Genomic DNA, 56,581 nt, shown 5'->3' on the forward strand with positions numbered 1-56,581 from the left:
GTGGTGATCGCGGTCTTGTTCTTCTCCAGCGCGTCCAGGTCACCCGTGAACTGCGGAATCGTGCACGGATTGATCGGTACGTGGTCGGTCACTTCTTCTCCGCCCCCGGAAGATCGACCTTCGGCTCCTTCAACGCCTCGCGCTGGGCGTTCTCGGCCTGTTCGATGTTGCCCTGGACGTACGCCGTCGTCGCCTTGATGGCCCCGTTGAGCGAGGCCTCCGTACGCGCCGAGATGTAGCCCAGCCGGTGCTGGTGGGAGGCCATGAGCTCACCCAGCGCCCCGGCGATCGGGCCCATTCCGCCGCCCTCACCTCCGGTGCCGCCGCCCGGCGTGACGGTGCCGGCGTGCTTGGCCGCCTCCGGAAGCTCCTTCTGGAGCGACGTACCCGCCTTCTGGAAGCCCTCGGCGGCGGTGATCGTCTTGTTGACGACGCCCTGCACGCCCGATGGCTTGATGTCCCAGCCCATGACCTACCCCCGTGTCCCGTGTCCCTGCTTCCGCTCCGGCCGGCGTCAGCCGATGTTGTCGACCGCCGCCTTGGCCTTCGCGAGCGTCGCCTGCGCGGTGGCGTCGTTCTGCTGCAGCGTGTTGCGCACGAGGCGGATGATGTCGCGCACCTCGTTGGCCGCCTTGTGCCAGCGGAGTTCCTTGCCGTGGTACTCGTCCGAGACGCCGTCGGCCTTGAACTCGGCCATCGCCGCCTTCACGGCCGTCTCACGCTCGCCGAGCACCCGCTCCAGCTGGCCGATGATCGTGCCGAGGCCGCCCTGGACCTCCACGGAGGCGCCGACGTCGTACGAGGTGCGGTCCTGGTTCTGTGCCATGTCTTCTCAATCCCCCGGTTCTCAGCGCGCGCCGAAGCGGGCGGCGTCGAAGTTCGCGGAGCCCATGTTCTGGTGGGCGTTGTCACCCTGCTCGTGGTCACCGGTGGTGAACGCGGTGTCCATCCCGGACTGGCCGCCGAGGATGGCGCGCAGCGAGCCGTTCAGCTCGGCGGTGATGGCGTCCGAGCGCCGCTTGAACGAGTCGAAGGCGGACCGGCCGACGCCGTTGAACTTGCCTTCCAGCGGGTCGGCGGCCGCGATCAGCAGCTTGATCAGCGTGCCGAGGTCGTCGCTGGAGCCACTCGTGGCCTTGCCCAGCTCGGACAGCGTCGTGCTGCCCATGTCGAACTTCATTCACCCACCCCTGACGTGTTGTGCCATCACTTGCGTGCATACCTGTCTACCGAAGGGACGTTGCGAACACAAACACGGTTTCACTTGGCCAGAACCTCTGTCCGAAAATCACCCTAGGCCGGTTCCAGCCCCTCCAGGACCTCGCGCACGTACGCGTTCCCGGTCTCCCGCAGGCGCGCCGCCAGCGCCTCCCGGGCCGGTCCCCGGAGCCGGCCGACGGCGCCGGCGGCGTGCCGGAGGGTGCGCCCCGAGGGGCTGTTGCCGAGCAGCTCCAGGAGCAGGTCCACGGCGAGGTCCCCGTCGACCCGGGTCACCGCGCACGCCAGGTCGGCGAGTTGGGTCTCCACGTCGAAGTGGAAGCGGTCCCCGGCGGCGACCGCGGCGATGCCGCGGGCGATGACCTCGCGGATCTCCGGCAGGCAGGCCCGTACGACGTCCGCCTCCAGGAGGTCGCCCAGCCGGTCGTCGAATCCCTCGCGGTCGGCGAGCCCGATCAGGGCGCGGAAGGTCTCGGTCCGGAGCTCCGTGGTGCCCTTCTGCTCGGCCAACTCGCGGCTGTCTGCGGCGGCTTCGGCGAAGAGGCCGTAGCTGCGGTCCGCCGAGAACCAGCGGTCGGTGGAGCAGCCGTACCAGGGGGTGGCGCGGGGGTCGGCGGCCGCCCGGACGACGGCCCGGTAGCCGGCCGGCTCGGCCCAGGACACCAGGGCGACGAGGGCCAGCATCCGCTCGGCGTCGTCCGCCCCGGGGTCCCCGAGGAGGGCGGTCAGGCCCGGGACGCGCTCCAGGGCCCTGCCGGGTTCGTCGTGGCCGTCGTAGATCACGTCGTAGGGGTCGTCGGCAGGGGTGCCGTCGAAGCCGGTGCCGAGGAGTTCCTCGTAGGGCGTCGTCACGTCAGGTCATCCACCGGTCGGGGCGGGCCGCGGCCCGGGAGGTGCGGGAGCGGACCGCCTGGGCGCGGAGCAGCGCGGCGGCCTCGTCGGACCCGCGGAGCCGGGCGGTGACGGTGTTGCCCGCTCCGGTGTCCACGTGCAGATCGGCCACCCCGCAGACGCGTTCCCAGGGGCCCTGCGTACGGCGCACGCTCTGCACCTTCGCATGGGGAACGATCTCGGTACGCCGGCACAGGCGCCCGCGCCGGGCCGCGAAGAGCTCCTCCGAGACGGCCAGCCCGTACCCCTTCCACCACACCGGCACCACCCACCGCGAGCCCCCGCGCGGGGCCGGGACGAAGGCCAGGGCCCGCGGGTCCGCGCCCGGCAGGACGCGGGCGGTCAGGGCGTGGGCGGCGGCCCGGGTGGCGACCGGGACCAGGACCCCGTTCTTCGAGCCGGCCACGGCCAGCTCCACCCGGACCCAGCCGCGCCGCCGCCACAGCAGCGGCTCCACGATCCGTACGGTCTGCACGCGCCCCGGCGGGACGGTCTCGTGGGCCCGGTCGAGCAGCCCGTGGTCCAGGCGCAGCCCGTCGGGGGACTCGGCGACCCGCCAGTCGTACCCGGTGAGGAAGCGGGCCGCGGTGCCCTTCCAGGCCGCGCCCAGCAGCGGCAGCAGGGCGGCCAGGGCCGCCCAGGGGTTGGAGCTGAGCGCCCACACGAGCACCGGGCCGCCGAGCCCCGCGGCCAGGGCGGCCCACACGTCGAGGCTGAGCAGCAGGGAGACCACCAGGTCCCGTACCGGCACGCGCAGCAGCTCCCGCTCGGGGGCCTCGCCGAGCGCGGTGGCCTCGGCGGGGGCGAAGCCGGCGGCTCGGGCCAGCAGCTCGGCGCGCAGCGCGACCGCGTCCCGTTCGGCGAGGAAGGCCAGCTCGTCCTTCTCCTCGGTGCCGACGACGTCGAGCCGCAGCGCGGCCACCCCGGCCACGCGGGCCAGCAGGGGGCGGGTGACGTCGATGGCCTGGATGCGGTCGAGGCGGATGTGGGCGGTGCGGCGGAAGACCAGGCCGGTGCGGATGCGCAGCTCGGTGGCGGTGACGGCGTAGTGGGTGAACCACCAGCTGAGGAAGCCGTACGTGCCGAAGACGAGGACGGCTCCGCCCAGCGTCAGCAGGCGCAGCCACACGGGCAGGGCCAGCGCCCACTCCTGGGCCCGCTCCCCCTGCTGGGCGACGACGCCCGCGGTGGCGGCGATCGGCACCCAGGCCCGCCGCAGCGGGGTCAGCACGTGCAGCCGCCGCTCGCCGCCTTCCTCCGGGGGCGCGGCGGGGCCCGTCACAGGCCGGCCGATCGGGCCTCGCCGAGCTCCGTCAGCCGGTCGCGGAGCCGCTGCGCCTCGGCCGGGGCCAGGCCCGGGATCTTGGCGTCCGTGGCCGCCGCGGCCGTGTGCAGCTGTACGGAGGCCAGCCCGAAGCGGCGCTCCAGCGGGCCCGAGGTCACCTCCACCAGCTGCATCCGCCCGTACGGGACCACCGTCTCCTCCCGCCACAGCACCCCCCGGCTGATCAGCAGGTCGTCCGCCCGCTCCGCGTACCGCCAGGAGCGCCAGTTCCGCCCGAGCAGCACCCACCCCCACCCCAGCGGCAGCAGCCAGACCGCCCCGAGCGCCGCCCACCCCGCGCCGGCGAACAGACCCAGCGGGAGCGCCGTCGCCACCGTGAGGAGGGCCGTCCACAGCACCAGCAGCAGCCGCCGGAGGGACAGGAGCCCGCCCGGCAGTCCGACCCATTCGGGTCGGTCCGTCTCACCCGTCGTCCCCGTTTCCATGCCCCCACCCTAGGACTGCGACAATGCGCCCATGACGGAGACCACGGTCGGCATCGGCGGCGCGGCGGAGAGCACCGACATGGTGCTCAACATCGGACCGCAGCACCCTTCCACCCACGGCGTGCTGCGCCTGCGGCTCGTCCTGGACGGCGAGCGGATCGCCAGCGCGGAGCCCGTGGTCGGCTACATGCACCGCGGCGCCGAGAAGCTGTTCGAGGCCCGTGACTACCGCCAGATCATCATGCTCGCCAACCGCCACGACTGGCTGTCCGCCTTCTCCAACGAGCTCGGCGTGGTCATGGCCGTCGAGCGGATGCTCGGCATGGAGGTCCCCGAGCGGGCGGTGTGGATGCGGACGCTCCTCGCCGAGCTGAACCGGGTCCTGAACCATCTGATGTTCCTCGGGTCGTACCCCCTCGAACTGGGTGGAATCACCCCGATCTTCCACGCGTTCCGCGAGCGCGAGGAGCTCCAGGCCGTCATGGAGGAGATCTCCGGCGGCCGCATGCACTACATGTTCAACCGGGTCGGCGGCCTCAAGGAGGACCTCCCGGCCGGCTGGCTCGGCCGGGCGCGCGCCGCGATCGCCGACGTCCGCACCCGCATGGACGTGTACGACAAGCTGGTCCACGGCAACGAGATCTTCCGCGGCCGCACCCGCGGCGTCGGCGTCCTGTCCGCCGAGGCGGTGCACGCGTACGGGGTCTCCGGGCCGATCGCCCGCGCCTCCGGCGTCGACTTCGACCTGCGCCGCGACGAGCCGTACCTGGCGTACGGGGAGCTCCAGGACGTCCTGAAGGTGGTCACCCGCACCGAAGGCGACTGCCTGGCCCGCTTCGAGGTGCTCCTCGACCAGACGCACAACGCCCTCGACCTGGCGGTGGCCTGCCTGGACCGGATGGCGGAGCTGCCGCCGGGGCCGGTCAACCAGCGGCTGCCGAAGGTGCTGAAGGCTCCGGAGGGGAGCACGTACGCCTGGACGGAGAACCCGCTCGGCATCAACGGCTACTACCTCGTCTCCAAGGGCGAGAAGACCCCGTACCGGCTGAAGCTGCGCAGCGCCTCCTTCAACAACATCCAGGCCCTGGCCGTCCTGCTGCCCGGCCAGCTGGTCGCGGACATGGTGGCGATCCTGGGCTCCCTCTTCTTCGTCGTCGGCGACATCGACAAGTAGGACCTGACAGTCGGGCCACCGCCCCGGCCGGACGGGGCCGGGACCGCCCTAGGGTCTCCGGCATGACCACTCCCACCCGCGACGACGTCGCCCCCTATCTGCGCAGGCTCGGCATCCCCGACCCCGGGGCGCCCTCCACCGAGGGGCTGTACGCGCTGGCACGCGCCCACGTCGAGCGCGTCCCGTTCGAGAACACCGGGATCCAGCTGGGCCGGCCCCCGGGCATCGACCCCGCGCTGTCCGTACGCGGGATCGCCGCCGGGCGCGGCGGGTACTGCTTCCACCTCAACGGGGCCTTCGCCGCGCTGCTGGAGGCGCTGGGGTACGAGGTGACGCGCCACCTCGGCGGGATGCACGCCGACCCGGAGTCCCGGGACGCGGGCGGCGACCACCTCGCCCTGACCGTACGGGTCGACGGGCAGGTCCACTTCGTCGACGTCGGCATGGGCGACGGCCCCTACGAGCCGCTGCCGCTGCGGGCCGGCGCGTACGAGCAGGGCTTCGCGTACCGGCTGGAGCCGACCACGGTGACCTGGGACGAGGGCGGGAGCGAGGGGGCGGGCTGGAGCCTGCACCGGGAGGGCGTGCCGACGCCGCGCATGAACTTCCGCTCGGCACCGGCGGCCATGGCCGACTTCGAACCCACGCACCGGCGGCTGTCCACCGACGAGGACTCCCCGTTCCGCCAGTCGTTCGTCATGCTGCGGCGCAGCGGGCGGGGCATCGACCGGCTGCACGGCCGCATGCTCATCCACACCGCTGTGGACGGCACGCGCACGGCACGGGAGCTCACCACCGCCGAGGAGTTCTACGGGGCCGTCACGGAGGTCTTCGACCGGCCGCTGGACGACCTGGACACCGGGGACCGGGCGGCCCTGTGGGCCGCGGTGACCCGGGCCCACGAGGCGTGGCGCGCGGCGAAGGCGGGGGCCGGGGCGGGGGCCGCGGGCTGACGGGACCGGCGGGGCCGGGCCGGCGGGGTGGGTGTCGGTGTGGCAGGGCAGACTTGGGGCATGTCCGCTTCGCCCCGACGGGCCTGCCCCTCCTGCGGCCGCGACTGCGCGGTGACGGCAGGCCGGATCGCCCGCCACGACCCGCCGGCCGGGCGCCGGGCCGGCCTGGTGTCCTGCCCCGGCTCCCGGGCCCGCGTGGTGCTCGGCGCCTCCGCCCCGACCCTGGACGGCTTCACCCTGGGCCCCCACCCGGGCCAGCTCCCGCTGTTCTGACGCGGCGCCCCGGCGCGTCGGCCTAGGCCGACGCCCCCGGCACCACCGCCTTCGGCGCGCCCAGCAGCCCCAGCAGGCGGACGGTGCCGTCGGCGCCGAAGCCCTCGTCGACCCCGCGCCGGTACAGCTCGGCGTGGGCGGCGAGGATCGCGGTGTCCACGCCGGAGTCGGCAGCCGTGTGCAGGACGTGCTCCAGGCTCGCCGCGCACATCGCGAGGCGGGCGTGGGTGCCGTCGTGGTCGTCGGCGTCGACGAGCGGCGCGGAGCCCTCGTAGAAGCCGCGCATGCTGTCGGCGGTGTAGCCGGCGTACGGGAGGACGTCGGCCGCCGTCAGGCCGTTGGCGCGGGCGACGGCGAGCGCCTGGTACCAGCCGGTGTACGCGGTCCAGAACATGATCATGTTGAGCTGGTAGTACAGCTGCGCGTGGCCGGGGTCGGCGCCCCGGTAGTCGGTGGCGGCGAGGACGTCGAGCGCGGCGCGCTGCTCCTCGTACACCTCCCGGGGGCCGCTGACGAAGATCGAGGCGCCCTCCTGCCCGATGCCGGTCGGCGGCACGTTGACCCCGCCGGTGAGGTACGCCGCCCCGCGCTCCCGCGCCCAGTCGGAGGCCGCCCGCGCCTTCTCGGGGACGTCCGAGGAGAGGTTGGCCAGGACGCGGCCGTCGAGGTCGGCGTCGCCGAGGGCGGTGTACACGGCGTCCACGTCGATGAGGCTGACGACGCTCAGCGGGCTCGCGGCGACGGCCTCGGCGGCGCCGGCGGCCCGCCGGGCCCCGCGGGCCAGCAGGTCTTCGTCCTTGCCGGGGCTGCGGTTCCAGACGGTGACGGCATAACCGGCGTCGAGGTAGGCGGAGGCCATGGCCCGGCCCATGGGACCGAGACCGATGATCGAAACCTGGTTCATGACGGAGTTCTCCCCACGAGGATCGGTCTAGAACGCACGCTCTATCCAGCGCCCGGGGCGACCGTAGCACGGGACTAGAACGAGCGCTCTATCCAATATCGGGGATAGACTTCCCCGCATGGCAGCGACAGGGACAGCGGCTACAGCGGCGGCGAAGCAGAAGAAGCAGGCGGAGCCGGGCACGCGCGAGAGGCTGGTGAGCACCGCCTCCCGCCTCATGCAGCACGGCGGCTACGAGAGCACCCCGGTCAAGCAGCTCGTCCGCGAGGCGCAGGCCACGCTGGGCTCGCTCTACCACTTCTTCCCCGGCGGCAAGCAGGAGCTCGCGGTCGCCGCGATCGGCTACGGGGACACGGAGTTCGCCGCGATGCTCGGCGCGGCACTGGACTCCGACCCGGACGCGGCACGGGCGATCGAGGCGGCCGCCGGGGTGCTGGCGGACGCCCTCGCGGCCTCGGACTGGCGCGACGGCTGCCCGGCGACGGCCACGGCCCTGGAGTCGGTGGGTCGGCTGCCCGAGCTCCAGGAGGCCTGCGCGCGGTCCTTCGGACACTGGCAGGAGCTGGTGGCGGCGAAGCTGCGGGCCTCCGGCATCGGCGAGGAGGACTCCCGCGACCTGGCGGTGACGGTGATCGCCGCCCTGGAGGGCGCCGAGATGACCTCCCAGGTCACCCGGTCCCGCACCCCGCTCCTCCTGGTGGGCCGCCACCTGTCCCGCCTGGTGGCGTCCTACACCGTCTGACGGGACGCGGACGCGGCCGGGCTAGGAGATGGCCGTGCGGAGGCGGACCACGTCGATCGGCTCGGTCTCGTCGTGGGCCGTCAGGTCGATCACCTGGCCCACCGCCCGCTGCTCCTCCGTCGCCGGCTTGAACTCCGCTCCGGCCTCGTCCTGCACGGACTCCGCCTTGTGCGCGGCCAGCGCCTCCGCCCCGACCACGTCCGCCAGGTCCTCGTTCTGCACGGACTCGATCGCCGCACGCGCCTGCGCGGTGTTCTTGGTGCCGAAGAAGTCGAAGCCCCCCTCGACGCGCGAGGCGGACCGCCGCTGGGCCGCGTACGGGGCCACCGGCGCCGCCTGGCGCCGCGCCGGAACCGTCGCCGGCGTACGGCCGTGCGCCGCCGGGGCCAGTTCCTTCGGCGCGGCGGGAGCGGCGGGACCGGCCGGAGCGGCGGCCGCCGCCTCCGCCTTCTTCAGCAGCGCGGCCATCGCCGCGTTGGCCCGTGCGTACCCGACCGCCGTCGGCGCCCCGCTGCCGGTCCGCTCCTCCGACACCGCCGGAAGCTCCTTCGGCGCGCCCGACCCGGGCGCCCCCGCGGCCTCGATCGCCAGCAGCCGCCGCTTCTCCAGCGCACTGGCCCGCTCGGTCTCGGCCGTGGCGTACCGGCGCAGCAGCGCCGCGTGTTCCCCGCGCAGGCCGGCGAGTTCGACCCGCTTGGCGCGCAGCTTCGCGTCCAGCTTGGCGCGCAGGACGCGGGCCTCTTCGAGGTCGGATTCGAGCTCGGCTATCCGCTCGTCCGTCTTCCACTCGTCCTTGACCCGCTCGCGGGCCAGCTCCGCCACCCGGCGGCCGGCCGCCCGGTCCCAGGAGCGCATCAGGACGGCGCCGCCGACGCCCGCGGCCGCCGTGAGGGCCACGAGCAGACGCAGCGCGAGGGGTTCCGCGAGGAGCCAGGCCGCGCCGGCGCTGGCGACGGAAACCCCGCCGACGGCCGTCGGCGTGAGAAGTCGGTGCAGGGGCTCGGGATTGCGGTGACGTCCACGGGGCATGGCCTGAAATTTACAGGGCGTGGACCCCGCGTGGGGTACCCGCTCGGCAATCTCTTCCCGCGCGGTTACCCCACATGTGGCCATCAAACGTGTAACCGTTACTTCTTCAGAAGACCCTTGGACTCCAGATAGGCCTTCGCGACGTCCGCCGGCTTCGCCCGCTCCGCGTCCACCTTGCGGTTCAGTTCGACGAGGTCGGCGGTGGTGAGCACCTTCGTCAGCCGGTCGAGCGCGGCCGCGATCTCCGGCGCCCCGGCGTCCTTGGCGTTGACGACCGGCAGGACGTTGTCGGCGTTCTGGAGCTTCTTGTCGTCCTCCAGCAGGACCAGACCGAAGCCGTCGAGGGTGGCGTCGGTGGTGGTGGTCAGCACCAGCTGGTCCACCCCGTCCTTGACGGCCTGCTTGGCCTGCGGGGTGCCCACGCCCTTGGGGTCGATACCGGAAACCTGGATTCCGTACGTCTTCTCCAACCCCGGGGCGCAGAAGGGGCGGACGGCACATTCGTCGCCCGCCGCGATCTTCACCTTCTGGCCGGACCTTCCGAGATCGGAAAGCGTCTTGAGGCTGTTCTTCTGGGCGAATTCCCGGCTCACGGCGAAGGCGTTCTGGTCGACCGCCGCGCCCGCCGGAAGCACCTTCAGCCCCAGCGGCGCCGCGAGCTTCTCCAGGGCCGCCGCCGTCGCCGCGGCGTCGCTGGACGCGACCGGCTTCTCCTTCGGCGCGCTCGGGCCGTTCACCTTGGCGTTGAGGAACTCCGCGAGGGTGGCCGCGTACTCCGGGACGACGTCGATCTCGCCCTTCTCCAGCGAAGGCTCGTACAACTCGCGGTTGTTGACCGTGGTGATGGAGGTGTCGTAGCCCGCGTCGCCGAGGAGCCGCGCGTACAGCTCGGCCAGCACGTTGGACTCCGTGAACCCGGCCGCGCCGATCACCAGCCGGCCCTTGGCGCCACCCCCGGACGAGGAGGAGGACGAGGAGGAACCACCGTCCTTGGCCTTCTCCAGGCTGTCGCCCCCGCACGCGCTGAGCGAAACGGTCAGGGCCACCGCGCCCAGGGTCGCGCCGAGGATGCGCGTGGACTTGCTCATCATGCTCCTTGGAGATCAGGGGATGCGGGAGAAATGGAAGGAAAGGAAGAAAAGGCAGGAATACGACGGGGAGGCCGGTCAGCGCGGAGCCGGTCGGCCGCGCCGCAGCAGCAGCCGGTCCGCCGCCACCAGGACGCCCTCCACCAGCAGGGCCAGCAGGGCGACCAGCAGGGCGCCCGCCACCACCTGCGGGGTGTTGTACGTGTTGAACCCGGCGGTGATGATCCGGCCCAGCCCGCCCTGGCCGACCATCGCGGCGATCGTGGCGGTGGCGATGACCTGCACGGCGCCCGAGCGCAGCCCGGTCATCACCAGCCCCCGCGCCAGCGGGAGTTCCACCCGCCAGAACAGCTGCCCGCCGGACATGCCCATGCCCCGGGCCGCCTCGACCACCGACCGGTCCACCTCGCGCATGCCGACGTACGCGTTGGTCAGCAGCGGCGGCACGGCGAACAGCACCAGCGCGACGACGGTCGGCAGGTAGCCCGCGCTGCGCAGCGGCGAGACCATGAACAGGGCCAGCACCGCGAACACCGGTACGGCCCGCCCCACGTTGGAGACGTTCACCGCGAGCGCCCCGCCCCGGCCCACGTGCCCGAGCCACAGCCCCACCGGCAGGGCCACCGCGCAGGCGACGCCCAGGGCGATCCCGCTGACCAGCAGGTGCTCGGCGAGCCGGTGCCAGACACCGCTCTCCCCGGACCAGTTGGCGCCGTCCGCCAGCCAGTCGCAGGCCTTCGTCAGGACTCCCACGGCTCAGGCCCCCTTCGCCCGCGCGGGCCGTCCGGCGCGGGTCCACGGGGTCAGCAGCCGCTGGAGGCCGAGCAGCAGCAGGTCGGCCGCGAGGGCGAGCAGCACGCACAGCACGGAGGCGGTGAGCACCTGGGCCTTGAAGGAGCTGTTGACGGCGGGGGCGATCAGGTTGCCCAGCCCGCCCTTGCCGACGATGGAGCCGACGGTGGTCAGCGCCACGGTGGAGACGGTCGCGATCCGGACGCCGGCGAGCAGCGCGGGCAGCGCCAGCGGCAGTTCGACCTGCCACAGCAGCCGGGCCGGGCCGTAGCCCATACCGCGCGCGGCCTCCCGCACCTCCTCGGGGACGGCCTCCAGGCCGGCCAGCACGTTGCGGACCAGGATGGTCAGCGAGTACAGCACCAGGCCGGTCACCACGAGCGCCGCCGAGAGCCCGAAGAAGGGCAGGAGCAGGGAGAACATGGCGAGCGAGGGGACCGTGTAGAGCACGGTGGTCAGGCCGAGGACGGGGGCCGCCCAGCGGCGGCCGCGGCGGGCCAGCAGCGCGAGCGGGACGGCGACGGTTATGCCGATGGCCACCGAGAGGGCCGTGATCCAGACGTGTTCGAGGGTGGCGTCGGCGAGTTCGGGGGCGCGGGAGCTGACGTAGTCCCAGCAGATCCAGTCGTTCGCCACCAGGCAGTTCCGTACCGCCACACCAGCCACCCCCCTCTCTCTCCTCGCACACGCGTACCCAAAGACCCGGTCAGTGCGACCATAACCCCCGCCGCCCGCATTGGCCGGAATCATTCGCACACGTGCAACACTCCCCTCACAAAGCCTTCGCCCGTCCGAGCACACCGGTGGGGGAGGATGGCGGGGTGATCCGATTCGAGCATGTGACCAAGCGCTACCCCGATGGAACGACGGCCGTCGAGGACCTCTCGTTCGAGGTGGCGGAGGGCGAGCTGGTCACGCTGGTGGGCCCGTCCGGCTGCGGCAAGACGACCACGATGAAGATGGTCAACCGGCTCATCGAGCCCACCTCGGGCCGGATCCTGCTGGACGGCGAGGACGTCTCCGCCGCCGATCCGGTCGAGCTGCGCCGCCGCATCGGGTACGTCATCCAGCAGGTCGGGCTGTTCCCGCACAAGACGGTGCTGGAGAACACGGCGACCGTGCCCCAGCTGACCGGCACCCCCAAGGCGAAGGCCCGCGCGCGGGCGGCCGAGCTGCTCGAACTCGTCGGCCTGGACCCGGCCGTGTTCGGCAGCCGCTACCCCGAACAGCTGTCGGGCGGGCAGCGCCAGCGCGTCGGGGTCGCCCGCGCGCTCGCGGCGGACCCGCCGGTGCTGCTGATGGACGAGCCGTTCGGCGCCGTGGACCCGGTGGTGCGCGAGCGGCTCCAGAACGAGTTCCTGACCCTGCAGAGGACGGTCCGCAAGACGATCCTGCTCGTCACGCACGACCTGGAGGAGGCCGTCCGGCTGGGCGACCGGATCGCGGTCTACGGGGCGGGCACCATAGAGCAGTTCGCCCGCCCGGCGGCGGTCCTCGGCGCGCCGGCGACCGACTACGTGGCCTCCTTCGTCGGCGCCGACCGGGGGCTCAAGCGGCTCGCGGTCACCCCGGTCGCGGAGGCCGATCTGACGCAGGCGCAGGAGGGCGAGGCACCGGCCGGCTCGGTGGCGCTGGGGGCGTCGCTGCGCGAGGCCCTGGCGGCCCTGCTCCAGGAGGACGCGGGGCGGATCGGCGTCACGGACCCGGACTCCGGCGCGCTGGTCGGCGTACTGACCCCGGAGGGCGTCCACCGCGCCCTGCGGCGGGCCGACCCGCCCGCGGCATGACGAAGGGCCCGACGGACGTCGGGCCCTGACCACGCGCGAGCACGGACGGCTCGGTACTGCTCAGGCTCAGGCCTGCATACGGCTGCTCATCCACACCAGCATCGGCGGGATCTCGCGGCGCCAGGTGTTGAAGTTGTGGCCGCCGCTGTCGAGGATGATCGACGAGACCCGGTCCGGACCCTTGACCAGCTTGATGAACTTCCTGGTGTCGTTCAGGTTGTCCTCGCCCTTCTCGCTCGTGGTGACGAGGAACGAGGTGCCGGACGGCTTCTTGTTCTCCACGCTCCACAGCACGTCGGAGGCCTTCTTCAGCTTCTCGTCGCCGTGGAAGAGGTCACCGGTCGTCGGGTCGTCCGCCGCCTTGTAGTACGCGGACAGACCCGCGGCGGCGCCGAAGGTCTGCGGGTGGTGCGCGGCGATCTTCAGGGCGCAGTAGCCGCCCGTGGAGTTGCCGATGAAGCCCATGTTCTGCGGCTTCTTGCCGACCCGGAACGTGCCCTGGATGGCCTGCGGCAGGTCCTGCGCGAAGAAGGTCTCCGTCTGCGGGCCGCCCGGTATGTCCACGCACTCGGTGTCGCGCGGCGGCGCGATCGTCGGGCGCAGCATGACCAGGATCATCGGCTTCATCTTCCCCTGCTTGGCCTGCTTGAAGGCCGTCATGGGGTAGTTCAGCCCTTTGATCAGGTTCTCCGCGGTACCCGGGTAACCCGTCAGGACGATGGACGCGGGGAAGTTCTTGTCCTTGTGCTGCGGCTGGAAGTACTCCGGCGGGAGCCAGACGTAGCCGGGACTCGTTATCTTCGACTTCTGCCCCGTGATGGCGACCTTCAGTATCTGGCCGCCGACCTGGGGCTGGCCGCCACCGGGGACGTCCAGCTTCTGCTTGTCGAGGACTTTGATGTCCTTGCTGCTCATCGAGTGGTCGACGACCTTGCCGATGGACGTCTGCTGACCGAACAGGTCGGCCCAGGAACCGTAGAAGAGGAACGACTTGTTGGCGGCCAGACCGACTGCCGAGAACAGCGCCAGCTGGGTCGCGAGCAGGAGGCCGACCCGGCCGAGGACCGACCGCCAGGTGCGGCCCGAGAGCTTCGGCCAGAGCCAGACCGTCACCGCGAACAGTGCTACACCCGCGATGATGGCCAGGACCAGAACGGCATTACTGGTGAGACCCATGAGCAGTCAGTCGACTTTCTGATGGCAGGACTGGATTTTTCCGACGGAAGAGTGAACCCGCTCCTCCTCGATGTCGTCCTAGTGGACGCACCACACTCCGGAGGCTGTCGCGGCCTTCGGCCACATGATCTCTCGCGGAGCAACGGGAAGCGATGTCTAGCAGGATAGATGGCGATAAGTCGGGACAGGTTCCGAGTAAGGTCCGGCGAATCTTCCGCGGACCCAGGCCCGAGTCGGTGCCCGGTCTCGTAGGTACGGCCGTCATGATCGTCGGCCTTCTGGACATCGCGGCGGGCGTTTTCCCGCGATTCCGCCACAGCCGGGTCCACGCGGTCACCGAGGTGCTGCCCGGCTCCCTGGGCCCCTTCGCCGCGGCCCTCTCCATCAGCGCGGGCGTCCTGATCCTGTTGCTTGCGCACGGGCTCAAGCGGCGCAAGCGGCGTGCCTGGAGGGCCTCGGTCGTCCTGCTGCCGGCCGGTGCCGTCGCGCAGTTCGCCTACCGGCACTCGGTCATCGGCGTGGTCATCGCGGCGGTGCTCCTCGCCCTGCTCGTACGCCATCAGGGTGAATTCAAGGCCCTGCCGGACCCGCGCAGCCGCTGGAAGGCGCTCGCGAACTTCGTGCTGATGAGCGCCGGCTCCATCGGCCTGGGCCTGGTGATCGTCAACGTCCACCCGAACAAGGTCGTCGGCCACCCCAGCCTGTACGAGCAGATCACCCACGTCGTCTACGGCCTCTTCGGCTTCGAGGGCCCCGTCGACTACTCCGGGCGGGTGAGCTGGACCGTCGGCTACTCCCTGGGCGCCCTCGGCATGCTGACCGCCGTCACCACGATCTACCTGGCCTTCCGCCCCGAACACCCGGCAGCGCAGCTCACCGCGGACGACGAGCAGAAGCTGCGCGAACTGCTCGCCAAGCACGGCGGCCGCGACTCGCTGGGCCACTTCGCGCTCCGCCGCGACAAGGCCGTCGTCTTCTCCCCCAGCGGCAAGGCCGCCGTCACCTACCGGGTGGTCTCCGGCGTGATGCTCGCCTCCGGCGACCCCGTCGGCGACGTCGAGGCCTGGCCCGGCGCCATCGAGCGGTTCATGGAGGAGGCCAAGGCCCACTCCTGGACCCCGGCCGTCGTGGGCTGCAGCGAGACCGGCGGCGAGGTCTGGACCCGCGAGACGGGCCTGGACGCGCTGGAGCTCGGCGACGAGGCCATCGTCGACGTCAAAGACTTCTCCCTCGCCGGGCGCCCCATGCGCAACGTCCGCCAGATGGTCAAGCGCATCGAGCGCAACGGCTACACCACCAAGGTCCGCCGGGTCAGCGAGCTGAACGAGTTCGAGCTCGCGCAGGTGCGCGGCGCGGCCGAGGCCTGGCGCGGCACCGACACCGAGCGCGGCTTCTCCATGGCCCTGGGCCGGATCGGCGACCCGGGCGACGGGGACTGCATCATCGCCACCGCGCACCGCGTGGAGGAGGGCGACAGCAGCCCGTTCGGCGACCTGAAGGCCATCCAGCACTTCGTGCCGTGGGGCAAGGACGGCATGTCGCTGGAGATGATGCGGCGCGACCGCGCCGCCGACCCGGGCATGAACGAACTGCTGATCGTCGCTTCCCTGCAGCAGGCACCCGAACTGGGCGTCGAGAAGGTCTCCCTGAACTTCGCGATGTTCCGCGCGGCCCTCGCCCGCGGCGAGAAGATCGGCGCCGGGCCGGTCCTGCGCGCCTGGCGCAGCCTGCTCGTCTTCCTCTCGCGCTGGTTCCAGATCGAGTCGCTGTACAAGTTCAACGAGAAGTTCCGCCCCCGCTGGGAGCCGCGCTTCATGGTCTACCGGCACCACCGCGACCTGCCCCGCATCGGCTTCGCCGTGATGCAGGCGGAGGGCTTCGTCACCCTGGCCCTCCCCCGCCTGTTCGAGAGCCGCCGCCGCCCGAAGCAGGCCCGGCCGTGCGCCCACACCGCGACGCCGATCCCGGCGCAGCAGGACCGCGAGGTCCAGGCCGCCTGACCCCTGCGGGGCCGCCACCCCGAACGCCCCCGAGCCCACCCGGGCCCGGGGGCGTTCCGCTGCGCGGGGCAGCCGTTCCCCGGGGGACCGCTGCGGCAGGGGCGGGGATCTACCCTGGACCCCATGAACACCACCGCCCCCCGGGGCCACGTGGCCGGCCTCCCCGACTGGGACCGCTGCGCGGTCATGGGCGTCGTCAACGTCACCCCCGACTCCTTCTCCGACGGCGGCCGCTGGTTCGACACCACCGCCGCCGTCAAACGCGGCCTCGACCTCGTCGCCCAGGGCGCCGACCTCGTCGACGTCGGCGGCGAGTCCACCCGCCCCGGCGCCACCCGCGTCGACGCCGAGGAGGAGCTCCGCCGCGTCGTCCCCGTCGTCCGCGGCCTCGCCTCCGAAGGCGTCGCCGTCTCCGTCGACACCATGCGCGCGAGCGTCGCCGAGCAGGCCGTCGCCGCCGGCGCCCGCCTCGTCAACGACGTCAGCGGCGGCCTCGCCGACCCCCGCATGATCCCCGCCGTCGCCGCCACCGACGTGCCCTTCGTCGTCATGCACTGGCGCGGCTTCAGCGACACCATGAACAGCCTCGCCGTCTACGACGACGTCCTCGGCGAGGTCACCGCCGAGCTCCGCACCCGCATCGACGCCGTCGTCTCCGGCGGCATCGCCCCCGAGCGGATCGTCGTCGACCCCGGCCTGGGCTTCGCCAAGAACGCCGAGCACGACCTGGCCCTCGTCGCCCGCCTCCCCGAGCTGCGCGCCCTCGGCTTCCCCGTCCTGGTCGCCGCCTCGCGGAAGCGTTTCCTCGGCCGGGTCCTGGCCGGCGCGGCCGACGCCGCCCCGCCGCCCGCCCGGGAGCGGGACGCCGCCACGGCCGCCGTCTCGGCCATCGCCGCCCACCAGGGCGCCTGGGCCGTACGGGTGCACGAGGTACGGGCGACCGCCGACGCGGTTCGGGTGGCCCGCGCCGTGGAAGGGGCTCTGTGACCCGCCGGACCGACCGGACCGACAGGACCGACCGGACGCACAGGGAAGGGGAACGGTGAGCCGTACCGACATCGAAGCCGTCGAAGAGGTCAACGCGGCCTTCTACGAGGCCATGGAGCGGGGGGACTTCGACGCTCTGTCGGCGCTCTGGCTCGACGACGAGATCTCCTGCGTCCACCCGGGGTGGCCGGTGCTCTCCGGGCGGGGCGAGGTGCTGCGCTCGTACGCGCTGATCATGTCGCACACCGAGTACCTCCAGTTCTTCCTCACCGACACCAAGGTGGCCCTCATAGGCGACACCGCCCTGGTCACCTGCACCGAGAACATCCTCAGCGGGGGCCCCGCCGAGGAGGCCGGGGAGCTCGGTCCGCTCGTCGGCCAGCTGGTGGTCGCCACGAATGTGTTCCGACGCACACCGGAGGGGTGGCGACTGTGGTCCCACCACGGTTCTCCGGTCCTCACGGACTCCGATGACGAGGAAGAAGAGACCTCCGACTGACCCCAAGGGCGGGGTCGAAGGTTTATCGCAGGTAAATTCGAAGGTGGACGACGCCGACCGCACTCGGCGTAGGCCCAGGGCCCCGGGAGTCCCGGGACCGGAAGCACCTACGAAACAGGAGTGATTCGCGTGGATCGTGTCGCGCTGCGCGGCCTCAAGGCTCGCGGGCACCACGGCGTCTTCCCCCGGGAGCGCGAAGAGGGCCAGACCTTCATCGTCGACCTCGTGCTGCACCTGGACACCCGCCCGGCGGCGGCCGGGGACGACCTGGCCAAGACCGTGCACTACGGGGTCGTGGCCGAGGAGGTCGTCGACGTCGTCCAGGGCGAGCCCGTGGACCTGATCGAGACCCTCGCCGAGCGGATCGCCCAGCAGTGCCTCAAGCACGAGGCCGTGGCACAAGTGGAGGTCGTCGTCCACAAGCCGGACGCGCCGATCACCGTCCCCTTCGACGACGTGACCATCACGATCACCCGGAGCCGCGTGTGAACAACGGACAGAACGCCCAGAGCGACCCCACGGTCCAGCCCGTCCCCGCCTCCGTCGTCGAGGCGGTCGACGCGGCCGACGTCACCCTCTCCAACCCCAAATGGGCCGTGATCGCGCTCGGCGCGAACCTCGGCAACCGCCTGGAGACCCTCCAGGGCGCCATCGACGCCCTCGGCGACACCCCCGGGCTGCGGGTCAAGGCCGTCTCCCCCGTCTACGAGACCGAGCCGTGGGGCGTCGTGCCCGGCTCGCAGCCCTCGTACCTCAACGCGGTCATCGCGCTGAAGACCACCCTGCCGCCGTCCTCGCTGCTGGAGCGGGCGCACGCCGTCGAGGAGGCCTTCGACCGGGTCCGCGAGGAGCGCTGGGGGCCGCGCACCATCGACGTGGACATCGTGGCGTACGCCGACGTGGTCTCCGACGACCCCGTCCTCACCCTCCCGCACCCCCGGGCGCACCTGCGGGCCTTCGTCCTGGCCCCCTGGCACGACATCGACCCCGACGCGCAGCTCCCCGGCCGCGGCCCGGTCGCCGGCCTGCTGGCCGCGATCGGCCAGAGCGGGGTCACGGCACGGCCCGACCTGGAACTCCGTCTCCCGGAATAGCCGTTAGCGTGTTCAGGTAGCAGTCACTGAACAGGGGACGGGCAAAGTGAAGCAACTGAGGCCGGCGGTCCTGGCGGGCATCTTCGTGATCGCCGGGGTGCTGTCCTGGGCGGGCGCCCGCCTGTGGAACGCCTACGGCACCCTGCCGGGCGTCCCGCTGGCCGCGCCGATCGTGCTGGCGGTGATCGCCGTCGTGCTGTTCGCCACGGCCCTGTCGCTGCGGGCCCGTCTGAAGGCCCAGCGGGACCGCCGCCCGGGGGCCAAGGGCGTGGAGCCGCTGATGGCGGCCCGCGCGGTGGTCTTCGGCCAGGCCAGCGCGCTGGTCTCGGCCCTGGTCTCCGGCATGTACGGCGGGGTCGGCGTGTTCCTCCTGACGGACTCCCTGGACGTCCCGGCCCGCCGCGACCAGACCTGGTACGCGGGCGGCTCGGTCCTGGCGGGCGCCGCGGTGATCGCCGCCGCCCTCTTCCTGGAACACGTCCTGAAGCTCCCGGAGGACGAGGACCCGTCCAAGGCCCGCGCGGCGGCCTGACCGCCGGGGCTCAGGGGTAGCGGGGGCCCAGCCACTCCCAGAGCGGGCGCGGCCCGGGCCCGTGGTACTCCCAGTCGCAGAACTGGAGGTCCTCCAGGAGACCGTCGTACGCGAACAGCGTCGCCTCGCCGTCGTAGCCGCCGTCCGCGGCCAGCAGGGGGGCGCTGGCCACCGGCCCGAGCCCCCGGCCCGTCGGGGCGGCCTCCAGGGCCTCCGTGGCCACCCTCAGGTACACGCAGGGGCAGGAGCAGCCGCTGTCGCGCATCTCGGCGTACGGGATCTGCGCCCGCAGCCCCCGGTGGAGGTCGGACGGGCCGTCGAGCAGCAGCTCCAGCGTCCGCCGGACGTCCTCGCTCAGCGGCTCCCAGCCGGGCTCCCCGGCCGGCGGCCCGGCCACCGGGTCAGCGCGCCATGATCAGGCTCATGGCCTCGTTGCGGGTCGCGGGGTCGCGGAGCTGGCCGCGGACCGCCGAGGTGATGGTCTTCGCGCCCGGCTTGCGGACGCCGCGCATGGTCATGCACATGTGCTCGCACTCGATGACCACGATGCAGCCGCGCGGGTCCAGGATCTCCATCAGGGAGTCGGCGATCTGTGTGGTCAGCCGCTCCTGGACCTGGGGGCGGCGGGCGAAGACGTCGACCAGGCGGGCCAGCTTCGACAGGCCGGTGATCTTGCCGTCGCTGGACGGGATGTAGCCGACGTGGGCCACGCCGTGGAACGGGACCAGGTGGTGCTCACAGCTCGACATGACCTCGATGTCCTTCACCAGGACCATCTCGTCGTGGCCGAGGTCGAACGTCGTGGTCAGGACGTCCTCGGGCCGCTGGTACAGACCGGCGAATATCTCCCTGTACGCCCGCGCCACGCGTGCCGGGGTCTCCAGGAGGCCTTCGCGGTCCGGGTCCTCGCCGACCGCGATCAGGAGCTCGCGGACGGCCGCCTCGGCGCGCTTCTCGTCGAACTCGCCGATCGTGCCCTCGTCACCGGTCAGGGTCACTGGGTCGGTCATCTCATCCTCGTTCCTGTGTGCGGACGGCCCCGTACGAAATGTGCCGCCAAACGTGCCGCGCCCCCCAGGCTAGAACCTGGGGGGCGCGGCATCCATTCCGGGCCTGATCAGGCCTCCGGGCGGTCCTCCGGGGAGGACTCCGGGGCCTTCTCCACCGACACGGCCGTCTGGGCCGAGGCCGAGGTGCCGTTGGCGGCGTTCGTCAGCTGGAGCTCCTTGGGAGAGAGCACCGGCGGACGGGTGGAGGGGGTACGGCGGGCCGAACCGGTCCACGCCGGGCGGGCCGGGCGCTTCACGATCGTGGAGAAGATCTCGGCGATCTCCTCCTTGCCCAGCGTCTCCTTCTCCAGGAGGGCGAGGACGAGGTTGTCCAGGACGTCCCGGTTCTCGACCAGGATCTCCCAGGCCTCGTTGTGCGCGGTCTCGATGAGCTTCTTGACCTCTTCGTCGACCAGCGCCGCGACCTCTTCCGAGTAGTCCCGCGGGTGCGACATCTCGCGGCCCAGGAACGGCTCGGTGTTGTCGCCGCCGAACTTGATCGCGCCGAGGCGCTCGGTCATGCCGTACTGGGTGACCATCGCGCGGGCCGTCGCCGTGGCCTTCTCGATGTCGTTCGCGGCGCCCGTGGTCGGGTCGTGGAAGACCAGTTCCTCGGCCGCGCGGCCGCCCAGCATGTACGCGAGCTGGTCGAGCATCTCGTTGCGGGTGGTCGAGTACTTGTCCTCGTCGGGCAGGACCATGGTGTAGCCCAGGGCCCGGCCGCGGGACAGGATCGTGATCTTGTGTACCGGGTCGGAGTTCGGGGAGGCCGCCGCGACCAGGGCGTGTCCGCCCTCGTGGTACGCGGTGATCTTCTTCTCCTTGTCGGACATGATCCGGGTCCGCTTCTGCGGGCCCGCCACGACGCGGTCGATCGCCTCGTCCAGCATGTGGTTGTCGATCAGCTTCCTGTCCGAGCGGGCCGTGAGCAGCGCGGCCTCGTTCAGGACGTTGGACAGATCGGCACCGGTGAAGCCGGGGGTGCGGCGGGCGACGGCCGAGAGGTCGACGTCCGGGGCGACCGGCTTGCCCTTCTGGTGGACCTTGAGGATCTCCAGACGGCCCTGCATGTCCGGGCGGTCGACCGCGATCTGGCGGTCGAAGCGGCCCGGGCGCAGCAGCGCCGGGTCGAGGATGTCCGGGCGGTTCGTGGCGGCGATCAGGATGACGCCGCCCTTCACGTCGAACCCGTCCATCTCGACGAGCAGCTGGTTGAGGGTCTGCTCGCGCTCGTCGTGGCCGCCGCCGAGACCCGCACCGCGGTGCCGGCCGACGGCGTCGATCTCGTCGACGAAGACGATCGCCGGGGCGTTCGCCTTGGCCTGCTCGAACAGGTCACGGACGCGCGAGGCGCCGACGCCGACGAACATCTCGACGAAGTCGGAACCGGAGATCGAGTAGAACGGGACGCCGGCCTCGCCCGCGACGGCACGCGCGAGCAGGGTCTTGCCGGTTCCGGGCGGGCCGTAGAGCAGCACACCCTTGGGGATCTTGGCGCCGACGGCCTGGAACTTCGCCGGCTCCTGGAGGAACTCCTTGATCTCGTGGAGTTCCTCGACGGCCTCGTCCGAGCCCGCGACGTCGGCGAACGTCGTCTTCGGCGTGTCCTTGGTGATGAGCTTGGCCTTGGACTTGCCGAAGTTCATGACCCGGGAGCCGCCGCCCTGCATCTGGTTCATCAGGAACAGGAAGACCAGGACGATGAGGACGAAGGGCAGGAGCGAGAGCAGCACGCTCAGGAACGGGCTGGTCTTGTCCGGCGTGACGGAGTAGCCGTCCGGGATCTGACCGGCTTCGTACTTGTTCTGGAGGTTCTGGGCGAGCTGGACGCCCTGGTCCCCGATGTAGTTGGCCTGGAACTTGGTCCCGCTGTTGTTGGGGAGCTTCTGGCCCTTCTTCAGCTCGATCTTGATCATCTGGCTGTCGCCGGTGGTGAGCTTGGCGCTCTCCACCTGGCCACTGTTGATCGCCTTGATGACCTCGCTGGTCTCCACCGACTTGTAGCCGCCGCCGGAGCCGACGACGTTCATCAACACGACCACGGCGAGGACGGCCAGCACGATCCACATGACCGGCCCACGGAAGTATCGCTTCACGTCCATCCATACGGGGTGCCAGGCACCCCGTCCCTCCTGCCCGTAGGTAAATGCTGCTGTGAGTAAAGACTGTTCTTCGGAATGTACCTCTGTATTGTCACCCGCGGCCTCGTGGGACGGCTGACAGACCCGCCTTCTCCTCACAACGGCGGGCGACGCCCCCAGGTTCCCCCGGGGGCGCTACCGGTGACTACAGGGTCTCAGCCGCCGTAGACGTGCGGGGCGAGCGTGCCGACGAACGGCAGGTTGCGGTACTTCTCCGCGTAGTCGAGGCCGTAGCCGACGACGAACTCGTTCGGGATGTCGAAGCCGACCCACTCGACGTCGATGGCGACCTTGGCGGCCTCGGGCTTGCGCAGCAGCGTGACGACCTTGAGGGAGGCCGGCTGGCGGGAGCCCAGGTTCGACAGCAGCCAGGACAGGGTCAGGCCCGAGTCGATGATGTCCTCGACGATCAGGACGTGCTTGTCCTTGATGTCGGTGTCCAGGTCCTTGAGGATCCGCACCACGCCCGAGGACTGGGTTCCGGCGCCGTACGAGGACACCGCCATCCAGTCCATGGTGAGCGGGGTGGACAAGGCGCGCGCCAGGTCCGCCATCACCATCACGGCGCCCTTGAGCACACCGACGATGAGCAGGTCCTTGCCCGCGTACTCCGCGTCGATCTTCGCGGCCAGCTCGGCCAGCTTCGCGTCGATCTCTTCCTTGGTGATGAGCACCGACTGGAGGTCGCTGCCCATGTCCTTCTCGTCCACCCGCATCACTTTCGTTGTCGGCCGGGGCTCCGGAGGGCGTCCCCGGAGGACTCAGCCGTGTTTCAGCACCAATCAGCCCTGCCGGATGACAAGTCTGCCACCCTGCCGCTGGGCCTCGACGCGGCCGGGCAGGTTGATGGCCCCCTGGCCCCGCCATCCGGTGATGAGCCGGTCGACTTCCTCGATGTGGCGGGCGAAGAGGGAGCCGGCGGGGGAGCCCGCCGCGACCACGGCGCGGCGCAGCACCCGGCGGCGCACGGCGGGCGGCAGGGCGTACAGCTTGGCGCACTCCAGGCGGCCGTCCTCGTCGCGTACGCCGGCCTCGGCCTCGGCGGCCCAGGCGTCGAGGGCGTCGGCGTCGTCCCGGGAGAGCTGGGCGGTGCGGGCGAGCGCCTCCACGACCCCCTTGCCGAGCGCCTTCTCCAGGGCGGGCAGTCCCTCGTGGCGCAGCCGGGAGCGGGTGTAGGCGGGGTCGATGTTGTGCGGGTCGTCCCAGACGGGGAGGGACTGGACCATGCAGGCCTTGCGGGCGGTCTGCCGGTCGACCTGGAGGAAGGGGCGGCGGTAGCGGTGGGTGCGGCCGGGGCCCCCGGAGACTTCGGCCATGCCGGACAGCGAGCGGATGCCGGAGCCGCGGGCGAGGCCCAGCAGGACGGTTTCCGCCTGGTCGTCGCGGGTGTGGCCGAGCAGGACGGCGGCGGCGCCGAGCCGGTCGGCGGCCTCGTCCAGGGCGGCGTAGCGGGCGTCGCGGGCGGCGGCCTCGGGTCCGCCGTCGCGGCCGACGCGCACGGCGACGGACTCCACCGGGTCGAGGCGGAGCGCGGTCATGCGGCTGACGACCTCCGCGGCGCGCAGGTCGGAGCCGGCCTGTAGGCCGTGGTCGATGGTGATGCCGCCGGCCCGGATGCCGAGCTTGGGGGCTTCGAAGGCGAGGGCGGAGGCGAGCGCCATGGAGTCGGCGCCGCCGGAGCAGGCGACGAGCACCAGCGGCGGGGCGCCGGCCGCGGCACGCGGGCCCGCGGGCCCGTGGGTGAGGTCGGTGAGGACGTCGTGGAGTACGCGGCGGACCGCCAGGCGTATCGCCGCGACCGCAGGATGGGGACCCATGTCCGGTGCCCTTCGTGGAGTTCGGATGCTCGGAGGCTTCGGGGGATTGCACGCGAGTGGTCACTCAGAGTGCGTTGATGGTGACAGAAGCGAGCCGTTCCCCGAGCATCGCACGCCCTTCAACGGCTCACGGTCCCTCGGAAGGGTGATGCTGCTTCCCCCAGTGGGACATGTTTACGCCTCCCGAGTCACCCTTCTTCGCGCCCCGCGCTCCCCCTGCGGTGCACCCGCGCCACCCAGTCCGCGGGCTTGGCGATCTCCGCCTTGGTCGGCAGGGTGTTCGGGGAGGTCCACACGCGGTTGAAGCCGTCCATCCCGACCTCGTCGACGACGGCTCGGACGAAGCGCTCGCCGTCGCGGTACTGGCGCAGCTTGGCGTCGAGGCCCAGGAGCTTGCGCAGGGCGGCGTCGAGGCGGCCCGCGCCGCTGGCCCGGCGCTGCTGGAACTTCTCGCGGATCTCGGCGACGGAGGGGACCACCTCGGGGCCGACCCCGTCCATGACGAAGTCGGCGTGGCCCTCCAGCAGGCTCATGACGGCGGTGAGGCGGCCGAGCACCTCGCGCTGTTCGGGGCTCTGGACGAGTTCGACGAAGGAGTGGGCCTCCTCGCCGCGCTCGCCGTCGGGGCGGGCCCCCGCGAAGGACTGGACGGCCTCGCGCAGCCGCTCCAGGAGGGCGCCGGGGTCCATCTCGGTGGCGCCGAGGAAGGCCTGGATCTCGCCCTCCAGGTGGGCGCGCAGCCACGGGACGGCGGTGAACTGGGTGCGGTGCGTCTCCTCGTGCAGGCAGACCCAGAGCCGGAAGTCGTGCGGGCTGACCTCCAGCTCGCGCTCCACGTGGACGATGTTGGGCGCGACGAGCAGCAGCCGGCCGCCGGTGGCGGGGTTGCCGGGCAGGTCGGCGCCGACGGGCGCGAAGGTCTCGTACTGGCCGAGGACGCGGGAGGCCAGGAAGCTGAGCAGCATGCCGAGCTCGACGCCGGTGACCTTGCCGCCGACGGCTCCGAGGACCGCGCCGCCGGGAGCTCCGCCGCGGCGCTCCTGCATCTTGCCGAGCAGCGGGCCGAGCAGTTCGCGGAACCCGGCGACGTTGGCCCGGACCCAGCCGGCCCGGTCGACGACGAGGACGGGGGTGTCGGGGAGGGCGGTGCCCTCGGGCATCATCCGGGTGAACGCGCGCACGTGCTCCTCGGAGGTCCTTGCGTGCCGGCGGAGCTCCGCCACCACGGCCCGGGCCTCGTCGCGGCTGACCTCCGGACCCGGCCGTACGAACCGGATCGCGGTCGCCACCGCGAGGTTCCAGTCGACCATCTCCGCACCACCGATGCTCGTCATGCGTCAACGGTACGTGGACCGGCGCCGCGGCGGAGCCCCCCGACGAGGGGCCCTGCGCGTCAGGGGGTGGTGGCGACGGCGGCGGCCAGCTTGTCGAGGCCCTTCTCGGCGGCGGATCCGTCGGCGGCGTTCGCGGTCAGGAAGGCGAAGGCCAGGAGCCGTCCGGACGGGCCGACGACGGTCCCGGCGAGGGAGTTCACGCCGGTCAGGGTGCCCGTCTTGGCCCGGAGCAGGCCGGCGGCCGGGGAGGTGCCGGCGTTGCGGGTGCGCAGGGTGCCGGTGAAGCCGGCGACGGGCAGTCCGGTGAGGACCGGCCGCAGCTCCGGGTGGCGGGGGTCGGCGGCCTTGGCGAGGAGGCCCGTCAGGAGGCGGGCGCTGACCTTGTCGGCCCGGTTGAGGCCGCTGCCGTCGGCGAAGCGGGAGCCGGTGAGGTCGACACCGAGGGAGCCGAGCCGTTCGGAGACGGCCTGCTCGCCGCCCTCGAAGCCGGCGGGCTTGCCGGAGGCCAGCGCGGTCTGGCGGGCGAGGGCCTCGGCGATGTCGTTGTCGCTGTTGGTCAGCATCCGCTCGACGAGTCCGGCGAGGGGGGTGGAGAGGGTGGTGGCCAGCGGGCGGGCGTCGGGGGCGGCCTTGGCGGGGGCGGGTTCGCCGGTGACCTTGATGCCCCGGTCGCGCAGCAGGCCGGCGAAGGCGCGGGCGGTGTCGCCGGAGGGGTCCTCGGTGCGCGCGACGGGGCCGGCGGTGGAGTCGTCGGGGCGGCCCTCGTCGGCGGTGAGGGCGGTGACGGGCGCGATGTTGTCGTTGCGGCCGATGGGGTGGCGGACGGGGCCCGAGTAGAGGGTGTCGTCGTAGCCGAGGGTGACGGTGTCGGTGCCGGCGGCCTTGAGGGCCTGGGCGGTGTCGGCGGCCAGGGCCACGAGGCTGCCGCCGGAGCCGGCCGGGCTCTTCTTCTTGGCGGTGAGGGAGGGGTCGCCGCCGCCGACCAGGACGATCTGGCCGGGGCCGGGCCCGGGGGCGACGGTGGTGCGGATGCGGTGCTCGGGTCCGAGGGCGGTCAGCGCGGCGCTCGCGGTGGCGATCTTGACGGTGGAGGCGGGGGTCATGGCCTCGCCCGCCCCGGACTCGTACAGCACCCGGCCCGTGGCGGCGTCGACCACGGCGGCGCCGCGTACGGTCCCGAGCGTGGTGTCGGCGAGCAGCGGCCCGAGCACCCCCGCGAGGGCGGCGGAGGGCGCGTCGGCGGGGCGCGGGGCGACGCCCTGGAGCACGCCGGGGGCACTCGGCGCGGCCTGCGGCAGGGCCCCGGCGGCGTGATCTGCGCCACCCGTCCGGCTCCAGGAGGCGGCCCGGTCCCGCTCGGCCTTACGCTGGCCGGAGTCCCAAGGGCCTGCGGTGGCGACGGCCACCGCCGACAGGGCGAGGCCGGCGACGGCCGACCCCGCGATGAGCTGCCACGTCTTGACCAATGGCACCTCGGACCAGCCCCTTTCGCGATCACACATATGCGTGAGGGACACTTAACCACTGCGTCTTGCCGCGAGCATGGCAGCCCACCCCAGCGATGGGCCGGACGCGCACGCATTTGAATCAAATGCCGTCTCGAAGCAGGCAAGCTCCGGCACCGGGCCGGAGCTGATCATGGAGGAGCAGGACGTGGAGTTCGACGTCACCATCGAGATCCCCAAGGGTTCGCGGAACAAGTACGAGGTGGACCACGAGACCGGCCGGATCCGTCTGGACCGTCGCCTCTTCACCTCGACCAGCTACCCGACGGACTACGGCTTCGTCGAGAACACCCTCGGCGAGGACGGCGACCCGCTGGACGCGCTGGTCATCCTGGACGAGCCGACCTTCCCGGGCTGCCTGATCAAGTGCCGCGCGATCGGCATGTTCAACATGACGGACGAGGCGGGCGGCGACGCCAAGCTGCTGTGCGTGCCGGCCTCCGACCCGCGTGTCGAGCACCTGCGCGACATCCACCACATCTCCGAGTTCGACCGCCTGGAGATCCAGCACTTCTTCGAGGTCTACAAGGACCTGGAGCCGGGCAAGTCGGTCGAGGGCGCCAACTGGGTCGGCCGCGCCGAGGCCGAGGCCGAGATCGAGGCCTCCTACAAGCGCCTTGAGGCGCAGGGCGGCCACCACTGAGCTCCGCTCGGTAACCGCCAGAGCATCGCCTGAGCACGGCGGGCGGCATCCCCACAGCGGGGGCGCCGCCCGCCGCGGCGTTTCCGGGCCCAGGCCGCCGGATCTCCTTTCGCCATGGACGAAACGATTCCGCATACTGATACCGCCGGTGATCAAGGGTGGGAGGATGCGTGGCGGAGGCCGAAGGGCCCGGTCCCGAGGACCGGAAGCCGAAGTCCGACGAGGCGCACAGCGCGTTCACCCCGCCGCCCGGGATGGAGCCGGAGGGCCCCGACGAGGACCAGGCCACCTCCGAGTTCGCCCGCCCGGAGGGCCTGGCACCGCCCCCCGCCGAGCAGGAGGGCTCCGGCTTCGCCACCCCCGCCACCTACAGCGCCCAGCACTCCCCGCCGGCCTACACCCCCGCCCCCACCCCCTCCTTCCCGGCCTCTTCGCCCTGGCAGGACCGCATGCGCACGATGCTGCGCATGCCGGTGGACGTCCGCCCGGTGTCCGAGCCGGCGCAGCGCCCGAGCGAGGCCGGGCCGGCCGTGGGCCGCGTCCTCGACCTCACCCTGCGCATCGGCGAGCTGCTCCTGGCCGGCGGCGAGGGCGCGGAGGACGTGGAGGCCGCGATGTTCGCGGTGGCCCGCTCGTACGGGCTGGACCGCTGCGAGCCGACCGTCACGTTCACCATGCTGTCGATCACCCACCAGCCCTCCCTGGTCGGCGACCCGGTCTCCGCGAGCCGCACCGTGCGCCGCCGCGGCACCGACTACACCCGCCTGGCCGCCGTGTTCCGGCTGGTGGACGACATCAGCTCACCCGAGGTGGAGATCTCCCTGGAGGAGGCCTACCGCCGCCTCGCCGTGATCCGCCGCAACCGCCACCCGTACCCCACCTGGGTGCTCACCGCCGCCGCCGGGCTGCTCGCGGGGGCCGCCTCCATCCTGGTCGGCGGCGGGGTGACAGTGTTCTTCTGCGCCGCGCTCGGTGCGGTCCTCGGCGACCGGCTGGCCTGGTACTTCGCCGACCGCGGGCTGCCGGAGTTCTACCAGTTCGTGGTCGCGGCGATGCCCCCGGCCGCGATCGGGGTGGCCCTGAAGCTCGCCGAGTTCGACGTCCGCGCCTCCGCCGTGATCACCGGCGGCCTGTTCGCCCTGCTGCCCGGACGGGCCCTGGTCGCGGCCGTGCAGGACGGCCTGACCGGCTTCTACATCACCGCCTCGGCCCGGCTCCTGGAGGTGATGTACCTCTTCATCGGGATCATCATCGGCGTGCTCGTGGTGATCTACATCGGCCTGCAGTTCGGCGCCTCGCCCAACCCGGACGAGGTGCTCCAGATCCCCCACCGGCCGCTGCTGCAGACCCTGGCCTCGATGGTCCTGGTGTTCACCTTCGCGATCCTGCTCCAGCAGGAGCGCTCCACGGTGTGGATCGTGACCCTGAACGGCGGGGTCGCCTGGGTCACCTTCGGGGCCCTGCGCGCCGCCGAGCTGCCTCCGGTGCCGTCCACGGCGATCGCGGCCGGGCTGGTCGGCCTGTTCGGGCAGCTCTTCTCGCGGTACCGGTTCGCGTCGGCGCTGCCGTACGTGACGGCCGCCATCGGCCCGCTGCTGCCGGGCTCGGCAACGTACTTCGGGCTGCTGTCGATCGCCGAGAACCGGCTGGACCAGGGGCTGGCCTCGCTCACCAACGCCGCCGCGATCGCCCTCGCGATCGCGATCGGGGTGAACCTGGGCTCGGAGTCCTCGCGGCTGTTCATGCGGATCCCGGGCTCGCGCAGCGCCGCCAAGCGCCGGGCGGCGGCGAAGCGGACCCGCGGCTTCTGAGCCCTTCCCGGGCCGGAGGGGCCCGGACGCACGTACGCCCCGGAGACGGGCCGTCTCCGGGGCGTACGGGGCGTTGCAGGGGCGCCTGTGCGGGGCGGGGGCGCCTGCGCGGCGGGCGTCAGCGCTTGGCGTGGCGGCCGCGCTGGCCGGGGGCCGGCGGCTCCTCCAGCGGGTGCCCGGGCTGCGCCGGGGCGGGCACGGCGGTCTTCTTGCCCTTGCGGGCCTTCAGCACCTCGAAGATCACCGGGATGACGGAGACCAGCACGATGCCGATGAAGATCGCTTCGATGTTCTTCTTGATGAACTCGATCTGGCCCAGCTGGTAGCCGAGGCAGGTGACGCCCGCGCCCCAGGCGATGCCGCCGATGACGTTGAACGTGAGGAAGGTGCGGTACTTCATCGCGCCGGCGCCCGCGACCATCGGGGCGAACGTGCGGATGATCGGCACGAACCGGGCGAGCACGATCGCCTTGGGGCCGTGCTTGTCCATGAACTCGTGCGCGGCGTCCAGGTTCTCCCGCTTGAAGACCTTGCTGTTCGGCCGGTTGAACAGCTTCGGGCCGAAGAACTTGCCGATCAGGTAGCCCACCTGGTCACCGATGATCGCGGAGGCCACGATCAGCGTGCACACCAGCCACAGCGGCTCCTTGATGCTGCCGCTGGCCGTGAACAGACCCGCCGTGAACAGCAGCGAGTCCCCCGGCAGGAAGGCGAAGAGGCCCGACTCCGCGAAGACGATGACCATGATGCCGATCAGGCCGAACTGCCCGATCAGGTAATCCGGGGACAGCCACTCGGGGCCGAGGGCAAGCGTGTAGAGGGGTTCCACGTTTCCGGGCTCTCCTGGATCAGCAGGGGGACGTCTGCGGTGGGGGACGCGACGATGCAGGCGGTCTCAATTATGAACGCACACCGCCCCCACCGGGTTCCAGGGACCGGAGGGGGCGGTACGGGTGAGGGACCGGCTACACCTTGCGCACGGCGTTGGCCGTGATCGAGTCCCGCAGGTGCTCGGCCACGCCGACGCCCATGGCGTCGTAGAACGCCTTGAACCGCTCGTCGGCGACGTACATGTCCCCGAGGCAGGTGTGCATCTCGTACGGGCAGTCGTAGAACCAGGTGCTGATGTGCTGCCGGTGCTCCTCCGCCATGTCCATGGCCGCCTCGCCCTGGGCGGGCTCGCCGGCCGCCACCAGGGCCGCGTAACGCGCGCTCCAGTCGGCGACCTCGTCCTGGATGCGCTGCCAGTCCGCCTTGGTGTAGCCGGACACGCGGCGCTGCGACTCGGCGTAGGCCTCCGTGCCGCCCCAGCGCTGCTCGGCCTCCTCGGCGTACTGCTCGGGGTCCTTGTCCCCGAACACCTCGAACTTCTCCTCGGGCGTGAGGTTGATGCCCATCTTCTTCGCCTCCATGGCGTGCTCAACGGCCTTGGCCATCTGCTGGAGCCGGGCGATGCGGTCGGTCAGGAGGGCGTGCTGCCGGCGCAGGTGCTCCCTCGGGTCCGATTCCGGGTCGTCCAGCAGGACCGCGACCTCGTCGAGCGGGAAGCCGAGCTCCCGGTAGAACAGGATCCGCTGCAGCCGGTCCAGGTCGGCGTCGTCGTAACGCCGGTGGCCCGCGCCGCTGCGGCCGCTCGGGGAGAGCAGGCCGATCTCGTCGTAGTGGTGCAGGGTCCGCACCGTCACTCCGGCGAAACCGGCGACCTGGCCCACGGAGTAGCCCATCGCTTCCGCTCCTCTCGGTTGGGTACGCCCCTCACTGTGGTTCCTCACGTCGCGTGAGGTGCAAGTCCGGTGTCCGGGGGATGGCGGGGGGCCGCGCTCAGCCCATCGCCTTGGTGCCGTCCAGGGTCTCGCGGATGATGTCCGCGTGGCCGGCGTGCCGGGCGAACTCGCGCACCAGGTGCAGGAGCATCCAGCGCACCGAGACCGTGGCGTCCTGGGGGAACCAGGGGGCCGGCGGCAGCGGGAAGTCGTCGTCCAGGCTGGGGACCGCGCGGACGAAGTCGGTCGTCTGCTCCTTGACGGTGTCCCAGAAGGCGAGGGCGGACTCGAGGGTCTCCCCGTCGCTCAGCCGGAAGCCCTCGTGCCAGTCCTCGGGGGCGCGCCGGTGCTCGTTCGGCTTCTGCTGGGCCATGCGCAGCCAGTTCAGCTCGACCTCGGCCACGTGCTTGATCAGCCCGGCGAGGGACAGCTCGCTCGCGGTGGGCCGGCTCGTGGTCTGCTCCGGCGTCAGACCCGCCGCCGCCCGGCGCAGGGCCTCGCGCTGGTCCTCGACGAACAGCAGGAGCGTGCCGCGCTCGTCTCCCGCGATTTCCTGGGTGGGGTGTGCCATGACCGACCGCCTTCGCCGTGGTGGTGTGCGGGGGTCGTCCCCCGCTGACACCCAACACGCTACGAGCCTTTGCGGTCAGCTTCTGTCCTTGATCGGCCCTAGAACGGGAAAGTCGTCCGGCCGTGCTGGATGGAGATCCACTTCTGGGTGGTGAAGGCCTCGACGGTGGCCTCGCCGCCCAGCCGGCCCAGTCCCGAGTCCTTCTCCCCGCCGAAGGCGGTCAGCGGCTCGTCGCCGATGGTGGAGTCGTTGACGTGGATCATCCCGGTCTCGACGCGCTGCGCGAAGCGGACCCCGCGCTCCACGTCGCGGGTGTGCACCGCGCCGCTGAGCCCGTACGGGGTGGCGTTGGCCAGGCGTACGGCCTCGTCCTCGCCGTCGAAGACCACCAGCAGGGCGACGGGGCCGAAGATCTCCTGGCCCAGCAGCGGGGAGTCCTCGGGCAGGTCGGCCAGCACGGTCGGCTCGACCAGGTTGCCGCGCGTGGAACCCCGTACGAGGGCCTTCGCCCCGGACTCGACGGCGCGGTCCACGAGGGCGGTCAGGGCGTCGGCCTGGAAGGAGTTGATCAGCGGGCCGATGTGGGTGTCGGCCTCGCGCGGGTCGCCGGTCTTCAGGGCGCGGACCCGGGCGGTGAACTTCTCGGTGAACTCCTCGGCGACGGAGGCGTCCACCAGGATCCGGTTGGCCGCCATGCAGACCTGGCCCTGGAAGACGAAGCGGCTGAAGACGGCCGCGTCCACCGCGTAGTCGACGTCGGCGTCGTCGAGGACGACCAGGGCGCTGTTGCCGCTGAGCTCCAGGACGGTCCGCTTGAAGTGGCGGGCGGCGACGGCGCCGACGTGCCGGCCGGTGCGGTCGGAGCCGGCGAAGGAGATGACCTTCGGGACGGGGTGGGTGAGGATCGCGTCGCCTATCTCGGCGATGTCCGTGACCAGCACGTTCAGCAGTCCCGCGGGCAGGCCCGCGTCCTCGAAGATCTTGGCGATGAACCCGCCGCCGGAGACCGGGGCGTTCTGGTTGGGCTTGATGACGACGGCGTTGCCGAGCGCGAGCGCGGGGGCGACCGACTTCAGGGTCACCAGGAGCGGGAAGTTGAAGGGGCTGATCACGGCGACGACGCCGACGGGCAGGCGCTGGACCCGGTTCTCCTTGCCCGCGACCGGCGAGGGCAGGATGCGGCCCTCGGGGCGGACGGCCAGCTGGATCGCCTCGCGCAGGAACTCCATCGCGAGGTGGACCTCGTACTCGGCCTTGGGACGGGTCCCGCCGAGCTCGTCGATCATGACCTCGACGATTTCCTTGCGGCGCTCCTCGGTGATCTGCAGGGCGCGCTCCAGGACGGTGCGTCTCGCGTAGGGGCTGGTGGCGGCCCAGTCGCGCTGGGCCCGCTCGGCCGCGCGGTAGGCCCGGTCGACCTGCTCGACCGTGGCCACGGTGACGGCCGCGAGTTTCTCCCCGTTGTACGGGTTGACGTCGATGATGTCCCACGAACCGGTGCCGGCCAGCCATTCGCCGTCTATGTACTGGTGAGCCAGGTCGGTGAATATGGACATGCCATCCCTTACTGCGAGCGCGCACCCTTGCGCTGCACCGGAGACCGATCGTTCTTCGTCGAACACTGATCAGACGTCATAGTACGTGCGGATCAGGACAGTTGGAGCAGTCCGCGCAGGAGATCCCGGGTCTGGTCGGGGTCGGGGCAGTCGGCCTGGAGCCGCTCCATCGCCCGTGCGTACTGCGCCACTTCCTCCTCCTTGTCCAGGTAGAGCGCACTGGTGAGCTGTTCCAGATAGACGATGTCCTGGAGGTCGGACTCGGGGAAGCGCAGCAGGGTGAAGGCGCCGCTCTCGCCGGCGTGGCCGCCGAAGGAGAAGGGCATCACCTGGAGCCGCACGTTGGGCCGCTGGCTGATCTCGATCAGGTGTTCCAGCTGGCCGCGCATCACGTCGCGGTCGCCGTACGGGCGGCGCAGCGCGGCCTCGTCGAGGACAGCGTGGAAGACGGGGGCGTTCTCGGAGACGAGGACCTTCTGTCGCTCCAGGCGCAGGGCGACGCGGCGGTCGATCTCGGCGGGCGAGGCCTTGGGCATGCCGCGCTTGACGACGGCCTGGGCGTAGGCCTCGGTCTGCAGGAGGCCGTGGACGAACTGGACCTCGTAGATACGGATGAGGGAGGCGGCGCCCTCCAGTCCGATGTAGGTCTGGAACCATCCGGGGAGCACGTCGCCGTAACTGTGCCACCAGCCGGCCGCGTTGGCCTCGCGGACCAGTCCCAGCAGGGACTCCCGCTCGGCGCCGTCGGTGACCCCGTAGAGGGTCAGGAGGTCTTCGACGTCCCTGGCCTTGAAGCTCACCCTTCCCAACTCCAAGCGGCTGATCTTCGATTCGGATGCGCGGATCGAGTAGCCGGCCGCCTCACGGGTGATGCCGCGGGATTCTCGGAGTCGCCTGAGCTGTGAGCCCAGGAGGATGCGGCGCACCACAGAACCGCTGGCTTCTGCGGTCACTAGTCCTGCCCTCCCCATCGCAATGGTGTGCGCGTGGTGTGCGCGTGCCTCGGCGGGGCCCCCGTATCCCCGGTGCCGCAGTCTGCCACCAAAACGCATCGGCCCGTACTCGTTCTGTAACGGAATCCGGCGTCCCGGAAAAGAAGTCCGTAAGTATGCGTAGGAAGAAATGAGCAAGAACCGTCACGGGAGTGGACAGGTCCGGCGCGTGCACGTGCATCTGCCCTTGCATCCGGCTTCGGCATTCGGAACGATGGTGCCGCGCACCTGCGTGCTCTTCGCGCCGGCGCCGGACCCACCCCGCAGTTCTCTTTGGCCGAAGCCGACCGCTTCGTCCGCGAATCCCGGGAGTGCCTCGCATGGGGACGATTGGATCGGTCATGCTCGAGCCGTTACGGCAGGGGCTGCCCCCGGTCGATCCCACGGCTGTCTCCGGGTCCGCCTCCTGCGCCCTGCCGGCCCGCTTCGAAGCGGTGCGGGGCGCCCGCACCTTCACCAGATCGACCTTGTCCCAGTGGGGCCTGGACGACCGCTTCGACGACGTCGCGCTGGTGGTCTCCGAGCTCGTCACCAACGCGCTGCGGCACGCCCTGCCCGACGACGCGCGGCCCTGCCCGGCCGAGCAGCCGGAGTCTGCGGCGGTACGGCTGCACCTGATGCGGTGGAGCACCCGGCTGGTGTGCGCGGTGCGGGACCCGAGCGAGGACCGGCCGGGGGGCTCGTTCGCGCCGGAGCGCACGGAGCAGAACTGCGATCTGGAGTCGGGGCGCGGGCTGTTCCTCGTCGACGCCTACAGCGACAGCTGGGGCTGGCACCCGCTCGCGGGGCGGCTGACCGGCAAGGTGGTCTGGGCGCTGTTCCTGCTCCCGGACTGACCGCGCGGCGCGGGGCTTATCACGCGGGGCTCACTCCTGCACGACTGGCCGGGCCTGATCCTTTCGATCAGTCCCGGCCAGTGCACGTGCATGGCTTGATCCACATGGCGCTGTTCGTTCAGCCGATCAGATGGTCGAACTCGCCGTCCTTGACGCCCAGCAGCAGCGCCTCTATCTCGGCCGGTGTGTAGACGAGCGCCGGACCGTCGGGGAACCGCGAGTTGCGCATGGCGACGTCGCCGCCGGGCAGTTTGGCGAACTCCACGCAGGATCCCTGCGAGTTGCTGTGTCTGCTCTTCTGCCAGGTCAGCTCATACAAGGAAGTGAGTTCTGCAGCTGCCGTCCCGTTGTACGCGTGGTCCACAGGAAGCCCCCGATAGTGCAGATGTCAACTCCACCGGATCATAGCTCTGTTCATCACCGCATGCATGGGCAGATGCACGTGCACGCGGGGTGCGTCCATGGTCACTGTCAGGGGCGGAGGGCCTGCGAGACCTCGTCCAACGAGGCCGGCAGGCACTCCGCCGCCTGGCGTACGACGCCCGATTCCGCGACTCGGTTCCGGCGGTGGGGTGGCGGCCTTACGGCAGGGAGGGCCGCTTGCCGCCCATGTGCGCGGCATCGGCGGCCGCGGTGCCGTCCTCCCAGCCGGCGTGGTCGCTCGCCCCGCGCAGCCGTGTGGTCGTGGTCCGCGGGAACATCTCCTCGGCCCGGGCGCCGACCGCCACGTCCCGGGCCACCAGCGCGGGCAGGTAGTCCGGGGCCTCGGCGGCCGTGTGCTCGGCGGTCTCGGCGAGGCGCCGGCCGAGCCGGCTGGCGTACGCGAGCAGGAACGACTGCCTGAAGGTCTTCGTCCGCTTGCGCCCGCCGGCCCGCTGGGCGGCCTCGGCCCGCGTCATGGCGGCCGTGCCCTGGACGAGCAGCGAGGTGTACAGCAGCTCGACGGCCTCCAGATCGCTCTCGAAGCCGACCACGGTCGAGAACTCGAAGGCGCTGTTCCACACCGCCCGGCAGCGGTTGGCGGTGGCCACCGCGTCCAGCAGGACCGCCTTGGCCTCCTCGTACGGGGGCTCCACCCCGATCCGGCAGGCCCCGGGCACCTGCGCCGGCCCGCCGCCGCGGACGGCGAGCAGCGCCTCGTCCACCGTGTGCCGCGCCATCAGCTCCTGCGCCTTGGAGCTGAGCGCCTCGGCCTCCTCCGGGTAGGTGGTCGCCTCGGCCTTGGCCAGCAGGGCCCGGATCCGTCCGAGCATCCGCGGCTCGATGTGCGCGTGCTCCAGGGCGTCCCCGGCCGGGTCCCCCGGAACGGGTCCGACCGGCTCGATGGACGGCAGCCGGACCAGCAGCCGGTACAGCTCCAGGACGGCGGTGGCCAGGGTGAACCGGTCGGCCCGTTCGCGGCGCGCGAGCGCCTCCGCGTACGCCTCGTCCCCGGACCACCACGCCTCCCCGGCCCCCCAGCCGTCGGGCAGCCGCGCGTACCGCCGGGCCTCGGCGGCGATCACGTCTCCGGCCACCCGCAGGTGCACCTCGTCCAGGTCCCGCCGCACGAGCCGCAGCACGTCGGCGGGCCGCCACCCCCGCTCCCAGGCCCGCCGTACGAACCCCTCGCCGCGCACGAGCAGCTCCCGCCCGACCCCGCCCCACGCCGCACCGTCGGCGGCGAGCACGGAGGCCCCGGCGTCGAGCCCGGCGTCGTGCTGGGCGTACAGGGCGGCCTCGAAGGCCCGGTCGACGATCTCGGCACACTGACTCACCCCTTCAGCTTTACATGGGTCCCAGAAGGGGTGACGCGTCGGACGGGGCACTGTCAGAGCCCGGTGGGACACTCGCACTCGTGAGCGACCACCCCACCACCCCCTGGGCCCTCGCCGAAGACGCCGACGGCCAGTGGCACGCCACGCCCCTCCTGCCCCCGGACGCCCGGCGCACCGTCACGGCCGCAACCCCCGCGGAAGCCATCCGCTCCGCCCCCGCCGGCACCCGCTGGATCTGGCGGTCCACCGCCGCGGTCTACCCCCGCCTCCTCGCCGCCGGCACCCGCGTCGAGCGGTGCTACGACATCGAGGACGCCGAGCTGCTGCTCCTCGCCCACGAGGGCCGCTACGGGGAGCCCCGCTCGGCGGCGGCCGCCTGGGCCCGGCTCAACAACGCCCCCGTCCCCCCGGACCCCCCGCAGCGCGCCGCCGAGCCGGCCCGCGCGGCCGCGCAGGACTCCCTCTTCGACGTCGACCCGCAGACCGCCGCGCCCCTGCCCCTCGACGCCCTGCTCGCCGTCCACGCCGACCAGGCCCGCCGGACCGCCGCCACCGCCCACCCCGACCGGATGCGGCTGCTCACCGCCTCCGAGTCGGCCGCTTTCCTCATCGCCGCCGAGATGCACCACGCGGGCCTGCCCTGGCGGGCCGACGTGCACCGCGCCCTGCTGACCGAGCTGCTCGGCGAGCGCTACGCGGGCGGGGGCGAGCCCCGCCGGCTCGCCGAGCTCACCGACCGGATCTCCGCCGCCTTCGGCCGCCGCGTCCGCCCCGAGCTGCCCGCCGACGTCATCAAGGCCTTCGCCGAAGCCGGGATCAGGCTCACGTCGACCCGCCGCTGGGCGATCCAGGAGATCGACCACCCCGCCGTCGCTCCGCTCCTGGAGTACAAGAAGCTGTACCGGATCTACACCGCCCACGGCTGGTCCTGGCTCGCGGACTGGGTGCGCGACGGCCGGTTCCGCCCCGAGTTCGTCCCCGGCGGCACCCTCACCGGCCGCTGGGTCACCAACGGCGGCGGGGCCCTGCAGATCCCCAAGGTGATCCGCCGGGCGGTCGTCGCGGACCCCGGCTGGCGGCTGGTCGTCGCCGACGCCGACCAGATGGAACCGCGCGTCCTGGCCGCGATCTCCCGCGACCCGGCCTTCATGGAGGTGGCCGGCCGCCCCGAGGACCTCTACACGGCCGTCTCACGCCAGGGCTTCTCCGGCGACCGGGAGAAGGCCAAGATCGCCGTGCTCGGCGCCGTCTACGGGCAGACCTCCGGAGACGGCCTGAAGAACCTCGCCGCGCTGCGCCGCCGCTTCCCCCGCGCCGTCGCGTACGTGGACGACGCGGCCCGGGCGGGCGAGGAGGGCCGGCTCGTCCGGACCTGGCTGGGCCGCACCTGCCCGCCCCCGGCCGGTGCCGCCGACGCCGACGAGGCCGGCATCCCGCAGGAACCGGAGCGCGCGGACTCGGAGCGCGCGGGGTGGACGCCGAGTTACGCCTCGGCCGACACCCGCGCCCGCGGCCGGTTCACCCGTAACTTCGTGGTGCAGGGCAGCGCCGCCGACTGGGCGCTGCTGATGCTCGCGGCGCTGCGCCAGGCCACCGCCGGGATGCGGGCCGAGCTGGTGTTCTTCCAGCACGACGAGGTGATCGTGCACTGCCCCGCCGAGGAGGCGGAGGCCGTCGCCGGGGCGATCCGCGCGGCCGGCGACCGGGCGGGCCGGATCGCTTTCGGGGACACCCCGGTCCGCTTCCCGTTCACCACGGCGGTCGTGGAGTGCTACGCCGACGCCAAGTGATGCGTGCCGCCGTCAGCCGAGGTCGTGGAAGTACACGTGGAACTCCTCGCGCACGAAGCCCTCGGACTCGTACAGCCCCTGCGCGATGTGGTTGTCGTACGCGGTCTCCAGCTGCACCCCGGCCACTCCGGCCTCCCGCGCCCGGCGCAGCACCTCGCGCAGCAGCGCCCGGCCCGCCCCGGTACGGCGGCCGGCAGGGGCGACGTACAGGTCGTTGAGGATCCACGCCGTGCGCAGGCTGAGGGAGGAGAAGGCCTGGTAGACCTGTGCGAAGCCGACCGTGCCGGGGACGCCGGGCGCGTCCGCCAGCAGCACCAGCGACTCCCCCTTGGCGATGCGTTCCGCGAGGAACTCCCTGGGCGCGGCCGGGTCCGTGGCCGTCACCTCGTAGAAGTCGAGGTAGCCGCGGAAGAGTTCCGCGGCCGTGTCCAGGTCCGCCTCCCCCGCCACCCGGAGCACGACCCCGGAACCCTCGTCCGTGACCGCCCCGCCGATGCCGTCGCCGCCACGGGTCTCCACTGAACCGAACATGCGCGCCTCCTTGATCCACTCGTGGGTCCGGGGTCCATTGTCGTCGCCGGAATCACGGTGCCCGCGTAAACGACGAAAGCCAGGTCAGACGAAGTCTGACCTGGCTTTCAACCGAGCCGCCTTCGGGATTCGAACCCGAGACCTACGCATTACGAGTGCGTTGCTCTGGCCAACTGAGCTAAGGCGGCACCGCTGGGAAGACAAGGATTCCCCCGTACGGAGGCTCTCATCAGCAGCGTCGCCAAGTCTACAGGGTTAAATCCGATGCCCCGAACCAGGTCCGGGCCGGGGGGTCAGCAGCGTTTGCCCGGGGCCGGGGGGCTGCCCTCCAGGAGGTAGTGGTTGATCGCCGTGTCGATGCAGTCGCTGCCCCGGCCGTACGCCGTGTGGCCGTCGCCGTCGTAGGTGAGGAGGGTGCCCGAGTCGAGCTGGTCCGCCAGGGACTGGGCCCACTTGTACGGGGTCGCCGGGTCGCGGGTAGTGCCGACCACCACGATCGGGGCCGCGCCGCGGGCCGTCAGGGGCTTCGGCGTGCCCGTGGCCTTCACAGGCCAGTACGTGCAGTTCAGCGTGGCCCAGGCCAGCCCGTCGCCGAACACCGGCGAGGCCTTCTCGAAGGAGGGCAGCGCGGCGTCCACCGCCTCCGGGCCGCTGAAGGCCGCGGGCTGGTCCAGGCAGTTCACGGCGGCGTTCGCGGACATCAGGTTCGCGTACTTTCCGTCCGGCTCGCGCTCGTAGTAGCTGTCGGCGAGGGCCAGCAGGCCGGCGCCGTCGCCGTTCATCGCTTCCGTGAGGGCCTCGCGCAGGTGCGGCCAGGCGCTCTCGTCGTACAGGGCCGCGATCACGCCGGTCGTCGCGAGGGACTCGCCCAGCGGGCGCGCCGGGTCGCCGGAGGGGGCCGGCTGGGCGTCCACCTTGCGGAAGAAGTCCTTCAGGCGGCGCCCCTGCTCCTCCGGCCCGCCCTTGCCCAGCGGGCAGTCGGCCTGCTGCGCGCAGTCCTTCGTGAAGGAGCGGAAGGCCGTCTCGAAGCCCGCCGTCTGGTCGCGGCTGAGGTCGAGCGCCGGCCGCGAGGGGTCCATGGCGCCGTCCAGGACCAGCCGGCCCACCCGGTCCGGGAAGAGGTCCGCGTACGTGGCGCCGAGGAAGGTGCCGTAGGAGGCTCCGACGTAGTTCAGCTTCTCGTCGCCCAGGACGGCGCGCAGCATGTCCATGTCGCGGGCGGCGTCCGCGGTGGAGACGTGCGGCAGGACCCGCGCCGAACGCTGCTCGCAGCCCGCCGCGAACTCCTTGAACGCCGCCACCAGCCGGGCCCGTTCCGCCTGGTCGTCCGGGGTCTGGTCCACCTGGGTGAACCGGTCCATCGCCGGGCCGTTCAGGCACTCCACCGGGCTGCTGCGGGAGACCCCGCGCGGGTCGAAGGAGACCATGTCATAGCGGGCGCGCACCGGCGCCGGGTAGCCGATGCCCGCGTACGCCTGCAGGTAGCCGATGCCGGAGCCGCCGGGGCCGCCCGGGTTGACCAGCAGGGAGCCGAGCTTCTTGCCCGGGCCGGTGGCGGTGCGGCGGGCCACCGCGATGTCCACGTCCTGGCCGGACCCGGGCTTCGCGTAGTCCAGCGGCGCCTTCATCGTGGCGCACTGGAAGCCCTCGACACCGCAGTCGCGCCAGTTCAGCTTCTGCCCGTAGTACGGGCGCAGCCCGGCCGGGACCGGGGACGGCTCGGCCGATGCCGAGGCCACGTCCGGGCCCCCGGACGTGCAGCCGGAGAGCAGCAGCCCGGCCGCTGCGATCACGGTCCCGGTGGTACGCAGCAGTCGCCTGGTGTCCATGCGGTGAGCGTACGTCCTGCCGCGGCCCCTGTCCGTCGGCCACCGCCCGGGCGGCCGTCTGCCTACCGGGAGCGGGCCCGCCGCCCGGCTGACCGTGCGGTCTCCCGCGCGGACGGCCCGGGACCGCTCGTACGGGTGAACCGGTCAGCCGGCGCGCAGGGCCATCGTCATGGCCTCCACCGCCAGGAGCGGGGCCACGTTCCGGTCGAGGGCCTCTCGGCAGGCGATGATCGCCTCGATGCGCCGCAGCGTCCGCTCGGGGCCCGAGGCGCGGGCTATCCGGTCGAGGTCGGGGCGCATGTCCTCGTTGGCGATGGCCAGGGAGGAGCCGAGCTGGAGGGCCAGGACGTCCCGGTAGAAGCCCGTCAGGTCGGTGAGGGCGAGGTCGAGGCTGTCGCGCTGGGTGCGGGTGCGGCGGCGCTTCTGGCGGTCCTCCAGCTCCTTCATCACCCCGGCCGTACCGCGCGGCAGCCGGCCGCCGGCGCCCGTCCCGGCGCCGAGCGCGGCCCTCAGCTCCTCGGTCTCCTTGGTGTCGACCTCCTCGGCGACCTGCTTGGCGTCCTCGGCGGCGGCGTCGACGAGCTCCTGCGCGGCCTTGAGGCAGCCGCCCACGTCGTCCACCCGCAGGGGGAGCTTCAGCACGGCGGCGCGGCGGGAGCGGGCGTCCGCGTCGGTGGCGAGCCGGCGGGCCCGGTCGATGTGCCCCTGGGTGGCGCGGGCGGCGGCCGCGGCGGCGGCCGGCTCGACGCCGTCACGCCGCACCAGCACCTCGGCCACCGCCGCCACCGACGGGGTGGTCAGGGTGAGGTGCCGGCAGCGGGAGCGGATGGTGGGCAGGACGTCCTCCAGCGAGGGCGCGCACAGCAGCCACACGGTGCGCGGGGCGGGCTCCTCCACGGCCTTCAGCAGGACGTTGCCGGCGCCCTCGGTGAGCCGGTCGGCGTCCTCCATGACGATGACCTGCCAGCGGCCCACGGCCGGCGAGAGCTGGGCCCGGCGGACCAGGTCGCGGGTCTCCTTCACACCGATCGACAGCAGGTCGGTGCGGACGATCTCCACGTCGGCGTGCGTCCCGGCCATGGTGGTGTGGCAGCCGTCGCAGAACCCGCAGCCCGGTTCGCCGCCGAGGGCGCGGTCCGGGCTGACGCACTGCAGGGCCGCCGCGAAGGCGCGGGCGGCGGTGGCCCGGCCGGAGCCCGGCGGGCCGGTGAACAGCCAGGCGTGGGTCATCTTGGAGCCGGGCGGCAGCGGCCGGCCCTCGGTGGCGGCCGTCACCAGGGCGTCGGCGTCACGGGCGGCGGCGGCCAGCTGCGCGTGCACCCGCTCCTGTCCCACCAGGTCGTCCCACACGGGCATCCCGCCCACCGCCTTTCACCGTCCGTAGATGCCGTGCACCTGCCTGCTCACATTGTGGCGCGCGCCACCGACAATCCCGTCCCGGGCGCGGGGCACGCGCCCCGCCGGGTCAGCGGCGGCGGCGCCGGCCGCCCCGCTCGCCCTCGTCGCCGCGGTCGTCCGCGTCGTCCGGGCGCGGGCCCAGCAGCTCGTCCGCCAGGGTCGGCAGGTCGTCCATCGGGGTCGCCTCGGCCCAGTCGGACGGGGCCCTGCGCGGCCGGCCGTCGTCCCCGAAGACCGGGAGCTCGCGGGTCACGTCGTTCCCCGAGTCCCGGAATATCCCCGGCGGCACCCGGTCGGCCGGGGGTTCCTGGGTGTGCGGGGCGGTCGGGCGCTCCGCCGGCCGGGTCCGCCCGCCCGGTGCGGCGGGGGCCGGACCGTCGGGCCGTACGGCGGGCAGGACCGCCGTCTCGTCCGCCGCGGACGGGTCGATCTTGGGTACCGGAACCGTCTGCGTCACGTCGTCCGGCCGGACCACGCGGCGCACCATCGGCGTCTCGACGGTGACGGCCTCGTCGGCCGGAACCGGGTCGACGGGGTCCTTGCTCATCACGACCTTGGGCGCGGACGCCGCAGGGGCCTCCGGGGCCTTCGGAGCCGCGGCGGCGGCTGCCGCGGCGGCGGCCGAGGCCTCCGCCAGCCGGCGCGCCTCCTCCGCCCGCAGCAGGGCCTCCTCGGCCCGCCGCTGCTTCTCCCGCCGGCGCTCCTCCGCCTCGGCCTTCAGCCGGGCCTCCTCCGCCTCCTGGAGCCGGATCCGCTCCAGCTCGGCGGCGCGGGCCCGTTCCTCTGCCTCCGCGCGCAGCCGCTCGGCCTCGGCCCGGGCCCGGGCCTCCTCCTCGGCCCTGCGCCGCTCCTCCTCGGCCTTCAGCCGGGCCTCCTCCGCCTTGCGGGCGGCCTCCTCCTCGGCCAGCCGGCGCGCCTCGGCGGCCTCCTGCTCGGCCCTGATCCGGGCCTCCTCGGCCTCGCGGGCCAGGCGGGCCTCCTCCTCAGCCTTCAGCCGGGCTTCCTCCGCCTTGCGGGCGGCCTCTTCCTCGGCCTTGCGCCGGGCCTCCTCCTCGGCGAGCCGGCGGGCCTCCAGCTGCGCGGCCACCTCGGCCTCCGACAGCGGGAGCATCCGGTCCAGGCGGTGGCGTACGACGGTGGTCACCGAGCCGGGGTCCTGGCCGGCGTCGACCACCAGGTAGCGGCCGGGGTCGGCGGCGGCGAGCGTCAGGAAGCCGGAGCGCACCCGCTGGTGGAACTCGGTCGGCTCGGACTCCAGCCGGTCGGGCGCCTCCGTGAAGCGCTCCCGCGCGGTCTCCGGGGAGACGTCGAGCAGCACGGTCAGGTTCGGGACCAGTCCGTCCGTGGCCCAGCGCGAGATCCGGGCGATCTCGGTCGGGGAGAGGTCGCGTCCGGCGCCCTGGTAGGCCACCGAGGAGTCGATGTAGCGGTCGGAGATGACCACGGCGCCCCGCTCCAGGGCGGGCCGGACCACCGTGTCGACGTGCTCCGCGCGGTCGGCGGCGTACAGCAGCGCCTCGGCGCGGTTCGACAGTCCGGCGGAGGAGACGTCCAGCAGGATCGAGCGGAGCCGCTTTCCGACCGGGGTGGCGCCCGGCTCCCGGGTCACGACGACCTCGTGGCCCTTGCTCCGTATCCAGTCGGCCAGCGCCTCGGCCTGGGTGGACTTGCCGGCGCCGTCGCCGCCCTCCAGGGCGATGAAGAAGCCGGTCGCGGACGGGGCCTGTACGGGTTCCCCGCCGCGCAGCGCCTCGCGCAGGTCGCGGCGCAGCGGTACGCCGCCGCGGTCGTCGGCCTTGGTGAGCACGATGACGGCGGCGGGCAGCAGCAGCGCGCCGACCAGCATCAGGGTGTAGGCGGCGCCGCCGTGGGCGAGGACGACCTGGCCGCCGCCCAGCCGGTGCGGTCCGATCGCGGCGGCCAGCAGCGGGGCGGCCACCGCCCCGACGGCCACGGCCACCCGGACCACGGCCTGCAGGTGCTCGGTGACGCGGGCCCGGCGGAACTCCTCGGTCTCCTGGTCGAGCAGGGTGTGGCCGGTGTTGGCGGCGACCCCCGCCGCGGTGCCCGCGAGCAGCGCGAGGAAGAGCACGGTGGCGGTGTCCCGGACCAGCCCGGTCAGCAGCAGCGCCAGCCCGGCGACCGCCATGGCCAGGGCCAGCAGCCGGCGCCGCGACAGTGCGGGCAGCACCTTGCCGGCCTGGGCGGCGCGGATCCCGGCGGCGGTGCCGCCGACGAGGGCGAGCACCATCAGGGCGTACGAGGACGGTCCGCCGCCCAGGTCGAAGGCGTGCAGCACGGCGACGGAGGCGGCGCAGGCCACGGCTCCGGCGACGGCGGCGCAGGCCAGCACCAGCAGCGGGATCGCGCCCGTACGGCCCTTCTCGGGCCGGTCGCCGGCCCGGGGGGCCCGCAGCCCCTCCAGCGGGGACCGCGGCCGCGGGGTCTTCACGGCGGGCAGCGTCAGCGGGAGCAGCAGCGAGACGGACGCGGCGAACAGGCCGGCGGCGACGTACGAGCCCAGCGCCGACTGGTTCGCGGCGAACCAGTCCACGCCCAGGCCCAGCAGCCGCCCGACCAGGGTCGCGGCGAGCAGGGCGGCGGCCGCGGCGGGCATCGCCGCGAAGGCCGTGCGCAGGCTGAGGCGGCGCAGGGAGTCGAGGTGGTCCGGGAGCGGGCGTACGGTCGCCCCCTCCGGCGGCGGGGCGGGCAGCAGCGCGGGCGCGGCGCTCTCCTTGGCCAGGGTCCACACCCGGTCGGCGGCGCCGGAGACGAAGACGGTGGCCAGCAGCGCGATCGTGGCGTGCGCGGGGATCCAGTCGAGCCACAGCGGGGCGACGACGAACAGCACGATCCGCAGCGCGTCGGCGCCGACCATCGTCCAGCGGCGGTCGAGCTTCCCCGCGGGGGCGGTGAGCTGGGCCAGCGGGCCGAGCAGGACCGCGCCGAACAGGGCGGTGGCGAGGACGCGCACCCCGAAGACGGCGGCGACGGCGAAGGCGGCGCCCCAGTATCCGGTGCCGAAGAGGCCGCCGGTGGTGGTCGTGACGGTCGCCTGGAGGGTCAGCAGGACGAGGACCAGCAGGGCGAGGGCGTCACCGATGCCGCTCACCAGCTGGGCGCTCCACAGACGGCGCAGCCCGGGGGTGCGCAGCAGGGCGCGCACCGCTCGCTCGCGGGAGTCCGCGGCTAGGGCTTCGTCGTAGAGGGGGTTCTCGGAGGCGGTCACGACCGTTGGCTGCTCGGCTCGCGTCATCCGCCCAGCCTATCCGCTGCGCTGAGCCGCTGGCGTGGCCTGTGGACGGGGCCCGGTGTGACCCCGCACCCACCTTCCGGGACGCCGCTGCGCGGGCGGGGCGGGGACAGGCCCCGCCCCGGGCGACTACTCGTCCGCCGGAGCGGCCGCCGCCTTCTTCGCCGCCGCCGTCGTCTTCTTCGCGGCGGTCGTCTTCTTGGCCGCCGTCGTCTTCTTGGCGGCGGTCGTCTTCTTCGCCGCCGTGGCCTTCTTGGCCGGGGCCTTCTTCGCCGTCTTCTTCGCCGGCGCCTTCGCCCGCTTCTCCGCCAGCAGCTCGTAGCCCCGCTCCGGCGTGATCGTCTCGACGTCGTCGTCCCGCCGCAGCGTCGCGTTCGTCTCGCCGTCCGTCACGTACGGCCCGAAGCGGCCGTCCTTGACGACCACCGGCTTCTCGCTGACCGGGTCCGTGCCCAGCTCCTTCAGCGGCGGCTTGGCCGCCGCCCGGCCGCGCTGCTTGGGCTGCGCGTAGATGGCGAGGGCCTCGTCCAGGGTGATCGAGAACAGCTGGTCCTCGGTCTCCAGGGACCGCGAGTCCGTGCCCTTCTTCAGGTACGGCCCGTAGCGGCCGTTCTGGGCCGTGATCTCCACACCCTCCGCGTCCACGCCGACCACGCGCGGCAGCGACATCAGCCTGAGGGCGTCGTCGAGGGTGACCGTGTCCAGGGACATGGACTTGAAGAGCGAGGCCGTCCGCGGCTTGACCGCGTTCTTGCCCGTCTTCGGCGTGCCCTCGGGCAGGATCTCCGTCACGTACGGCCCGTAGCGACCGTCCTTCGCGACGATTTCGTTCCCGCTCACCGGGTCCTTGCCCAGCTCGAACTCGCCGCTCGGCTTCGCGAACAGCTCCTCCGCGTACTGGACGGTCAGCTCGTCGGGCGCCAGGTCGTCCGGCACGTCGGCCCGCTGGTGGCCCTCCGCGTCCTTCTCACCGCGCTCGACGTACGGCCCGTAGCGGCCGACGCGCAGCACGATGCCCTCGCCGACCGGGAAGGAGGAGATCTCCCGGGCGTCGATCGCACCGAGGTCCGTGACCAGCTCCTTCAGGCCGCCCAGGTGGTCGCCGCCGGCCGGCACGACCTCCGAGGCCTCCTCGGAGCCGAAGTAGAACCGCTTCAGCCACGGCACGGACTGGGCCTCGCCCCGCGCGATGCGGTCGAGGTCGTCCTCCATCTTGGCGGTGAAGTCGTAGTCGACGAGCCGGCCGAAGTGGGTCTCCAGCAGGTTCACGACGGCGAAGGACAGGAAGGACGGGACGAGCGCCGTGCCCTTCTTGAAGACGTAGCCGCGGTCGAGGATCGTGCCGATGATCGACGCGTACGTCGACGGGCGGCCGATCTCCCGCTCCTCCAGCTCCTTGACCAGCGAGGCCTCGGTGTAGCGGGCCGGGGGCTTGGTCGCGTGGCCGTCGGCGGTGATCTCCTCGGCGGTCAGCGCGTCGCCCTCGGCTACCTGCGGCAGCCGGCGCTCGCGGTCGTCGAGCTCGGCGTTCGGGTCGTCCGCGCCCTCCACGTAGGCCTTCATGAAGCCGTGGAAGGTGATGGTCTTGCCGGAGGCGCTGAACTCGGCGTCACGCCCGTCGGCCGCCCGGCCGCCGATCTTCACGGTGACCGAGTTGCCGGTCGCGTCCTTCATCTGGGAGGCGACGGTCCGCTTCCAGATCAGCTCGTACAGGCGGAACTGGTCGCCGGTCAGACCCGTCTCGGCGGGGGTGCGGAAACGATCACCCGAAGGCCTGATCGCCTCGTGCGCCTCCTGCGCGTTCTTGACCTTGCCCGCGTAGACGCGCGGCTTCTCCGGCAGGTAGTCGGCCCCGTAGAGCTGCGTGACCTGGGCGCGCGCCGCCGTCACCGCGGTGTCGGAGAGCGTGGTGGAGTCCGTACGCATGTAGGTGATGAAGCCGTTCTCGTACAGCTTCTGCGCCACCTGCATCGTCGCCTTCGCGCCGAAGCCCAGCTTGCGCGAGGCCTCCTGCTGGAGGGTCGTCGTGCGGAACGGGGCGTACGGGGAGCGGCGGTACGGCTTGGACTCGACCGAGCGGACGGCGAAGTCGGCGCCCTGCAGCGCGGCGGCGAGCGCCCGCGCGCCGGCCTCGTCGAGGTGCAGCACCTCACCCTTGAGCTGCCCGTTCGGGCCGAAGTCGCGGCCCTGCGCCACGCGCTTGCCGTCCACCGTGTTCAGGCGGGCGACCAGGGACGACGGGTCGGAAGCGTCACCGGCGCGGCCGGTGCCGAAGGTGCCGGTCAGGTCCCAGTACTCGGCGGAGCGGAAGGCGATGCGCTCGCGCTCGCGCTCGACGACGAGACGGGTGGCGACGGACTGGACGCGGCCGGCCGACAGCCGCGGCATGACCTTCTTCCACAGGACCGGCGAGACCTCGTAGCCGTAGAGGCGGTCGAGGATGCGGCGGGTCTCCTGGGCGTCGACCATGCGCTGGTTCAGCTCGCGCGGGTTGGCGACGGCGTCCCGGATGGCGTCCTTGGTGATCTCGTGGAAGACCATCCGGTGGACGGGGACCTTGGGCTTGAGGACTTCCTGCAGGTGCCACGCGATGGCTTCGCCCTCGCGGTCCTCATCGGTGGCGAGGAAGAGTTCGTCGGACTCGGCCAGCAGGTCCTTGAGCTTCCTGACCTGCGCCTTCTTGTCCGCGTTGACCACATAGATCGGCGCGAAGTCGTGCTCGACGTCCACGCCGAGGCGGCGGACCTCGCCGGTGTACTTGTCGGGGACCTCGGCGGCGCCGTTCGGGAGGTCGCGAATGTGCCCGACGCTCGCCTCGACGACGTATCCCGGGCCGAGGTAGCCCTTGATCGTCTTCGCCTTGGCAGGGGACTCGACGATGACGAGTCGGCGGCCGCCCTTTGCGGTCTCGCTAGTCGGGGACAACTTGGCTCTTCTCTCCGGTCGGCACTCGGTCGCAGTACGGCGACGCTGCGGAGTGTGACGGTACAACCCGCCCCCGTGTCAAACGGCACAAGCCCGCAACGGCCACTCGAACGGTAACCCGACAAGTGCCATTTCTGCCGCCCGGATGCCGCGCCGGACCCCTCCCGGTCACCGGGCCGAGTGGCCTGGGGGCCGTCTGGCCCCGCCCCCGCACCCGCCGCGACGTCGGATTTCACACTCGCCGGAGATCATCGCCGGTCCTCGCCTCAGAACCGCTGGAGGCACCAGACTCCCAGCGCCAGCGACCCCGCGCCGGCGATCAGCGCCACCGGTACGGCCACCGCGGGGCGCACTCCCTCGGCCACCGGCGCGCGACGGCCGGCCCGCGCCCCCGTCCAGACCAGCAGGGCCGCCCCGAACAGCAGGAACACGCCCGCCGAGAACACCGCCGGACCGCGTTCCATGCCGTTCCCCCTCCACCCGGGCCGCTCGGGGGATCCCCCCGAATCCCCCGCCTTCCGGGAGCCTGTCAGCCGTGGGGATACGGTGGGCGAACTCCGGGTTACATCACGGGTTCGCCCGCCGGCGCCGCCGGGGTCCTTCCCGGCAGCGGCTACCGGGAAGGACCCTCCACGGGCTCCAGGAAGCCCTGCTCGACCAGCATCCGGATCGCCTCCGGGGTGCGGTCCCGCAGGAGGACCGGGTCCTCCTCGACCAGCTGGGCGATGGCGTCGAGGATCCGGCCCGCGCTGAGTGAGCCGTCACACACCCCTGCGAAGCCCGCGCCGACCGTGTCCACCTTGGTGGCCCGGCGCATCCCGCGGTGCTGCCGGAGCACCACGTGCTCGGGGTCCTCCGCGCCGGGCGCGCCGACCTGCTCCTGGACGACCTCCTCGGTCAGCTGGAAGTACCCGGCCAGCAGCGCGGCGTCGTCGTGCTCGCGCAGGTAGTCCTGGCGGGCGAAGTGCGCGAGGACAGTCTCGCCGAGCGGCTGTTCCACCGTGTGCGGCCACTCCTCGACCACGATCGAGGGCTCGGCCGCGTCGGTGCGGCGCAGCGTGATCCAGCCGAAGCCGACGGCCTTGGTCTTGCGGGACTCGAACTCGTCGAGCCAGTCCTCGTAGCGCGCCGCGTACTCGGCCGGGTCGGTGCGGTGGTCGCCGGCGTCGCGCAGCCACAGCTCCGCGTACTGCGTCACGTCCTGCACGTCGCGCTGCACGATCCAGGCGTCGCAGCCGCGCGGCACCCAGGAGCGGACCCGGTCGTGCCAGTCCTCGCCCTCGACGTGCTGCCAGTTGCCGAGGAACTGGGCGAACCCGCCCGGGTTGAGGTGGTCCCCCGCCTGCTGGACCAGGGTCCGGCACAGGTCGTCGCCGCCCATCCCGCCGTCGCGGTACGTGAGCCGGGCGCCGGGGGAGATGACGAACGGCGGGTTCGACACGATCAGGTCGTACGTGGCGTCGCCGACGGGCTCGAACAGGGACCCGGTGAGCAGCTCGGCCTCCGGTGCCCCGGACAGCGCGAGCGTCAACCGGGTGAATTCCAGGGCGCGCGGGTTGACGTCGGTGGCGGTGACGCGGGTGGCGTGCTGGGCGGCGTGCAGCGCCTGGATGCCGGATCCGGTGCCGAGGTCGAGGGCCGAGCCGACGGGCGCGCGGACGGTGATCCCGGCCAGGGTGGTGGAGGCGCCGCCGACGCCGAGGACGACGCCCTCCTCGCGGCTGCCGATGCCGCCGGCCCCGCCCACGGCGCAGCCGAGGTCGGAGACGATGAACCAGTCCTCGCCGTCGGGCCCCCCGTACGGGCGCACGTCGACGGTGGCGTGCACCTCGTCGCCCTCCCGCCGCAGCCAGCCGTCGGCGAGGGCGGCCTCGACGGGCAGCGCCCCGGCCGCGTGCACGTGGGGCACGGGGCACTGCAGGAGGAACAGCCGGACCAGGGTCGCGAGCGGGCCGTCGCCGTGGCTGCGGGCGGCGCGCAGGGCGGGGACGGTCTCGCTGCGGGCCAGCGCGGCGTAGGCGGGGGCGCCGAGCAGGTCGAGCAGCCCGTCGGCGGTGAAGCCCGCCGCGAGGAAGGCTTCGCGGAGCTCGGCGGCACGGTCGGGCTTGGGGAGGCTGGTGGTACTCACCCGTCCATTGTGGCCGCTCGGGCCGGCGATCCGTACGACCGGCGGGGCGCGGGACGCGGCGGGGCGGCCGGGTCCGTTCGGACTCCCGGCCGCCCCGGACGGCGTACGCCGCGTGCCTCGGGGGAGGCGGGCGCGGTCAGCCCTTGCCGGGCGCCGAGACCTGGCAGCCCTTCTGGGTGTAGATCACCTTGAGGCCGGTCGAGTTGAGCTTCTCCTTGCTCGCGGTCTCGTTGGCCGCGACCTCCGTGAGGCCGCCGGCGACCTGCTGGAGGCCGTCCGCGAACTTGCCCTGGTCCTTGGGGTCGAGCGCGTCGATCTTCGCCTTGAGGTCGGTGTAGCCCTTGGAGATCTCGCCGTAGCTCTTCACCACCGAGTCCTGGGCGCCCTTGCCGTCCTTGACCGGGGCCTCGCCGGCGGCCGTCAGGGAGCCCGCCATGTTCTTGTAGGAGTCGGAGAGCGTCTGGAAGGCGGCCGAGTCGGTCTTCTGGACCTCCTCCGGCTTGCTGCTCTGCGAGGCGACCCGCTTCAGCTCGTCATTGGTGTCCTTGATCTTGGTGAGCTCGGGCTCCCACTTGTCGCAGACCTTCTTGGCCCAGGCGTCAGCCTTCTTGTCGCCGTCGTCGTCACCGCCGCAGCCGGACAGCGCGAGCATCAGTACCGCACCGCAGGACACCGCGGCCGCAAGCTTCTTGTTCACCGGATTGGTCCCTTCGAAGGCTCTCGGCCGGAAGATACACGCCCGCCATCCGAGCACACAGAACGGCGGACGGACGGCGCGTCAGTACGCGCCGCCCGTCCGCCGTTCGGGCGCATCCTCCAGCCGGTCGGCCCAAGGGCTTCCAGGCCGCCCTCAGGGGCTGCGCAGGGTCAGGAGACCACCGCCGGATCCGCCGGCTGGGCGACGCGCTCCGCGCCCGGGCTGCCGCCCTCCTCGTCGCCGACGGAGATGCCGCGGCGCTTGGAGACGTACACGGCGCCGACGATGACCAGGAGCGCGAGCACGGCCACGACGGCCCGTACGGCGGCGCTGGCGTCCTCGCCGTAGCTGAACTGCACGACGGCCGGGGCGATCAGGAGGGCCACCAGGTTCATGACCTTCAGGAGCGGGTTGATGGCCGGGCCGGCGGTGTCCTTGAACGGGTCGCCGACGGTGTCGCCGATGACGACCGCGGCGTGGGCCTCGCTGCCCTTGCCGCCGTGGTGGCCGTCCTCGACGAGCTTCTTCGCGTTGTCCCACGCGCCGCCGGAGTTGGCGAGGAAGACCGCCATCAGGGTGCCGCAGCCGATGGCGCCCGCGAGGAAGGAACCGAGCGCTCCGACGCCGAGGGTGAAGCCGACCGCGATGGGGGTGAGCACGGCGAGCAGGCCGGGCGTGGCCAGTTCGCGCAGGGCGTCCTTGGTGCAGATGTCCACGACGCGGCCGTACTCGGGCTTCTCCGTGTAGTCCATGATCCCGGGGTGCTCGCGGAACTGGCGGCGCACCTCGTAGACGACGGCACCCGCGGAGCGGGAGACGGCGTTGATGGCCAGGCCCGAGAACAGGAACACGACGGCCGCGCCCAGGATCAGGCCGACCAGGTTGTTGGGCTGGGCGATGGACAGGCTGAGGTTCATCTCCGCGGCCTTGGCGCCGACCTCCTTCACCGCGTTGGTGATGGCGTCGTTGTACGAGCCGAAGAGCGCGGCCGCGGCCAGGACGGCGGTGGCGATGGCGATGCCCTTGGTGATGGCCTTGGTGGTGTTGCCGACGGCGTCGAGGTCGGTGAGGACCTGGGCGCCGGCGCCCTCGACGTCGCCGGACATCTCCGCGATGCCCTGGGCGTTGTCGGAGACCGGGCCGAAGGTGTCCATCGCGACGATGACGCCGACGGTGGTGAGCAGGCCGGTGCCGGCCAGGGCCACCGCGAAGAGCGCGAGCATGATGGACGTGCCGCCGAGCAGGAAGGCCCCGTAGACAGCGAGGCCGATGAGCAGCGCCGTGTAGACGGCGGACTCCAGGCCGACGGAGATGCCGGCGAGGATCACGGTGGCGGGACCGGTCAGCGAGGTCTTGCCGATGTCCCGGACGGGACGGCGGTTGGTCTCGGTGAAGTAGCCGGTCAGCTGCTGGATCAGGGCCGCGAGCACGATGCCGATGGCGACGGCGACCACGGCCAGGATGCGCGGGTCCCCGGTGTGGCCCAGGATCGCGGCGTCCTCGACCCCGACGAGCTCCTTGTAGGTCGCCGGGAGGTATGAGTAGACGGCGATCGCGACGAGCACCAGGGAGATCACGGCGGAGATGAAGAAGCCGCGGTTGATCGCGGTCATCCCGCTGCGGTCGGCGCGGCGCGGGGCCACGGCGAAGATGCCGATCATGGCGGTGATGACGCCGATGGCGGGCACGATCAGCGGGAAGGCGAGGCCGAGGTCGCCGAAGGCGGCCTTGCCGAGGATCAGGGCGGCCACGAGGGTGACGGCGTAGGACTCGAAGAGGTCGGCCGCCATCCCCGCGCAGTCGCCGACGTTGTCGCCCACATTGTCGGCGATGGTCGCGGCATTGCGCGGATCGTCCTCCGGAATGCCCTGCTCGACCTTGCCGACCAGGTCGGCGCCCACGTCGGCGGCCTTGGTGAAGATGCCGCCGCCCACGCGCATGAACATCGCGATGAGCGCGGCGCCGAGGCCGAAGCCCTCCAGGACCTTGGGGGCGTCGGCGGCGTAGACGAGCACGACGCAGGAGGCGCCGAGCAGGCCGAGGCCGACGGTGAACATGCCGACCACACCGCCCGTGCGGAAGGCGATCTTCATGGCCTTGTGGGCCACGTCGGTCAGGTCCTTGGCGGGTTCGCCCTCGGCGGGGGTGGCCTCGCGGGCGGCCGCGGCGACGCGGACGTTGGCGCGGACCGCGAGGCGCATGCCGATGTAGCCGGTGGTGGCCGAGAAGAGGGCGCCGACCAGGAAGAAGGCGGAGCGCCCGGAGCGCTGCGTCCAGTCGTCGGCGGGGAGCAGGAAGAGCAGGAAGAAGACCACGACGGCGAAGATGCCGAGGGTGCGCAACTGGCGGCCCAGATAGGCGTTGGCGCCTTCCTGCACGGCCGCGGCGATCTTCTTCATGCTGCTGGTGCCCTCGTCGGCCGCGAGGACCTGGCGGACCAGGATCTGCGCGACGACGAGGGCGGCCAGTGCGATGCCCGCGATGACGAACACGATGAGCCGGTTGTCATCGGTGAGCACTGCGGCCGCCAGATCACCGGAGTGATCCGCGGCAATGGGGGTGAAGAGCCCCGTCATTCGTCCTCCTTGACGTGATGAGCTCAAGATGTGGACGGATTGTAGGGAGCTCTCCCTGATCAAAACAGTGGGCGGGAAACGGAATTGGCGCTCTCTTGCTCCTCAGCAATAGATCGCGTCACTCCTTTACCCCCGAAAGAGGTAATGGGGCAAAAGCATTGACGGCCGATCAGCGATCTAGAAGATTTCCGGGGAAATGGAAAAGGCCCTGCTCAGCAGGGCCTTGATAAAGATCAGAAGATAGGATGGCCGCGGCCTTACGGAAGATCGGAGACCCGGGAGACGGGCCAGCGCATCCGGATCGTTCCGCCCGATTCCCCACTGGTGACGGACACGTCGTCGACGAGCCCGCTGATCACCGCGAGGCCCATCTCGTCCTCGCCGTCGGCGTCCGGGTCCAGGGCCGCGTCCATGCCGGGGACCGGCTCGGAGGAGCCGCCGGCCGGCCCGGGCACCTCGTCGCCGACCTCGATGGAGAACAGTTTCTCCTCCTCGGTCAGCACCACCCGGACGGGCGCGGTCAGCCCGTTGCTGCGGTGCAGTCCGACGGCACGGGAACAGGCCTCGCCCACGGCGAGGCGGACCTCGTCGAGGACGGCTTCCTCCACACCCGCCCGTCGCGCCACGGCTGCCGCGACCAGGCGGGCCGTGCGGACGTGTTCGGGCTGGGCGCTGAAGCGCAGTTCAACGGTGGCCATGTGCGTCCCCCTCGGACTACAGGCGTGCCTTGACAGGGGCCCGGACCACCCGTGGTCCGGTACCCCCGCTCCTCGTCGGCTCCCGCGCCGCCGGGGCGGCGCCGGCCGGGAGCCGTCAGTCGGTGGCGCTGACGGCGTCGTCCACTGAGGTGTGGATCGGGAACACCTTCGTCAGGCCGGTGATCCGGAAGATCTTGAGGATGCGCTCCTGGTTGCAGACCAGACGCAGCGAGCCCTCGTGCGCGCGGACGCGCTTGAGGCCTCCCACGAGCACACCGAGGCCGGTGGAGTCGAGGAAGTCCACTCGCTCCATGTCGACAACCAGGTGGTAGCTGCCGTCGTTCACCAACTCCACCAACTGCTCGCGCAGCTTGGGCGCGGTATACACATCAATCTCGCCACCGACCTCTACGACCGTGCGGTCGCCGACAGTGCGAGTCGACAGGGACAGGTCCACGGATCCTCCAGCACCTTGCTATCGAGCGGCGCCCCCCAGGGGCCTCCCACCCGAAGGTAGGGGAGGGATCGGCTGCCGCGATGGCATTCAATCACTTACCGGCAGGCGCGCACGACGCCTTGAGACCATTGTCCCGCACGCCGGTGACACACTCGGTTCCAATGGCCAACACTCACCGCCCCGGTCCGGCCACGGCACCGGCGGACCCACGACCCTCCCCCGGCACCGTTCTGGACCGCCTGTCACGGGGGCCTTCCCGAGCTGCGCGCATCACCCATACGGAGCACTTGCCCCCTCGGGAGGGCCGTCATGCGGTCTGGCCGCACCGTGTCCGAACAGATGTGGTGGCAGCGATCCGCGCCGCGGGCATCGAACACCCGTGGGAACACCAGGCCGCGGCCGCCGAGCACGCCCTGGACGGCGAGTCGGTGGTCGTCGCCACCGGAACCGCCTCCGGCAAGTCCCTCGCCTACCTGGCCCCCGTGCTGTCCGCCCTCGCCGACGGCGCGGAGGCACCGAACGGCCGGGGTGCGACCGCCCTCTATCTGGCCCCGACCAAGGCTCTGGCCGCCGACCAGCGGCGCGCCGTGCGGGAACTGGCCGCTCCCCTGGGGAACGCCGTGCGCCCGGCCGTGTACGACGGGGACACGCCCGTCGAGGAACGCGAGAGGGTGCGCCAGTACGCCAACTACGTGCTCACCAACCCCGACATGCTGCACCAGGGCATCCTGCCCTCCCATCCCCGCTGGTCCTCCTTCCTGAAGGCCCTGCGTTACGTGGTCGTCGACGAGTGCCACACCTACCGCGGGGTATTCGGCTCCCACGTCGCCCAGGTACTGCGGCGACTGCGCCGGCTGTGCGCCCGCTACGGCTCCGAGCCGGTGTTCCTGCTGGCCTCCGCCACCGCGAGCGACCCGGCGGCCGCCGCCTCCCGGCTGACCGGGGTGCCCGTGACCGGGATCACCGACGACGCCTCGCCGCGCGGCGAGGTGGTCTTCGCCCTGTGGGAGCCCCCGCTGACCGAGCTCAAGGGCGAGAAGGGCGCCCCGGTACGCCGCACCGCGACCGCGGAGACCGCCGAGCTGCTGACCGACCTGGTCGTCCAGGGCGTCCGCACGGTGGCCTTCGTACGCTCCCGGCGCGGGGCCGAGCTGATCTCCGTGATCGCCCGGGAACGGCTGGCCGAGGTGGACCCGTCCCTGGCCCGGCGGGTCGCGGCCTACCGGGGCGGCTACCTGCCCGAGGAGCGACGCGCCCTGGAGCGGGCCCTGCACTCCGGGGAGCTGCTGGGGCTGGCCGCCACCACCGCCCTGGAGCTCGGCGTCGACGTGTCCGGGCTGGACGCCGTACTGATCACCGGATATCCCGGAACCCGGGCCTCGCTGTGGCAGCAGGCCGGGCGCGCCGGCCGGGCGGGGCAGGGCGCCCTGGCCGTGCTGATCGCCCGGGACGACCCGCTCGACACCTACCTGGTCCACCACCCCGAGGCCCTCTTCCGGCAGCCGGTGGAGGCCACCGTGCTGGATCCCGACAACCCGTACGTCCTGGCCCCGCACCTGTGCGCGGCCGCCTCCGAGCTGCCCCTGACCGAGGCCGACCTGGACCTCTTCGGCCC

General features: G+C 72.4%; 52 protein-coding genes, 1 tRNA gene and 1 pseudogene (1 of these 54 cut by a window edge). 16 read left to right on the forward strand and 38 right to left on the reverse strand.

Features of this window, described 5'->3' with window-relative positions; all coding sequences use genetic code 11:
- Window positions 1-88: 88 nt before the first annotated feature.
- The 6 genes from AB0F18_RS15770 to AB0F18_RS15795 form a co-directional block, all read right to left on the reverse strand.
- Complete coding sequence (locus AB0F18_RS15770; RefSeq protein WP_362060115.1) at window positions 89-469, reverse strand: DUF6507 family protein; 381 nt, start codon at window positions 467-469, stop codon at window positions 89-91.
- Between the two features lie 45 nt (window positions 470-514).
- The gene (locus AB0F18_RS15775; protein WP_362060118.1) at window positions 515-826 is read right to left on the reverse strand and encodes a pore-forming ESAT-6 family protein; all 312 of its coding nucleotides are present in this window, start codon (window positions 824-826) and stop codon (window positions 515-517) included.
- 21 nt (window positions 827-847) lie between these two features.
- Window positions 848-1,180, reverse strand: coding sequence for a hypothetical protein (locus AB0F18_RS15780; RefSeq protein ID WP_362060121.1), 333 nt, complete (start codon window positions 1,178-1,180; stop codon window positions 848-850).
- 113 nt (window positions 1,181-1,293) lie between these two features.
- Window positions 1,294-2,070 carry a hypothetical protein gene (locus tag AB0F18_RS15785; protein ID WP_362060124.1) on the reverse strand — a complete coding sequence of 259 codons (777 nt, stop codon included), beginning with the start codon at window positions 2,068-2,070 and terminating at the stop codon, window positions 1,294-1,296.
- A 1-nt stretch (window position 2,071) separates the two neighbouring features.
- Window positions 2,072-3,391 carry a PH domain-containing protein gene (locus AB0F18_RS15790; RefSeq protein WP_362060127.1) on the reverse strand — a complete coding sequence of 440 codons (1,320 nt, stop codon included), beginning with the start codon at window positions 3,389-3,391 and terminating at the stop codon, window positions 2,072-2,074.
- Window positions 3,388-3,879, reverse strand: coding sequence for a PH domain-containing protein (locus tag AB0F18_RS15795; protein WP_362060130.1), 492 nt, complete (start codon window positions 3,877-3,879; stop codon window positions 3,388-3,390). Before AB0F18_RS15795 ends, AB0F18_RS15790 begins: the two co-directional genes overlap by 4 nt.
- A 31-nt stretch (window positions 3,880-3,910) precedes the next feature.
- On the opposite strand from AB0F18_RS15795, the gene AB0F18_RS15800 reads away from it, so the two are divergent.
- The 3 genes from AB0F18_RS15800 (at window position 3,911) to AB0F18_RS15810 (ending at window position 6,279) form a co-directional block, all read left to right on the forward strand.
- Window positions 3,911-5,053 (forward strand): NADH-quinone oxidoreductase subunit D, encoded by a 1,143-nt coding sequence (locus AB0F18_RS15800; protein WP_362060133.1) that lies wholly within the window; start codon window positions 3,911-3,913, stop codon window positions 5,051-5,053.
- Between the two features lie 62 nt (window positions 5,054-5,115).
- The gene (locus AB0F18_RS15805) at window positions 5,116-6,006 is read left to right on the forward strand and encodes an arylamine N-acetyltransferase (protein ID WP_362060136.1); all 891 of its coding nucleotides are present in this window, start codon (window positions 5,116-5,118) and stop codon (window positions 6,004-6,006) included.
- A gap of 60 nt (window positions 6,007-6,066) precedes the next feature.
- Window positions 6,067-6,279, forward strand: a complete 213-nt coding sequence (locus AB0F18_RS15810) for a hypothetical protein (protein WP_344169714.1) — start codon at window positions 6,067-6,069, stop codon at window positions 6,277-6,279.
- 22 nt (window positions 6,280-6,301) lie between these two features.
- On the opposite strand, the gene AB0F18_RS15815 is transcribed toward AB0F18_RS15810, so the two are convergent.
- Window positions 6,302-7,183, reverse strand: a complete 882-nt coding sequence (locus AB0F18_RS15815; protein WP_362060139.1) for an NAD(P)-binding domain-containing protein — start codon at window positions 7,181-7,183, stop codon at window positions 6,302-6,304.
- 118 nt (window positions 7,184-7,301) lie between these two features.
- Here AB0F18_RS15815 and AB0F18_RS15820 point away from each other — a divergent pair, with 118 nt between their 5' ends.
- Entirely contained in the window at window positions 7,302-7,925 is a 624-nt protein-coding gene (locus tag AB0F18_RS15820) for a TetR/AcrR family transcriptional regulator (RefSeq protein ID WP_362060142.1), read from the forward strand.
- A 21-nt stretch (window positions 7,926-7,946) separates the two neighbouring features.
- On the opposite strand, the gene AB0F18_RS15825 is transcribed toward AB0F18_RS15820, so the two are convergent.
- From AB0F18_RS15825 to AB0F18_RS15840, 4 genes are all read right to left on the reverse strand, one after another.
- Entirely contained in the window at window positions 7,947-8,954 is a 1,008-nt protein-coding gene (locus tag AB0F18_RS15825) for a hypothetical protein (RefSeq protein WP_362060145.1), read from the reverse strand.
- 98 nt (window positions 8,955-9,052) lie between these two features.
- A complete protein-coding gene (locus tag AB0F18_RS15830) occupies window positions 9,053-10,042 on the reverse strand; it encodes an ABC transporter substrate-binding protein (RefSeq protein WP_362060148.1) in 990 nt (329 codons plus the stop codon).
- Window positions 10,043-10,120: 78 nt separating this feature from the next.
- Window positions 10,121-10,795, reverse strand: coding sequence for an ABC transporter permease (locus AB0F18_RS15835; protein ID WP_362060151.1), 675 nt, complete (start codon window positions 10,793-10,795; stop codon window positions 10,121-10,123).
- Window positions 10,796-10,798: 3 nt separating this feature from the next.
- Window positions 10,799-11,491 (reverse strand): ABC transporter permease, encoded by a 693-nt coding sequence (locus AB0F18_RS15840; protein WP_362060246.1) that lies wholly within the window; start codon window positions 11,489-11,491, stop codon window positions 10,799-10,801.
- 164 nt (window positions 11,492-11,655) lie between these two features.
- Between AB0F18_RS15840 and AB0F18_RS15845 the strand changes: the two genes are divergently transcribed.
- Window positions 11,656-12,621, forward strand: coding sequence for an ATP-binding cassette domain-containing protein (locus AB0F18_RS15845; protein ID WP_362060154.1), 966 nt, complete (start codon window positions 11,656-11,658; stop codon window positions 12,619-12,621).
- 66 nt (window positions 12,622-12,687) lie between these two features.
- On the opposite strand, the gene AB0F18_RS15850 is transcribed toward AB0F18_RS15845, so the two are convergent.
- The gene (locus AB0F18_RS15850; RefSeq protein WP_362060156.1) at window positions 12,688-13,797 is read right to left on the reverse strand and encodes an alpha/beta hydrolase-fold protein; all 1,110 of its coding nucleotides are present in this window, start codon (window positions 13,795-13,797) and stop codon (window positions 12,688-12,690) included.
- 152 nt (window positions 13,798-13,949) lie between these two features.
- Here AB0F18_RS15850 and AB0F18_RS15855 point away from each other — a divergent pair, with 152 nt between their 5' ends.
- The 6 genes from AB0F18_RS15855 to AB0F18_RS15880 all read left to right on the forward strand — a co-directional run bounded on the left by AB0F18_RS15855 (window position 13,950) and on the right by AB0F18_RS15880 (window position 18,909).
- On the forward strand, window positions 13,950-15,797 hold the full coding sequence (locus AB0F18_RS15855; protein WP_362060159.1) for a phosphatidylglycerol lysyltransferase domain-containing protein: 1,848 nt from the start codon (window positions 13,950-13,952) through the stop codon (window positions 15,795-15,797).
- Window positions 15,798-15,920: 123 nt separating this feature from the next.
- Entirely contained in the window at window positions 15,921-16,784 is an 864-nt protein-coding gene (gene folP / locus AB0F18_RS15860) for a dihydropteroate synthase (RefSeq protein WP_362060162.1), read from the forward strand.
- Window positions 16,785-16,839: 55 nt separating this feature from the next.
- Window positions 16,840-17,283, forward strand: coding sequence for a nuclear transport factor 2 family protein (locus AB0F18_RS15865; RefSeq protein WP_362060165.1), 444 nt, complete (start codon window positions 16,840-16,842; stop codon window positions 17,281-17,283).
- 129 nt (window positions 17,284-17,412) lie between these two features.
- Window positions 17,413-17,772, forward strand: a complete 360-nt coding sequence (gene folB, locus AB0F18_RS15870; protein ID WP_042809414.1) for a dihydroneopterin aldolase — start codon at window positions 17,413-17,415, stop codon at window positions 17,770-17,772.
- Window positions 17,769-18,377: a 2-amino-4-hydroxy-6-hydroxymethyldihydropteridine diphosphokinase gene (folK, locus tag AB0F18_RS15875; protein WP_362060168.1), complete on the forward strand. Its 609-nt coding sequence runs from the start codon at window positions 17,769-17,771 to the stop codon at window positions 18,375-18,377. The genes folB and folK overlap by 4 nt, the downstream gene beginning before the upstream one ends.
- 46 nt (window positions 18,378-18,423) lie before the next feature.
- A complete protein-coding gene (locus AB0F18_RS15880) occupies window positions 18,424-18,909 on the forward strand; it encodes a DUF3180 domain-containing protein (protein WP_362060171.1) in 486 nt (161 codons plus the stop codon).
- Between the two features lie 10 nt (window positions 18,910-18,919).
- On the opposite strand, the gene AB0F18_RS15885 is transcribed toward AB0F18_RS15880, so the two are convergent.
- The 7 genes from AB0F18_RS15885 to dacB form a co-directional block, all read right to left on the reverse strand.
- Window positions 18,920-19,306 carry a hypothetical protein gene (locus AB0F18_RS15885; protein ID WP_362060174.1) on the reverse strand — a complete coding sequence of 129 codons (387 nt, stop codon included), beginning with the start codon at window positions 19,304-19,306 and terminating at the stop codon, window positions 18,920-18,922.
- Between the two features lie 4 nt (window positions 19,307-19,310).
- Window positions 19,311-19,919: a GTP cyclohydrolase I FolE gene (folE, locus tag AB0F18_RS15890; RefSeq protein WP_362060177.1), complete on the reverse strand. Its 609-nt coding sequence runs from the start codon at window positions 19,917-19,919 to the stop codon at window positions 19,311-19,313.
- A 107-nt stretch (window positions 19,920-20,026) separates the two neighbouring features.
- The gene (ftsH, locus tag AB0F18_RS15895; protein ID WP_362060180.1) at window positions 20,027-22,060 is read right to left on the reverse strand and encodes an ATP-dependent zinc metalloprotease FtsH; all 2,034 of its coding nucleotides are present in this window, start codon (window positions 22,058-22,060) and stop codon (window positions 20,027-20,029) included.
- 194 nt (window positions 22,061-22,254) lie between these two features.
- On the reverse strand, window positions 22,255-22,815 hold the full coding sequence (gene hpt, locus AB0F18_RS15900) for a hypoxanthine phosphoribosyltransferase (RefSeq protein WP_267034220.1): 561 nt from the start codon (window positions 22,813-22,815) through the stop codon (window positions 22,255-22,257).
- 66 nt (window positions 22,816-22,881) lie between these two features.
- A complete protein-coding gene (gene tilS / locus AB0F18_RS15905; RefSeq protein ID WP_362060183.1) occupies window positions 22,882-23,916 on the reverse strand; it encodes a tRNA lysidine(34) synthetase TilS in 1,035 nt (344 codons plus the stop codon).
- 188 nt (window positions 23,917-24,104) lie between these two features.
- Window positions 24,105-25,250, reverse strand: coding sequence for a zinc-dependent metalloprotease (locus AB0F18_RS15910; RefSeq protein WP_362060186.1), 1,146 nt, complete (start codon window positions 25,248-25,250; stop codon window positions 24,105-24,107).
- A 59-nt stretch (window positions 25,251-25,309) separates the two neighbouring features.
- Window positions 25,310-26,752 carry a D-alanyl-D-alanine carboxypeptidase/D-alanyl-D-alanine-endopeptidase gene (gene dacB, locus AB0F18_RS15915; RefSeq protein ID WP_362060189.1) on the reverse strand — a complete coding sequence of 481 codons (1,443 nt, stop codon included), beginning with the start codon at window positions 26,750-26,752 and terminating at the stop codon, window positions 25,310-25,312.
- Between the two features lie 151 nt (window positions 26,753-26,903).
- Here dacB and AB0F18_RS15920 point away from each other — a divergent pair, with 151 nt between their 5' ends.
- Window positions 26,904-27,398 carry an inorganic diphosphatase gene (locus tag AB0F18_RS15920; RefSeq protein WP_042818871.1) on the forward strand — a complete coding sequence of 165 codons (495 nt, stop codon included), beginning with the start codon at window positions 26,904-26,906 and terminating at the stop codon, window positions 27,396-27,398.
- 170 nt (window positions 27,399-27,568) lie between these two features.
- On the forward strand, window positions 27,569-29,209 hold the full coding sequence (locus AB0F18_RS15925; protein WP_362060192.1) for a threonine/serine exporter family protein: 1,641 nt from the start codon (window positions 27,569-27,571) through the stop codon (window positions 29,207-29,209).
- Window positions 29,210-29,408: 199 nt separating this feature from the next.
- Here AB0F18_RS15925 and AB0F18_RS15930 read toward each other — a convergent pair.
- The 5 genes and pseudogenes from AB0F18_RS15930 to AB0F18_RS15950 form a co-directional block, all read right to left on the reverse strand.
- A pseudogene (locus AB0F18_RS15930) lies at window positions 29,409-30,038 on the reverse strand (VTT domain-containing protein); the annotation flags it as partial.
- A gap of 136 nt (window positions 30,039-30,174) precedes the next feature.
- A complete protein-coding gene (locus AB0F18_RS15935) occupies window positions 30,175-30,933 on the reverse strand; it encodes a MerR family transcriptional regulator (RefSeq protein ID WP_362060195.1) in 759 nt (252 codons plus the stop codon).
- Between the two features lie 97 nt (window positions 30,934-31,030).
- On the reverse strand, window positions 31,031-31,543 hold the full coding sequence (locus AB0F18_RS15940; RefSeq protein WP_362060198.1) for a DinB family protein: 513 nt from the start codon (window positions 31,541-31,543) through the stop codon (window positions 31,031-31,033).
- Window positions 31,544-31,641: 98 nt separating this feature from the next.
- Entirely contained in the window at window positions 31,642-33,099 is a 1,458-nt protein-coding gene (locus AB0F18_RS15945) for an aldehyde dehydrogenase family protein (protein ID WP_362060201.1), read from the reverse strand.
- Between the two features lie 92 nt (window positions 33,100-33,191).
- Window positions 33,192-34,070, reverse strand: coding sequence for a helix-turn-helix transcriptional regulator (locus AB0F18_RS15950; RefSeq protein WP_362060204.1), 879 nt, complete (start codon window positions 34,068-34,070; stop codon window positions 33,192-33,194).
- A gap of 362 nt (window positions 34,071-34,432) precedes the next feature.
- Here AB0F18_RS15950 and AB0F18_RS15955 point away from each other — a divergent pair, with 362 nt between their 5' ends.
- Window positions 34,433-34,927: an ATP-binding protein gene (locus AB0F18_RS15955; protein ID WP_362060207.1), complete on the forward strand. Its 495-nt coding sequence runs from the start codon at window positions 34,433-34,435 to the stop codon at window positions 34,925-34,927.
- Between the two features lie 118 nt (window positions 34,928-35,045).
- Here the strand turns inward: AB0F18_RS15955 and AB0F18_RS15960 are convergent, their stop codons facing one another.
- Both AB0F18_RS15960 and AB0F18_RS15965 read right to left on the reverse strand, forming a co-directional pair.
- Window positions 35,046-35,291, reverse strand: a complete 246-nt coding sequence (locus AB0F18_RS15960) for a DUF397 domain-containing protein (RefSeq protein ID WP_045946130.1) — start codon at window positions 35,289-35,291, stop codon at window positions 35,046-35,048.
- 217 nt (window positions 35,292-35,508) lie between these two features.
- A complete protein-coding gene (locus AB0F18_RS15965) occupies window positions 35,509-36,684 on the reverse strand; it encodes a DUF2786 domain-containing protein (protein WP_362060210.1) in 1,176 nt (391 codons plus the stop codon).
- 152 nt (window positions 36,685-36,836) lie between these two features.
- On the opposite strand from AB0F18_RS15965, the gene AB0F18_RS15970 reads away from it, so the two are divergent.
- The gene (locus AB0F18_RS15970) at window positions 36,837-38,474 is read left to right on the forward strand and encodes a bifunctional 3'-5' exonuclease/DNA polymerase (RefSeq protein WP_362060250.1); all 1,638 of its coding nucleotides are present in this window, start codon (window positions 36,837-36,839) and stop codon (window positions 38,472-38,474) included.
- Window positions 38,475-38,486: 12 nt separating this feature from the next.
- Here AB0F18_RS15970 and AB0F18_RS15975 read toward each other — a convergent pair whose 3' ends face one another.
- The 12 genes from AB0F18_RS15975 to bldG form a co-directional block, all read right to left on the reverse strand.
- Window positions 38,487-39,005 carry a GNAT family N-acetyltransferase gene (locus tag AB0F18_RS15975; RefSeq protein WP_362060213.1) on the reverse strand — a complete coding sequence of 173 codons (519 nt, stop codon included), beginning with the start codon at window positions 39,003-39,005 and terminating at the stop codon, window positions 38,487-38,489.
- Window positions 39,006-39,119: 114 nt separating this feature from the next.
- Window positions 39,120-39,193 (reverse strand) — tRNA-Thr (locus tag AB0F18_RS15980).
- Between the two features lie 105 nt (window positions 39,194-39,298).
- Complete coding sequence (locus tag AB0F18_RS15985) at window positions 39,299-40,834, reverse strand: alpha/beta hydrolase (RefSeq protein WP_362060216.1); 1,536 nt, start codon at window positions 40,832-40,834, stop codon at window positions 39,299-39,301.
- Window positions 40,835-40,978: 144 nt separating this feature from the next.
- Window positions 40,979-42,190, reverse strand: a complete 1,212-nt coding sequence (locus tag AB0F18_RS15990) for a DNA polymerase III subunit delta' (protein WP_362060219.1) — start codon at window positions 42,188-42,190, stop codon at window positions 40,979-40,981.
- Between the two features lie 109 nt (window positions 42,191-42,299).
- Window positions 42,300-45,488 carry a dTMP kinase gene (gene tmk / locus AB0F18_RS15995; protein WP_362060222.1) on the reverse strand — a complete coding sequence of 1,063 codons (3,189 nt, stop codon included), beginning with the start codon at window positions 45,486-45,488 and terminating at the stop codon, window positions 42,300-42,302.
- Between the two features lie 126 nt (window positions 45,489-45,614).
- On the reverse strand, window positions 45,615-48,410 hold the full coding sequence (gene topA / locus AB0F18_RS16000; protein WP_362060225.1) for a type I DNA topoisomerase: 2,796 nt from the start codon (window positions 48,408-48,410) through the stop codon (window positions 45,615-45,617).
- A 266-nt stretch (window positions 48,411-48,676) separates the two neighbouring features.
- Complete coding sequence (locus AB0F18_RS16005) at window positions 48,677-48,874, reverse strand: hypothetical protein (protein ID WP_362060228.1); 198 nt, start codon at window positions 48,872-48,874, stop codon at window positions 48,677-48,679.
- Between the two features lie 149 nt (window positions 48,875-49,023).
- Window positions 49,024-50,538, reverse strand: coding sequence for a class I SAM-dependent methyltransferase (locus tag AB0F18_RS16010; protein ID WP_362060231.1), 1,515 nt, complete (start codon window positions 50,536-50,538; stop codon window positions 49,024-49,026).
- A 136-nt stretch (window positions 50,539-50,674) separates the two neighbouring features.
- Complete coding sequence (locus tag AB0F18_RS16015; RefSeq protein ID WP_362060234.1) at window positions 50,675-51,235, reverse strand: small secreted protein; 561 nt, start codon at window positions 51,233-51,235, stop codon at window positions 50,675-50,677.
- Window positions 51,236-51,405: 170 nt separating this feature from the next.
- Entirely contained in the window at window positions 51,406-53,811 is a 2,406-nt protein-coding gene (locus tag AB0F18_RS16020; protein ID WP_362060237.1) for a sodium-translocating pyrophosphatase, read from the reverse strand.
- A 257-nt stretch (window positions 53,812-54,068) separates the two neighbouring features.
- Window positions 54,069-54,509 (reverse strand): ATP-binding protein, encoded by a 441-nt coding sequence (locus AB0F18_RS16025; RefSeq protein WP_362060240.1) that lies wholly within the window; start codon window positions 54,507-54,509, stop codon window positions 54,069-54,071.
- Between the two features lie 115 nt (window positions 54,510-54,624).
- Window positions 54,625-54,966 (reverse strand): anti-sigma factor antagonist BldG, encoded by a 342-nt coding sequence (gene bldG, locus AB0F18_RS16030; RefSeq protein WP_049716377.1) that lies wholly within the window; start codon window positions 54,964-54,966, stop codon window positions 54,625-54,627.
- 80 nt (window positions 54,967-55,046) lie between these two features.
- Between bldG and AB0F18_RS16035 the strand changes: the two genes are divergently transcribed.
- On the forward strand, window positions 55,047-56,581 hold the 5' portion of the coding sequence (locus AB0F18_RS16035; RefSeq protein ID WP_362060243.1) for a DEAD/DEAH box helicase. It continues 913 nt past the right edge of the window; the window shows 1,535 of its 2,448 coding nt (coding positions 1-1,535); it begins with the start codon at window positions 55,047-55,049; its stop codon lies off the right edge, out of view.

Source organism: Streptomyces sp. NPDC029216 (assembly GCF_040648015.1).
GTDB lineage: Bacteria > Actinomycetota > Actinomycetes > Streptomycetales > Streptomycetaceae > Streptomyces.

Excerpts from the sequence above, each read along its gene's own strand:
- AB0F18_RS15850 (WP_362060156.1), bottom strand. The coding sequence starts at position 13,797 with ATGGGTCTCACCAGTAATGCCGTTCTGGTCCTGGCCATCATCGCGGGT.
- AB0F18_RS15910 (WP_362060186.1), bottom strand. The coding sequence starts at position 25,250 with ATGACGAGCATCGGTGGTGCGGAGATGGTCGACTGGAACCTCGCGGTG.
- AB0F18_RS16020 (WP_362060237.1), bottom strand. The coding sequence starts at position 53,811 with ATGACGGGGCTCTTCACCCCCATTGCCGCGGATCACTCCGGTGATCTG.
- AB0F18_RS15770 (WP_362060115.1), bottom strand. The coding sequence starts at position 469 with ATGGGCTGGGACATCAAGCCATCGGGCGTGCAGGGCGTCGTCAACAAG.
- folE (WP_362060177.1), bottom strand. The coding sequence starts at position 19,919 with ATGACCGACCCAGTGACCCTGACCGGTGACGAGGGCACGATCGGCGAG.
- AB0F18_RS15795 (WP_362060130.1), bottom strand. The coding sequence starts at position 3,879 with ATGGAAACGGGGACGACGGGTGAGACGGACCGACCCGAATGGGTCGGA.
- folP (WP_362060162.1), top strand. The coding sequence starts at position 15,921 with ATGAACACCACCGCCCCCCGGGGCCACGTGGCCGGCCTCCCCGACTGG.
- AB0F18_RS15935 (WP_362060195.1), bottom strand. The coding sequence starts at position 30,933 with ATGGGCTACTCCGTGGGCCAGGTCGCCGGTTTCGCCGGAGTGACGGTG.
- AB0F18_RS16025 (WP_362060240.1), bottom strand. The coding sequence starts at position 54,509 with ATGGCCACCGTTGAACTGCGCTTCAGCGCCCAGCCCGAACACGTCCGC.
- AB0F18_RS15825 (WP_362060145.1), bottom strand. The coding sequence starts at position 8,954 with ATGCCCCGTGGACGTCACCGCAATCCCGAGCCCCTGCACCGACTTCTC.
- AB0F18_RS16005 (WP_362060228.1), bottom strand. The coding sequence starts at position 48,874 with ATGGAACGCGGTCCGGCGGTGTTCTCGGCGGGCGTGTTCCTGCTGTTC.
- AB0F18_RS15955 (WP_362060207.1), top strand. The coding sequence starts at position 34,433 with ATGCTCGAGCCGTTACGGCAGGGGCTGCCCCCGGTCGATCCCACGGCT.
- AB0F18_RS15815 (WP_362060139.1), bottom strand. The coding sequence starts at position 7,183 with ATGAACCAGGTTTCGATCATCGGTCTCGGTCCCATGGGCCGGGCCATG.
- AB0F18_RS15950 (WP_362060204.1), bottom strand. The coding sequence starts at position 34,070 with ATGGGGAGGGCAGGACTAGTGACCGCAGAAGCCAGCGGTTCTGTGGTG.
- AB0F18_RS15810 (WP_344169714.1), top strand. The coding sequence starts at position 6,067 with ATGTCCGCTTCGCCCCGACGGGCCTGCCCCTCCTGCGGCCGCGACTGC.
- AB0F18_RS15945 (WP_362060201.1), bottom strand. The coding sequence starts at position 33,099 with ATGTCCATATTCACCGACCTGGCTCACCAGTACATAGACGGCGAATGG.
- ftsH (WP_362060180.1), bottom strand. The coding sequence starts at position 22,060 with ATGGACGTGAAGCGATACTTCCGTGGGCCGGTCATGTGGATCGTGCTG.
- AB0F18_RS15830 (WP_362060148.1), bottom strand. The coding sequence starts at position 10,042 with ATGAGCAAGTCCACGCGCATCCTCGGCGCGACCCTGGGCGCGGTGGCC.
- AB0F18_RS15985 (WP_362060216.1), bottom strand. The coding sequence starts at position 40,834 with ATGGACACCAGGCGACTGCTGCGTACCACCGGGACCGTGATCGCAGCG.
- AB0F18_RS15780 (WP_362060121.1), bottom strand. The coding sequence starts at position 1,180 with ATGAAGTTCGACATGGGCAGCACGACGCTGTCCGAGCTGGGCAAGGCC.
- tilS (WP_362060183.1), bottom strand. The coding sequence starts at position 23,916 with ATGGGTCCCCATCCTGCGGTCGCGGCGATACGCCTGGCGGTCCGCCGC.
- AB0F18_RS15820 (WP_362060142.1), top strand. The coding sequence starts at position 7,302 with ATGGCAGCGACAGGGACAGCGGCTACAGCGGCGGCGAAGCAGAAGAAG.
- AB0F18_RS15800 (WP_362060133.1), top strand. The coding sequence starts at position 3,911 with ATGACGGAGACCACGGTCGGCATCGGCGGCGCGGCGGAGAGCACCGAC.
- AB0F18_RS15940 (WP_362060198.1), bottom strand. The coding sequence starts at position 31,543 with ATGGCACACCCCACCCAGGAAATCGCGGGAGACGAGCGCGGCACGCTC.
- dacB (WP_362060189.1), bottom strand. The coding sequence starts at position 26,752 with ATGTGTGATCGCGAAAGGGGCTGGTCCGAGGTGCCATTGGTCAAGACG.
- hpt (WP_267034220.1), bottom strand. The coding sequence starts at position 22,815 with ATGCGGGTGGACGAGAAGGACATGGGCAGCGACCTCCAGTCGGTGCTC.
- AB0F18_RS15990 (WP_362060219.1), bottom strand. The coding sequence starts at position 42,190 with ATGCCCGTGTGGGACGACCTGGTGGGACAGGAGCGGGTGCACGCGCAG.
- AB0F18_RS15975 (WP_362060213.1), bottom strand. The coding sequence starts at position 39,005 with ATGTTCGGTTCAGTGGAGACCCGTGGCGGCGACGGCATCGGCGGGGCG.
- AB0F18_RS15855 (WP_362060159.1), top strand. The coding sequence starts at position 13,950 with ATGTCTAGCAGGATAGATGGCGATAAGTCGGGACAGGTTCCGAGTAAG.
- AB0F18_RS15805 (WP_362060136.1), top strand. The coding sequence starts at position 5,116 with ATGACCACTCCCACCCGCGACGACGTCGCCCCCTATCTGCGCAGGCTC.
- AB0F18_RS15775 (WP_362060118.1), bottom strand. The coding sequence starts at position 826 with ATGGCACAGAACCAGGACCGCACCTCGTACGACGTCGGCGCCTCCGTG.
- tmk (WP_362060222.1), bottom strand. The coding sequence starts at position 45,488 with ATGACGCGAGCCGAGCAGCCAACGGTCGTGACCGCCTCCGAGAACCCC.